Below are 57,671 nucleotides of genomic sequence, written 5' to 3'. Positions count from 1 at the left end.
GATAATCCCGCATTAATAAAGGCACCGACAAAGATAAAAACAAAGATATGTTTGGGAAAAAGATGGTAGCTGCGGCTATACAACATGAAAGATAAAAACAGTGGTATCGCTATAGCAAATAAACCAAATGCGCCAAATACACCCGGTTGTTTTAGGACAAAAAGACTGAAAAATGCACAAGGCAATAGCAAACTGACTGTGGCTAACCGCCAACCGAACAGCAATAAGCAGGTCACTATCCCTAAGAAATGCAAATGCAAACTGAGCTGGATACTGGCATTTAAAAGCCATAGTGCATTGATGACGACCAACGTCAGTAGCAATCGCCGCTGTAGCCCCTTATCCTTCGCAACTTGCTGTAACTCTTCCTTCGGCCAAATAATATAAACCCAGAGTACCAACAGCGCTAAAGCGATCACTTGGACTAAACTCATACTCCATTCAATTTGCGCTAGTTGACCAGACCAAAACTCCCACATCAACGCTTATTCCTTGTTTCAATGTCCGTTATTCATCAGACCTTACGCAGTAAAAAGTCATATAGCAAAAATCGCCATAATTCTATGATATTTGCCTCCATATTAAGGTATTCTTCTGGAAGTTAATAACCTACGAGTAAAAAATTGATTATGTCATTGAGATCTATCAGCCTTGTCGCCCTAAGCTGTATATCGCTTATCGCCTGTAGTAGCGCTCCCATTGATCCAACTGAATTAGCAGGTAAATTAAAAGATAGGTTAACAACTGATATTAAAGCAGATGGTCTGAAACTCTTTATCTATCAAGCGAATCTTATTGATGAAGCGTCAATCAGGGACAATACTGAGCGCCCTTTCCCCCATGAAGATCGAATGCGTCAAAAATCACAGGATCCCCAAGAACTGCGTAGAAGCTATAAGGAGAAGGAAGCAATACTCGAAATCTGGGGGCAGCAGGTAGAACTTGGCCTCATAAAAACGTTAGAAATGACAGGTTACTGCCGCGAAGGATACTTCGAATTAAGTCGTATGATCGAGTCTGGGCGAGGTGAAATACGCGGAGAATGCAAAGAAGGTGCAACTGACGCAGATAGACAAAAATTTGTGCAATTTTAACGAAAAAATGCGCGTATATGCGCGTATAAATGACACTACGCGCATACACTACAGGTTAGCACTGGTTAGCTTACACCGTTTCTGTTATTGGAGTGGCACGATTTTCCAATAGTACAGGTATACCTTCTGTAATAGGGTATGCCAATTTATCCGCTTTGCAGATCAACTGTTGTGCAGTTTTATCGTACTCAAGTTTTCCCTTGCATACAGGGCAAGCTACTATATCCAGAAGTTTTTTATCGAATGCCATGAGAGTTTCCTTGTTTAGCAGCAACCACCTCGTGAAGACGGCTTAATAGCTGCTCATCAAATTGTGGCGATAGCTTGGCATTGACCGCCAAATACCACCAGTTTTCTTGTGCAAAATCGCGACATTTAACCGCATCTTTTTCGGTCATCATCAGCGGAAGGTCTTTTGCCAAATCACATAATTGTTTTTTATCGTAGGCTTGATGGTCATCAAACCCGTGGGATAACACCACTTGATAGCCTTGCGCTTGTAACGAATCGAAGAAACGAGTGGGATTACCAATACCAGCTATAGCGACAAGAGGCTGTGATTTATCAAAGTCAGTGGTGATGATATTACCATCCACCGCTTTTACCTGTGTCGGTGCCAGTTGCATTTCAAATTGCCCCACATCTGCATTGCCGCCATTAATAACCACAAAGTCAACGTCTTTAAGCCGCCAAGGCCCTTCCCTTAAGGGCCCTGCAGGTAGTAAATACTCATTTCCTAGACGGCGTTGGCCATCAATGACGACAAGTTCAATATCCCGTCCAAGTGCGTAATGTTGTAAACCATCATCACAAATGATCACATCAACGCCATGCTCAGCGATAAGGACATTTGCAGCCTCTACACGCTTAGAACCGACAACCATAGGAACACCAGAGCGTGCAACAATCATCGCAGGTTCATCACCTACATCGGTGGCACTTGCGTTATAGGCAACCTGCTTAACACCATCAATATTCGCACCATAACCACGGCTTATCACACCAGGATTAAAACCATGTGCACGTAATAACTCGATCAGATAAATGACCATTGGCGTTTTACCACTTCCGCCTACCGTAATATTACCGACCACAATCACAGGAACAGGGAGTATGGTTTGCGCTTTTAACCCTAATTGGAATAAACCTCGGCGCACAAAGGTGATGAATCCAAATACAAAGGATAAAGGCAGTAACAGCCATTGTAATGGATGGCCCTGATACCAAATTTTATTAACGAGCGTTTGCATCTAGTTACCAAATTGCATTTGATACAGCTTGGCATACATACCACCCATTTCCAGTAAGGATTTGTGGGTGCCTCGCTCAACAATACGACCTTGGTCTACCACGAGGATCTGATCTGCACTTTCAATGGTTGATAATCGGTGAGCAATAACCACTGAAGTGCGGTTTTGACGCAAATTATCAAGTCCCTTTTGGATCGCTTTCTCAGACTCAGTGTCAAGCGCTGAAGTCGCTTCATCCAGGATAAGCACAGGTGCATCACGCAACATAGCGCGTGCGATGGCAATACGCTGCCTTTGTCCACCAGACAACAGCACGCCATTCTCCCCGATTTGTGTATCCAATCCCTCAGGAAGCTGATCGATAAACTCCATCGCATGGGCAAGTGTTGCCGCCTCAATGATTTGCCCACGGGTCACTTCACCTGGATATGCGTAAGCAATATTGTTAGCAATAGTATCGTTAAACAAAGTCACTTGTTGAGAGACAAGAGCCACTTGATTACGTAGTGATTTCAACGAGTAATCATAAATACTCACATCATCGAGCAAAATATCGCCAGACTCTAACCCTGTGTAGAAACGCGTCACCAAACTTGCAATGGTTGATTTACCCGAGCCTGAACGCCCTACTAATGCCAAAGTTTGGCCTTGTTTAACCTCAAAGCTGACATGATCGAGGGCTCGGCGTTCTTGGCCTTCATAGCTAAAACAAACCTCATCAAAACGTAAATTACCTTGAGCCCGTTTAACAGTGTAAGTTCCTGTATCGGATTCAGGTAAAGTATCTAATAATTCAAACACTGTGGTACAAGCAGCAATACCACGCTGAAACTCAGCATTCACGCGGGTTAAGTTTTTGATGGGCTGTAACATGGCCATCATCGCACCCAAAATAGTGGCAAATGTCCCAGCGGTAAGATCCGTTTTCATACTGTCTAAACTGGCGGCATACAGTACAAATGCTAAAGCGAAAGAACCAATCACCATAATCACAGGTTGACTTATCGCTTGAGCTACGGCTAATTTCATATTTTGATTACGATTTTTATCATTCACCTTTGCAAAACGAGCAATTTCAGTTTCTTGTCCACCAAAGGCTAAAACGTTTTTATGGCCTTTAATCATCTGCTCTGTGGTCGCACTCACCCCTCCCATAGCTGTTTGAATTTGCTTAGAAACCTTACGGAAACGGCGACTGACCATAGTCATGACCAACCCCATAAGCGGGCCAATCACCAAGATACAAAGGGATAGCTTCCACGAATTGTAGAACATGAGTACTAACATCCCCATCACAGTAACACTGTCTCTTACAATAGAAATCAATGCACTACCAGATGCCCTTGCAATCTGTTCAGTATCAAAGGTGACTTTAGATATTAAATTTCCCGTATTTTCTTTATCCATGTAGCTTACGGGTAGGCTGAGATAATGCTCAAACACTTGCTGACGCATATCCATGATCAAACGAGCACTCATATAAGAGATGCCATAGGTTGAAATAAAGTTGGCAAGACCTCGTAGGGAAAACATTAAGATAACCACAAGTGGTGCCATCATTAACACATCATTGTTGGCATGAAACCCTTGGTTATTCGGCAAGGCAATGCTGCTACTGATTGCAGTAGGGGCACCACTTGAAAATCCTTTATCGATAAAGGGGCCGATAAAAGCGATGAAGGCCGCATCGACGACCCCATAAACAATAAGCCCGGCAACGGAAAGCAAAAACATGCCTTTCATTGGTTTGAGATAGCCCAGTAATCGTTTGAAAACTACCCACATTTCGTTATTAGGAGATGCTGTCATTGATAACACTAAATTATGGCAAAGTGCACATTCTACTCTGGATTAATCAAGTCACCAAATCTAAACAAGCGGTTGTACCAAAATGGCGCAAGATCGCGCCTATAGGTTTTCACTTCTCGACTATCATGGCGAAAAATCACACTAATCTGCCCTTCTATTCCTGTGGTTAAATGAGGGATATTCCGCGCCTGATAACGATCAACCACCACGGGTTTAGGAAAACCGTATCGATTTCCGAGCCCCGCGGGGAAAAGAACAAGCTCAGGGGAAACTGCATCAATAAATGCTTCGGTTGATGAGCTTTTGCTACCGTGGTGTGGAGCGATTAAGACTTGACTCATTAATATCGTCGGCTGCATTTTGACTTGCGTTAATAATTTCATTTCACTATTTTTTTCAATATCCCCCGTCAATAAGACACGCTGCTGAGTATCATCAATGCGCACGACACAAGAACCATTATTTCCCGCTATTGGTTTTTGTGGAAAAATGATGCTTATTTTAAGGTCCTGCCAGTTAATTTGCTGAGGTCTACAGCCCTTTCCAGCTATTTCAGTTACATCGGTTATCCATTGAGCTTTAGGATAAGCCGCTAAGAGAGCAGAGGCTCCGCCAGCGTGATCGTTATCGCTATGGCTAATAAACACATAGTCAATTTCTCGGATCCCTTTAGCATTTAAAAAAGGAATAATCACCCGTTGACTGTAACTAAAACTCTCTCCAAATGCGGCGCCAGTGTCATAAATTAGTCCTCGGCCTTCTTTCTCTATAACAACAGCTAACCCCTGCCCTACATCTAATAAATGCATTGACCAAGTCGCTGACTTTAAAGGTAACCATTTTAATAAAAATGATAAGAGAAACGGAACAAAGAGTAAGCTCACTATAAAACGCCAAGGCCAATATAGACGTTGTTTAGGGATGTAACGCCATAATACACCGCCTAATACTCCACACAATGCCAATGCCAATACACTTTCGGAGACCACTTGCCAATGAATGGGTAACTGACCGCTTATCGCTAATAATTGTCCATAGGGCATCAAGGCCCAATTGCTTAGTTCGAGTAAGCCCATCCAGGAGAATCCAAGCGCAGTACCAATCCACCAGCACACAAAGCCCGCCATTGCGATGGGGATAACCACAAAACTAAACCAAGGTACTGCAAGCATATTAATCCACAGACTATGTGCACTTATGCCACCAAAAAGCACCGCTTGCACGAATCCAAGCCCAAGACTCAATCGCCATTGAATAGACCAAAATTGCAATAACCCTGCACGAACACGCCCTAAAGGGGTGATGTCATTAGTTAATTGGTGTACTTTAGGAGCGGCCTCTAAGGTATACAAAATAATGGCTAATGCACAAAATGACAGCCAAAACCCAGCACTTAAACAAGCAAGAGGATCAATCAATAGCACCATAAATAAAGCAAATAACAAGCGTTCCCATGGACTCGAAAACCGCTTTAATAAACTGAGTAACATTAAGAGTAATATCATCACCAGTGCACGTTGTGTCGATATCCCAAAACCCGCTAAATAAGCATAAAATGCAGCGCCTATGCCTGACAGTAACAACGCAAAAACCCAATTTCGCCGACTAGGATGAGGAACAAAACGAGTTAATCCAAATATCATCACAGCATAAATCCATGCTGTAACCACAGATAAATGTAAGCCTGATATTGCCACTAAATGCCCTGTTGCCGTTTGCCTTAGCATTTGCCAGCGTTCAGATGAAATAAGCTGCTTATCTCCCAAAATTAACGCCAGTAGAAGATCTCCCTGTTGCAATGGCGCCAATTGAGGAGCTAATGCCGATACGAGTTGATTTCTTAAGGAAGGCTGACTCTCAATTAATTCCGCTTTTATCACTCGTCCTTTACCAACAATATGCTGACTAATTAATTGCTTCTGCTCATTATATCCGCCTTGGTTCAGCACATTAGACACACTTTTAGGTGTAATAGTGAATAACCAAACCTGCCCGACTGCCACGTCTGGTGGCGCTTTCCATGTCAATCTTAGTTTTGCGCGGGGTCTTAAGATTAAATTTGGTTTAATGATGGCAATATCCAAACTAAGCCAGTCGCTGTTTTGGCTAACTAGTGATATGATTTCACCCCTCACCTGTAGAGGTTGTTGTTGCACAGGAAGGTCCTGCCTAGATAATCCTAAGCAAAAAACCGTTAGCCACAGCATTGCAAAGAGTACACCTGAACAAAGCGGTGCTTTTTGATATAAGATTAAAGCCCCGACCAAAAGATAGGGTAGATAAGCTACAGGCGGCAACGATGGCCATAACATCGCTGATAATAAACTGGCACTAAAGCCTAAGATGAATCGATTCATAGTGAATTAAGTTAAGACAGCAATTTCAGCTATGCCAAAAAAATTAATCAAAAAATTTATGCCTAAGCCTGAAACCCTACGTGAACATAAACATTTACGCATATTTGGGCGCTTACTACACAACCCAAATCTTTGGGCGCTGAACCGAAAATCCGCCCCCGGCGCTTTTGCTGTTGGTCTTTTTGTCGCATGGATCCCTATGCCTTTCCAAATGGTTGCAGCAGCGGCATTTGCCATTCTATTTAATGTCAATATCCCCGTATCCGTTGCATTAGTATGGATTACGAATCCACTCACTATGCCTGTGATGTTTTATGGTGCTTATTTATTGGGCGCAAAAATTTTAGACCATGCCCCGCAGGAATTTGCCTTCGAAGCCAGTTGGCAATGGATTGAGTCATCACTCACAACAATTGGCCCTGCGTTTTTAGTCGGTTGTTTGGTATTAGGTGTAATTTTTTCTTCGATTGGTTATTTGCTTATCAGTAATTTGTGGAAATATTCCATTATGTTTAAATGGCAAAAACGCCAACATAAGTAGTTTCGTTGATAGCTAACTTACTCCTATCGATAGCTTAACTACTTAAAATTTGTGCTCCCTGTATACTTTTTGATGATAGAAATTAAATACCTGAATAGTTCAACATTATCGGTGTTCTGTTGGTACATTAATGTTTTCTATGCCCCCATAGATTAACGCCTACCTCTTTATACTGTGGCCGATATCTATCTTGTGAATTGAGTCACAGAGAATTCACGCACTTTTCCCTAATTAACCCACTTTTGCTGTTACTATTTATAAAAATATTGCGTAGGGAGTTTATATGCCATTTTATCGTCAATACGGGGCAAAAGGCCTTAAAGCCGTAGAACATTTCGTATTAATCATTATTGCTATTGCAACAGTCGTCGCAATTGGACAGGAAATTGTTCATATTTTTAATGCTGGTGCGGTAGCGCTCGCAGACTTACTCTTACTGTTTATTTATCTTGAAGTCTTAGCTATGGTGGCCAACTACGCTGAATCGGGTAAATTACCCGTACGGATGCCACTGTATATTGCTATCGTAGCATTAGCGCGTTATCTGATTTTGGATATGAAAAGTATGGATGATTGGCGAATTGCAGCCATTTCACTATCAACCTTAATCTTAGCTGCAACCGTAATTGTGATCCGTTGGGGCCAACTAAAAATGCCTTACCCAAAAAATCAAGAATACGACAACTAATCACATACCCGAGTCAGTGCCATTGTCCCCATTCAGTGGCACTACCGTCCTTATTTAAAACTCTCACCAAAGACCTCGCTTTCACATTGGTATTCTGCCAAAAAGCAATTATGCTAGTTCTACAAAGATCAATTATTTACAAGGCAATTAAATTATGGGTGAGCATCATAGTGGCTTTGAAGAAAAACGCGCCTCTCTGCGAGTCGATATGGAAGCAGAACGAGTACTCCTAAATTGGATCGATCAAGATGGCGTTAGCCATTGTGATGATGGTGTCTGTATTGACTTAGCGAGGAAGGGTATCATGTTTGACTATAAACATCCTTTCGCACTCGGCGAGCTAGTTGAGGTCACTTTCAATCCCCATACTCCCGAAGAAAATAGCGTAAAAGGTCAAGTCTGTCGCTGCGCTCAATGCCACGAGAAAAGCTATCATATTGCCATGCAATTACTTTAATTTGATTCGAGCTATGCAGGGTTCATGGGGCTGTTCTACACTGAATTAATTCAAAGATTCAGTCAGAGGATGTCACCATGATATTGCTGGTAGGCGGAGAGAAAGGAGGAAGCGGTAAAAGTTGTCTCGCACAAAATATCGCGGTTTATATCAAGCAAAAATCTCAAGCCAATGTTCTTATGGTTGACTGCGATCCACAGCGAACGACTTCAGATTGGATCCAAGCCAGAAATAATGACCCAAGTTTACCCCCGATTAACTGTATTCAACTCTACGGGAAAATACGTAACGATTTACTCAGCTTAAATGAGCGATTCGATTACGTGATAGTAGACTGTGGTGGCCAAGATAACCTTGCAATGCGCGCTGCGATGTCAGTCGCAGCCTATGTTGTGATCCCTTTAAGACCCAAAAGGCGGGATCTTAAAACGCTACCCCACATGGAAGATATGCTCAGCACCTGTAAAATGGTCAATCCTAAAATGGTTGCCACTATTGTGCTCACGCAATGCCCTGCACTTCCTACACAATTTAAGCGGATTTTAGAAGCCAAAGAAGTTGTACAGTCCTTTGGATTGAAGGTACTCAACTCGGTCACTTTTTGTCGTAACATTTATGATGATAGTGAAGAAAAAGGCTCTTCTGTCATCGAAATCGAACCCGATGGAAAAGCCGCTGATGAAATTCGTGCCATTGTGGATGAATTATTCACATTACCACCAGAAAATAGCTATGAGCTTAACTGATCTTAAACGCAAGAAACCCAAACACATTATCACCCCTATTTCTGTGGATGATTTTATCGAAGATGCGAATAATTACGCCTTGGGTAAAGAGAGTCAATTAACTGCAGCCCCAAAAATGGGGAATCAAGGGTTAAATAAAAAATCAGTAAAAATATATCGACATGCCACTTTTACCCTAACAGAAACCAGTATCTCCCAGCTCGATAACCTTTCAAAAGCAACCAAAATTGCAAAGTCGCGGTTACTGCGAATGTTAATTGACGAATTCAGCCATCGTTCAACAGATGAACAATATCGACTCATTAATAAAGAGGAAGAAGATACCTGACAAAAGCGTGTGATGCTTAGGGTTATTTAATCTCAATCTCTAAATATCAACACGCTCGAACACACTTCAAGTTAGTAAGGATAATCAGTGATGACATTGACGTCCTGCAACAACAGTCATTCCCTGCAAAGTTTCTTGGCACTTACCTTTAGTCACTAAAAAATCAATCAACTCCGATGCAGTTAATCCCTCAATACTGCAAGTATGATAGCGAGCAGACTCACCAAATGTTTGTGCCATCAGGGAAATCAATTCAGACTTTAAAATAGCGTCACCATGGGCTACCATCAGCGCCATAACATCATGACCGTGAACAGAATCGGACATACCCTCTCCAAAAGATGCAATTAATATTGTTCTTTATATCCGAACTGTTAAATTTTAACTCTGATCTCGCGCACATACTGTCAATTTGAATCTGTACGCCGACATCTGTGACGATAATGTGAGCCATTATGTCCTTGATCCTATTACTGACCCAACAGATGTCACTGTATTTAGTGATCGTTTACTTAGTCAGTAAAACCCCATTATTTAAGCTTTTTGCCGAGACCTCTCCTCGGCTGCCCCACAAGGTTTTCATCTATCTGATTTTTTCTTGTTTCTGCATTATGGCAACCTACTTTGGTGAACAAACGTCCGGTGCAATTGCGAATACTCGTGCCATGGGAGCGGTACTCGGTGGATTATTGGGGGGGCCAGTTACTGGTTTTCTTGTTGGACTCACAGGTGGGCTGCATCGTTATACTATGGGAGGGTTTACAGATGTTGCCTGTGCCATATCGACAACGATGGAGGGATTGTCTGCCGGTATGATTGGTTTTTATCTGCGTAGAGCAGGTAAAAGTGAACTTATCTATAATCCACTGCTGGTTTGTTTAGTCACCTTTTACGCAGAGATGATGCAAATGAGTATTATCTTACTGATTGCAAGCCCATTTAACGCCGCATGGGAATTGGTTCGCCAAATTGCACCACCTATGTTACTCGTCAACTCTATCGGTGCGGCTCTATTTATGAGTATGATCCGCGATCAAAAAACCATGTTTGATAAGCTTTCCTCGAGCTTTTCAACCAAGGCCCTAAAAATTGCTGAGCGGAGTGTAGGTTTACTTTCTAAAGGATTTAATGAGGAAAGTAGCGGTAAAGTTGCACAGATTGTGATCCAAGAAACCAATGTCGGTGCAGTTGCGATCACAGATAGAGAAAAACTCTTAGCTTTTATTGGTATAGGAGCTGATCATCATCTTCCAGGGACGCCTATTTCATCTCAAATAACCCTAGAAGCCATTAACCAGAATAAAGTGATGTTTGCCGATGGCGTTGAAACCCCCTATGCCTGCTCAATTTCAAGTCAATGTAAATTGGGCTCTAGCCTCGTGATTCCACTGCGTAGTGATAATGAAGTTATAGGTACAATTAAACTGTATGAACCTAAGAATAAGCTATTTTTGAATATTAATAGAACGTTAGGTGAAGGTATTGCACGGCTATTATCGAATCAAATCCTATATGGTCGCTTCGAGCAACAACAAAATTTACTCACTCAAGCCGAATTAAAATTGCTCCAAGCGCAGGTTAATCCACACTTTTTGTTTAATGCTCTCAATACTATTAGTGCCATTATCAAACGCGATCCTGATATGTCAAAACAGCTATTACAGCAATTATCACAATTTTTGCGTATTAATCTTAAGCGTACAACAGGCCTAGTTACCCTTGGAGATGAGTTAGATCACATCGCATCCTATCTCACTATTGAAAAAGCGCGTTTTATTGATAAATTACAGGTCAACATCGCAATTCCTGAACCCTTATATCCCTGTAAGGTACCTGCATTTACCTTGCAGCCTATCATTGAAAATGCCGTAAAGCACGGTACATCTCATATGATTGAACAAGGACAAATTAAAGTAACAGGCAAATTGGAAAACAACATTTTAGAACTAGATGTTACTGATAATGCTGGTTTATATGAGCCGACTTCGGGGTCTGAAGGGCTGGGTATGAGCTTAGTCCATAAGCGTATCCAAAACCTATTTGGCGAACAATACGGCATAACTGTAGAATGTGAGCGAGATGTATACACTCGCGTCATTATCCGCCTTCCAATTGAACCTATGGAAACCAATACGTGATCACTTGTTTAATTGTTGATGATGAACCTTTTGCTCGTGAAGAACTCACCGAACTTCTCAGTCAAGAAGCCGATCTGGAAATCATAGGGCAATGCAGCAATGCAATAGAAGCATTACAAATCATTGCCAAAGAAAAGCCTCAGCTTATTTTCCTTGATATTCAAATGCCGCGGATTTCTGGAATGGAGCTGATTGCTATGCTCGATCCCGATAACCTACCTAAAATTGTATTTGTCACTGCTTACGATGAATTTGCCGTCAAGGCCTTTGATAATCATGCTTTTGACTATTTACTGAAACCCATTGATGCCGACCGACTTTGCCAAACACTAAAACATGTGCGTAAAAATCTCACGCCACAGGCCGTGAGTTCTATCGCTCCGACAAGTCTGGAGCACCTGCCCTGCTACAGTGGTAGCAAATTGAAAGTCATCTCAATCGCGGATGTTGAATATGTCTTTAGTGATTTAAGTGGGATCCATGTGGCTTGCACAAAAGGCAAAGTCCATACCCAATTAACCTTGAAAGTACTCGAAGAAAAAACACCACTCGTGCGTTGTCATCGTCAGTACTTAATCGCACCTAAGGCCATTGCTGAAATTGAATTATTGGATACTGGAGCAGAAGTCACAACACATTCAGGGGGGAAAGTGCCTGTGTCACGCCGTTATCTTAAGAGTTTAAAACAGCTTTTTGGTTTCCAATAACCCACAAGCGTACCTCTCCATCTAAAGACTGATGTTGACAAAAAACCGCTCAAGCCATCCTATTGCCGCTAACCCTACATTTTCGACCACTAAGTAAGATTGCACTGTTTTATGTAAACAACTTGTTTACACTCCTCGCAACTCAAATGGGGAGATAACAAAATGATGTGGTTCCTACTCTGTGTCGGTTTATTGATCGGCGGTTACTTTATTTACGGTGCTTTTGTCGAAAAGGTTTTCGGTATCAACGCTAAACGTCAAACACCTGCGTTTACTCAAACTGACGGTGTTGACTATGTACCTATGTCTAAGGGTAAAGTCTATTTAATCCAATTACTGAACATTGCTGGTGTTGGTCCGATATTTGGTCCTATCCTCGGCGCACTCTATGGTCCAGCAGCAATGTTATGGATTGTCATAGGGTGTATTTTTGCTGGTGCTGTACACGACTACTTCTCAGGAATGTTGTCAGTCCGTAACGGTGGTCAATCCGTCCCGAATCTAGCAGGTAAATACCTAGGTAAGAGCGCAAAACATTTTATGAATGTATTTGCCATCATCCTATTGTTGCTCGTTGGTGTGGTATTTATCTCTGCACCTGCAGGGCTACTAGGCAAGCTAACAGGCTGGGATGTCAGCATCTTCGTTGGTATTATCTTCTGTTATTATCTGATCGCTACCGTTGTCCCCGTAGATAAAATTATCGGCCGCCTGTACCCCTTCTTTGGTGCGCTACTGTTTTTCATGTCATTTGGTCTTGCCTTCGCGATTATTTTATCAAGCGAGCATACTTTACTGCCTAATGTACAAGCAGGAGATTTCTTCCAAAACTTAAACCCTAAAGATATGCCACTTTGGCCTGCATTGTTTATCACTATCGCATGTGGCGCGATTTCCGGTTTTCATGCAACCCAGTCGCCGCTAATGGCACGTTGTGTCGAAAATGAAACCAATGGCCGCTTCGTGTTCTTTGGTGCCATGATTGGTGAGGGCATCATTGCATTACTATGGTGTGCAATTGCTCTATCCTACTTCGGTGGTGTAGAAGGTCTTAGCACTGGCATGGCCGGTAATCCTGCCAACGTAGTATATGAAGCCTCTACGGGTTTACTCGGTGCAGTTGGTGGCTTTATGGCAATCCTAGGTGTCATTATTCTACCTATTACTTCTGGTGATACGGCCTTCCGCTCAGCTCGCCTGATCTTGGCTGAATTCTTTAAAATGCCACAAGTTGCGCTGCCAAAACGCTTAGTGTTAGCTATCCCATTGTTTATTATTGGTGGCATGCTGACTCAAGTCGATTTTGGTGTGATTTGGCGTTACTTCGGCGTCGCAAACCAAGCGACGGCAGTATTAATGTTATGGACGGCTTCTGCTTACCTATTACGCCATAATAAACTGCACTGGATCACAACAATTCCAGCAATGTTTATGACAACCGTGGTTATCACCTTCCTGCTAAACTCAGCCACCTTAGGTGCGGGTTTGCCAATGACCCTATCAACCGTTGCGGGCGTAATTTCAACCTTAGTCATCACTGGCCTACTGATAGTGAAAATGAAAGGTAAAGGTGAAATTGATAACGAGTCAGAACTACCAGACGAAGCCTAAGTTTATCGCTTCACGTCTAAATGGATAATACTAAACAGGCACTATTACAGTGCCTGTTTTTATGTTAGCAAATACGCCTCTAATTCTGCCTATAAAACTGTTATAATCTCGACCATAGTTCATTGCAATATACAGAATATGACTCAAGCAAATAACCCACTACACGGCATTAAACTCGAAACCATAGTGACTGATTTAGTCGAGCGTTACGGCTGGGAAGAATTAGGTGAGAGAATACAAATCCGTTGTTTTACCCATGATCCCAGCATTAAATCTAGCCTGCGTTTTTTAAGAAAAACCGACTGGGCAAGGGAGAAAGTAGAATACTTATACCTAAAAGCCAATAAGCTACCTTTACCCCCACCGAAAAATGTAACCGCTACTGCTCCTAAAAAAGCGAACAAGATTCATTCGGCCAATCAAGGGCAGACTATAAAAACATCTGTACAAAATAAGTCTCAACCTACTGATGATATCAACAGCCACATATGGGGTAAGAAAAACTAAGTCGCTGTCACTTTATTTCTAGCTTTGGCCCTTATTACATCAGGGCTACCTTCTTAACGATTATGTTGCGCATAAAAAATGACTTTAGTATCTTAATTCCCTGCCGATACCAAGTTGAGTCTTGTCATATCAGGCGTAATTAGGAGCCCTCGATGAATATTAATGGATTAAACAATGCGGCAAGTGGCACTATATTTAAACCCGTATCCAGTGCTTATATTGCCATATCTCCAACATCATCTGCCGCCACGACAGATAGCACTGAAGAGAATAGCAGCCAAGATACTGTATCAATCTCCAATGCTGGTCGTACGGCTTTAGCCACCGATTTTGGCTCCGCACTAAGAGAAAGTAACGCAGAGAAAAAACAACAAGCCGAAGCCGCTGAATCAGAAAAAGCCACCTCTCCAATTGATCAACAAATCGAACGGATAAAAGAGCAGATAAAAGCCTTGCAAGAAATGCTAGCAAAGCTTGAAGGTGATAATTCAGAAGCGGCTGAGCAACAACGCAAGCTGATCCAAGAGCAAATATTACAGCTTAGTAGTCAAATAGCTGTCTTAATGGATAAGAAGATGCGGGATACACAGAAATCGGCAGGGTAATAGCTATGTTTAAAAAATAGCGGTTAAGATGTTAACTTTTTAGCGCTTTGACGGGGTTTCAAGTGTGTAGAAGTGAATTAGAACTGGATTAATATTAAATAGGAAAACTAAATAATAAACGCCAAATGCTTAATCCATCACCTGTGCGATAACTTAAGCCAATTCGGTCGATACTGAGTAAATCTGCACCTATAGGCTTAGAAAAAGCAAAGGTCGCACCCAGTTCATAACTCCCCGAAACGACCGTATCCTGTTCACTATCACTACTGAAATTGAGTGCATTAAAATACCAATAACCGAGTACAAATAGTCTGGGTTGAACTTGGATATTTTGCCATTGCCAACGAGGTGAAAGCCCTATATCAATACCAGTTTGTAGTACTGCAAATTGGTCTGTGAGATGACCAACTCGTTCACTATAGCCAGCAAAATGTAATCTCGATACCCAAACACTCTCTTCTCCACCCAGAGTAAAATCATATAAGGTACTTATACCTGTCGCTAAAATTGCCACATTCTCACTGGTATCGAAGTTTGTTCCAAAACCCACATCAAAATAGGCCTCCATACGCGTGTTTTCACTTGCCTGCCAATGGTGCTCAACACCTGGAGTGACCGTCATAGTCCCAACGGATGAAGGAAATTCACCTTCGGTGAGATCTTGGGCTAAATAATCAAAAAAACCAAAGGAGAGAGGCAAGCGTAGCCATGTTTGGCTGTCATTGTCTTTTTGAAAATCGAAGGAAAGCGGAACGCTCACAACCGTAGCATTTTGTTCTGCCGCTCGATAAACCCCTGTGCCAAGGTAGCTACCAAAAGCATATACAGAATTAGGATTACTCTGATTTTCTGCGGCTAAATGATTGCTCGTTGGTGAAGAAGGGATGAAATCTTGCTCTGATAGATAGGCCTGCGCCAACGTCACATTAGGAATAAGGCTCCCTAATAGCCACGCCGACACAGGTAAATTTTTTAAGTATAACCGGCTAAAAAAAGGGCTCAATTGACTTAAACCATCCTAGTTTATATGACTTAACCAGTTATTAGCTCAAAACACTTAGTCTTCATCTACAAAATGATATTCGGACATCATATGGCCTAGCTCTGTGGATTTGGTTTTTAAATAGGCTTCGTTATAACGGTTTTTGCCCACTTGCAGAGGAACTCGTTCAACGACTTCTATACCAAACTCTTTCATCGCTTTGACTTTGCGCGGATTATTGGTCATTAAACGTACGTGCTTCACACCAATCTGCTCAAGCATGGGTTTGATCATATCGTACTTACGCATATCCGCAGGAAAACCTAATTGCTCGTTTGCTTCAACCGTATTTGCACCTTTATCTTGTAACTCATAGGCGCGGATCTTATTCAACAAGCCAATTCCACGGCCTTCTTGACGTAAATATAAAATAAAACCGCAACCTGTTTCGGCAATATTTTGCATAGCCGTTTGTAGCTGAAAACCACAGTCACAACGCAGGCTAAATAGCGCATCACCAGTCAAACATTCTGAATGGATACGGCCTAAAACAGGCTCATCAGCACTAAGTGTTCCAAAGGTGAGTGCGACATGCTCTTTGCCTGTTTCTGTATCTTCAAAACCATGCATAGCAAACACACCCCAAGGAGTGGGTAACTTTGACGTCGCGACATATTTTATCGACATGACATAACCTTAACGACAACTCTCATTCCATGAGACGAAGAAACATCCCTAAAAACAAAACTAAGTTAGGCTCTTAAGCAACGAGCACCGTATTTTAAAGTGTCTTGGGCAATCCATTCAATCAACTGCAATATAAATCAGGTTTGATTATATCTGATTGCCGACCTGACAATGAGGGAAGTAGCATATCATCGACACTCGAATCTATACTTGTTCTCCCCTATTTACTCGTGCCAGATTTACGTATCTTGAGTCTTAAAACTTCGCAGGAGCGTAACCCGTCACTTCGGTTAATCCCATCTCACGGCCGAGTGCCGTCATTGGGTGAACCACAACCAGACCCTTAACGGACTTTTTCAATTGCCCCATGTCCGCTTGTTCTGCTTTAGTCAACGCTCGATGAAAAGGCAGATGTTTAATATCATCTCCCTGCTTATGCAATAAGCGTGTATGTTGGCCTTTTACACTGCTAATTTGCTTAGTGACTGCAGCGATTTCGCGTTTGAACTGAGCAATAACAGCCTCATCACCTCGTTGTTCAGCCGCAGCAAGTTTACGACGAAATTTATCTAGCTTATCATTAAGCTGCTGCAGTTCTTGCTTTAAATTCATTCTGTTACCTTAAATTACCTATGTTAGCCACAGTAAAATCTTAGCCTAATTATGCTAGCATCTGTGTCAAGGCTTGGGATTATAACAGCAAGTTGCAGATCCTCGTTACCGCTTTTATAACAAACGTATGATCTGATTACTGCTACCTCGAAATGGTAAACTTGGATCCGCTAAACTTTGTTCAAATTTTCCATCAACCAGCACATCAATGTAAGTAAGCACAGCCTTTTGCTGTTCAGATAGGTCACCAAGTACATAACCTGTCCATAGCCAAATGTCTTTATTCTCACATTCGGCTTTGACCCGTTTAACTAAGGCTAATACCGCCTCAAGATTAGCGGGCAATAAAGGATCGCCCCCGGAAAGTGACAGGCCTCGGCGAACAATGCGCTTATCATTAAGATCCGCAATAATACGATCTTCCATTGCTTTATCAAAAGGATGACCAGATCGCACATCCCAAGTACTTTGATTATAGCAACCACGACACTGGTGCTCACAGCCTGAAACAAACAAGGTTGCCCGGGTTCCCGGACCATTGACCACATCGATGGGATAATATTGGTGATAATTCATGAACTCAGTCCTAGGTTCAACACCTTGAGCCAATTTAGACTAAAACACGCAACGCAGCAGGGTATTCTCGTACTGCGTTCCAAGGTCAGTTTAACAGAAGAATAATGCAAGATGGTTACAAGTGTTTGATCCTACGTTTTACCTCTTCCTGCTTACCATGGTTAAATGGTCTTGCGTCTGGGCTACCTAAATAACCACAAACACGGCGAGTGACTGACACTCTGCTTGGCTCATGGTTACCACATTTCGGACAAGTAAACCCTTTACTTGTACAGCTAAATTCCCCAGTAAAACCACAGTCATAACATTCATCAATAGGCGTATTTGTCCCATAATAAGGTACGCGGCTATAACTGTAATCCCAGACATTTTCTAATGCTTCGAGGTTATGTTGCATATTGGGATATTCGCCGTAGCAAATAAACCCACCGCTAGCAATTGCCGGATAGGGCTGTTCAAAATCGATTTTGTCATAAGGGTTTACGTGTTTTTCTACATCTAAATGAAAACTATTAGTGTAATAGCCTTTATCAGTGACGCCTGCCACTACACCATATTGCTTCGCATCCAATTTGCAGAAACGACTACAAAGGCTCTCACTGGGCGTACTATATAAGCTAAAACCATAACCTGTTTCTGCTTTCCAAGCATCAGTCGCAGCCTTGAGATAGGCAACTATCGCAATGGCCTTTTCCCGTAATTCAGTACTATCAAACACATGGGATTGAGTGCCATAGAGCGCATTAATGGTTTCATGTAATCCAATGTAACCTAATGAAATCGATGCTCTACCATTTTTGAAAATTTGCGCAATATCGTCATCAGCACGTAAACGCACACCGCAAGCCCCTTCCATATAAAGAATCGGTGCCACTCGTGCTTTTACGCCATTTAAGCGTTCGATACGTGTATCTAATGCTCTGCGGGCAAGTAATAGGCGTTCATCTAAAATACGGTAAAACTCGGCCTCATTACCATTGGCTTCTAAGGCGATACGGGGCAAGTTAAGACTCACCACACCGAGGTTATTTCGCCCTTCATGGACTAACTCACCATTTTCCTTATAAGTACCTAAAAAGCTACGACAACCCATTGGAGTTTTAAATGATCCCGTCACCTTTTCAACCTGTTCATAGTTGAGAATATCGGGATACATACGCATACTCGCGCATTTGAGTGCCATTTGTTTTACATCGTAATTGCAGTCTCCTGCCTTGTGGTTAATACCATCGCGAATGGCAAACACCAGCTTTGGAAATACGGCGGTTTTACGATTTTTACCGAGACCAGCCATACGCACTTTGAGCATAGATTGCTGAATGAGGCGTGATTCCCAAGAAGTTCCTAAGCCAAACCCAAAGGTGACAAATGGTGTCTGCCCATTGGCCGTGTGTAAAGTATTCACTTCATATTCAAGGGACTGAAAGGCATCATGGCATTCTTTTTCAGTTTGAGCAGTAGCAAATGCTTTGGCATCTTTAATCTGCCAATTCAACGCGACTTGGTAGTGTTTGTCATAACTTTTTGCCACGAAAGGGGCCAACACTTCATCAATGCGATTAATGGTCGTACCGCCATAAATATGGCTCGCGACTTGGGCGATGATCTGCGCAGTGACTGCGGTCGCGGTAGAAATTGACTTTGGAGTTTCAATCTCGGCATTACCCATTTTAAAGCCATGGGTCAGCATCCCCGCCAAATCAATGAGCATGCAGTTAAACATCGGGAAAAATGGCGAGTAATCGAGATCGTGGTAATGGATTTCACCCGCTTCATGGGCTGCCACAACGTCTTTTGGCAGAATATGACTCTTGGCATAATGCTTAGCCACGATGCCAGCCAGTAAATCACGTTGCGTTGGAATAACTTTTGAGTCTTTATTGGCATTTTCATTTAGCAGCGCGGCATTACTCTGTTCAACTAGACCACGGATCTCTAAATTTAATTTACTGGTCGCTTCGCGACAAATATCCCTGTCATGGCGATATTCAATATACACTCGAGCTAATGACTTATAAGGGCCTTCCATTAGCAAGTTTTCAACAGCATCTTGCAAATGATGAATATCAACTTCGGTTAATGAGGCAACACGTTGACTGACACAAGCAGCAACAGTCGCAGCATAGTCTTCATCCTCTATCCCAACCGAGTTTGCAGCGGCCATCACTGCATCTCTTATCCTTGTCTCATCAAAAGGTGTGCGGCAACCATCCCGCTTGATCACGACTGGCATTGTTCAGTTCCTCTCCATCCCGATTAAAATTAACACTACATATAGTGATTAAATAATCTATAAGCACAATATATAGCGTATTAAGCGGTATCGATGCTGAAACTTCCATGATCCAGATCATAGTTTCTAGGATAGAAGAAAAGAACAAATAAGAACTGTAGCAAAGCCCAATGATCTGAGCATCACACCTTGACCTAAGTCATAAAGCAGGCTATTGCACAGAAGTTGATAACATACCGGCTCTGCTCACAGTTATTCACTTTTTAATTAACGTTTTGCTAATGCTAAATAGCTACTTAATTGACCAGATGCAGATTGCTGAGCCCCAAGTGATGACGCTACTTGCATGGTTGATTTAAGCCCTTGCCAAAGTTGTTTTTGCTTGTCGGTCATAGGCGGTTCAGAGTTTATATACTCTGTTAATTGCCCAAATACCTTGGCGGCTTTTTGTGCTAATACTGGCGACTGGGCATCATCCATATTGGACAGCATACTTTTTGCATCGACTAAGGTGTTGATGAGTGAGCTATTAGGTGAATTTTTGGCGAGTGTTTTTAATTCATCATCCAAAAAATCCTGCAGTGATTGTTTGCTTGGCGTCTCCTTACTCGGCACTTTAATACCATTTTGAGATAAACGCTCTACCTGTGAATCGGATAAAATACCGTCCTGTTGTAATCGAGAAACTAGTGCAGGAATATCGGCAACGCTGAATTTGCCGTCAGCAAAAAAATCCTTCGACATTGCCTGAATTTTTTGAGCCCGTAGTGCTCGTGGGGATAAGGCAATCTCATCAGAACTTGCTTGGTCTGACTTAGTCACACTCGATTGGGTTTGTGTCGTTTCAGCACTAGCATCCGTTTTGGTTGTGCTAGCCTTTTGGCTGTTTACACCATAAGCATCAATGATGCTAGCACTGCTACGATTTAGGCTCAGAGTGTTTAAAATTGAATTCATTGTCAAAACTTCGGCGTCGATAAGTGATTTGCAATTTAAGCAAAAAATAGGCCAAACAATGAGTTGTAAAATAATGTATCAATAATTCATTCTCTATGCTCGTTTCCCCGCCATAATGCCGCTTCAATCAAATGAGCCACTTTCGCGACAGCAGCTTCACCAGCGGCAATCGCCTCACTGGCACGATGAAACTCCATTGTTCCTATCTCGGCCACTTCGGGTACGATACAAATATCGGGAGGATCACCCATTAAACGCGATCGCTTATGCCTTTGCTCTAAAATACCCATTGATTGCGACATCACAGCAATCATGCCCGGATTAGATTTGGTACCAAGGGAAAACTTATCCGTCAAACTACTCACATATTCTCTGCCACGGGCAAATAAATCCATAAATCCCGTATCCTGTCTAGCGGGCAAATCCATTTCTCCTTGAGTGGCCTTATGACTTGTCATATTAACAGGCAAAACCTGTAATCGTCCGGGATGATATCCATTTAAATCAACGGCAATCACAATATCGACCCCCATTGCACGACTCACCGACACAGGAACAGGATTTACCACAGCACCATCCACTAACCAGCGTTCACCTTGTCGAACGGGTGCTAGAATACCGGGCATAGAACAAGAAGCCCTAACCGCTTGGCGTAAATCCCCATGGCGAAACCAAATCTCTTGTCCTGAATATAAATCGGTTGCCACAGCAGCAAACGGACGATTAAGCTCCTCAATCTTCACATCACCAATACGGGATTGCAGAACATCGAAGACTTTATCGCCACCAATCAAGCCCCCTTTTCGCCAACGAATATCCATTAATCCTAAAACATCCCAACTGGAAAAACTTCGCACCCATTCTTCAAGTTCAGGTAAATGGTCATGGGCGTATGCGGCACCAACTAACGCCCCTATAGAACAGCCCGCAACTTTATCAGGCTTAACCCCCATAGCCGCTAGTCCATTTAATACACCAATATGTGCCCACCCTTTTGCCGCTCCACTACCTAAGGCAATACCAATAGTGGGTGACGTTCCCCTTACCATAAAATGCTTCCTCTTTACTGACCGATACACAGAATAACCTAAGTTTCCATCACATCGGCTGTCAATGGTGAAATACACATAATTAAGAGGTTGTAATGTCAATGCAAAATAATGCTACTGAGTGAAACTATCCCACGCTGTTTTTTCTCAAAATGGTACTAAACCGAGATAATTATCAATGTGGATAGCTGAGAACAGCCCTTTAAGGCTATAATCTGCCCTTACTACGTTTTTGGGGATATACCTTTGCAATTTACCGATTTTTCTCTGGACCAGCGTCTTTTACAAAGCTTAAAACATATGGGGATCACCGCACCCACCGCCATCCAGGAACAAGCACTGCCTATCGCATTGGCAGGTAAAGATTTAATGGCTTCGTCAAAAACAGGCTCGGGTAAAACCTTGGCCTTTTTGCTGCCAGCATTGCAAAGAGTTATATCCACCCGCTCACTCAGTAAACGCGATCCTAGGGTATTGATTTTATTACCGACACGCGAATTAGCTCACCAAGTTTATAGTCAGCTTCGCTTACTGGTGGCCAACACTCAGTACAAGGCGATTAGTGTACTTGGGGGGGAGAATTTTAATGATCAAGCTAAAGCATTAGCAAAAGAGCCCCATTTCATCGTGGCGACACCTGGACGCATTGCCGATCATTTAGAGCAAAAACATTTGTTCCTCAATGGATTAGAACTATTAATCCTTGATGAAGCAGACCGTATGTTAGACTTAGGTTTTGCACCACAGCTTAAAACGATCAATGAAGCCGCTGATCATAAACGTCGCCAAACCTTAATGTTCTCCGCCACATTAGATCACAGTGAAATCAATGATATTGCAGCTACACTGCTTAAAAATCCTGCACATGTTGCAATTGATGCATCCCATAGCGAGCACAATGACATTCATCAGCGTATTTTTCTTTGCGATCATTTAGATCATAAAGAAGCCCTGCTGACTCGCTTACTTCAGGATGAAACTCACAAACAAGTGATTGTTTTTACCGCAACCCGCCCCGATACCGAGCGATTAGCGGCAAAATTATCGACCCAAGGATTTGCGACTGCGGCACTGAGTGGCGACTTAAAGCAAGCTGCACGTAACCAAATCATGGATCAATTCGCCCGTGGCCAACAGCAAATCCTCGTCACGACCGATGTTGCATCGCGTGGTCTTGACTTACTCAATGTATCATTAGTAATTAACTTTGATATGCCTAAATTTGCCGAAGAATACGTACATCGTATCGGTCGAACTGGCAGAGCTGGCGCAAAAGGCGACGCGATATCCCTAGTTGGCCCCAAAGACTGGGATAACTTCAAGAAAGTCCAAATATTCCTCAGAAAAACATTTGAAATCAGTGTTATTCCGGGTTTAGAAGCAAAATTCAGCGGTTTAAAAGAGCTATCTAAGCAAACGCCAATCAAGCGTGTTGCAAAAACCAGCACTTCTGCTGGAAAAACCAAAGCTAAAGCGGTTAAAGCCCCACCGTCTAGGGATAAACGTTTTATTACTGGGGTCGATATTGGCGATGCACCAATGCGTAGAAAGCCCACAGTCCCTTTACTGCAAGATAATGATACTGAAGAAGTTTAATTTTTAAATTAATATTGATAGTGTTGATGCTGTTATGCTCAAGACTATTAACTAGAACCATCAATGAGCGGAAGTGATTCGCGCATTGTTCTAAATTCCAGCGACAATAACGCTATTATTGATATTTTGAAGGTGTAACATGAGAGTTTGTGGTGTTGAGTTAAAAGGTGGCGAGGCCATCATCAGTCTATTGAGCTATGAAGGTGAAACATTTAATGTCCCTGAATGCCGTAAGGTATCCTTCAGTGTTTCGCAATCATCAACTACCGAGGCTATACGTGACTTTCATTTTGCTTTTCATAAACTCATGCAAGATTATAAGGTCGATGAAGTTGTTATCATCGAACGTGAACAAAAAGGTAAATTGGCTGGTTCTGCCACCAGCTTTAAGTTAGAAGCTGCCATCCAATTAGGCGATATACCCGTCCATCTGTTATCACCCGTGACCATTAAAGAACAAAATAAACGCAATCCTCCCCAAGTGGATTTTGACAGTTTAGATCTTAAACGGGTACAACAAGCTGCTTTTGAAGCCGCTTACGCTCAGCAAAATCGCCATATTTTCGGTAAGGTATAATTACAATTTGGGCTCCGATCCGCTTCGGAGCCTTGAAACTTATGCAATCATTAAAATACCTCAACGGCTACAGTCCTGATATCCAAGACCAAGTGCAACAGCTACTCGATGCAGGTACCCTACCAAATGTACTTTTGCGTCGTCACCCTAAAATCCATGATATTCGTAGTGACAAAGCGCTCTATGACTATACCCAAGAGATAAAAAACAGTTTTCTACGTCAATCATCACCATTATCAAAAGTGATTTTTGACGATAAAATTAACATTAGTCATCATGCACTTGGCTTGCATTCCTATGTAGCACGAGTTCAAGGCAATAAAATCAAAGCGAAGAACGAAATTCGCATTTCTTCGCGTTTAAAGCGTGTACCAGAGCCTTTGTTGCGTATGGTCGTCGTACATGAATTAGCCCATTTAAAAGAAAAAGATCACAACAAAGCTTTCTATAATTTGTGCATCCATATGGAGCCGGATTATCACCAGTTTGAGTTTGATTTACGCTTATTATTAACTTGTATCGACGCTAACATATCCCCTTATTCTGCTTAATCTGTAAACAATTTAGCGCTTATAAACACCCGCCCACTTGACTGATAATAATTTTCATTTAGACTCATAAAGTCACTTTAGTAAAGAAGCGATATGATATGAAAAAGCGTCAAATTGATAAGCTGCTTGATAAATGGTGTAAAAAACAAGCAAAAAAGATACTAAAGAGGCAGGCTAAATTAACAAGCGCACGCGCAAAATTGACATATCACCAAATAAGGCCGAATTTTATTGTTGATATCATTGATAAAGAGAACATACAAAGTAAAAAAGTACTTCGTAAACACATCGCTAAATTATTAGCTGCACATATCTCAGAGCCCCCCATAGACGCTCTCGATAAATCAATCTTAAAAAAGCAACTAAAGCTCGCTAAGATGACGTTTATTGCCGCAAACGATGCGAAATTATCATCACCAGTGATTATTAGACGCCTTACACCTCAACCCTCTGGACGTAGCTTTGCATTACATCCCTATAAAAAATCTCCATGTAGTGGGTGTCCGGCACTTAAAGGAAAACTCTGTAAGTGCGCATTAAAAGCCATTCATCGACGCCAAGCAAGTTAGTCGCTACGTACAATAACTTATATTGTAAAAACGGTTTTAAACCAGATTTATATTGATGGGTTTGCATTCTATAAGTCATATAATCTCACTAAACTGCCTATAACAATTTGTTTCCTCTTTTTCATTATTGCCATTGTAAGAGATAGACAGATTGACTTAATGAGAATACTCAATTTTTACCGTATTATATTGAACCTCTAAAATAAAAATGCCGATGAAATATATTATTTCATCGGCATAAGTGAGCTTTACGTTATTGTAATCCGGATTAAACTTTATGTCTCAATTCATCCGATATCAACAGTATCAAACTAGCATGATTAACCTAAATCCATTAAAGCTTGGCGGCTCTTAACCAAATTTGTAAAGGTTCTCAGTTCTTGATTTGCTAATTGACTAGACATTGGGATATCCGCTTTCATAGGATCAACTGGTTTACCATTAATATGGAACTCATAATGCAAATGTGGGCCCGTTGAACGGCCAGTATTACCTGATAAAGCAATCACTTGTCCTCGAGTCACTCGCTGACCTTTACGTACAAGGGATTTGGAAAGATGTAAATAACGGGTACGGTATTTACCACCATGTTCGATAACAATATATTTACCTGCAAATTGATGATCCGTTACTAAGCTGACAACGCCATCACCCGGTGCAATCACCTTAGTACCAATAGGCACTGAAAAGTCCGTACCATTATGAGGAGAAATTCGACCAGTAATAGGGTGTTTACGGTAGGCATTAAAACGAGAACTCATACGAGGTTGTTTAGCTAATGGAATACGCTGGAATGCACGAACCAAACTCTGCCCTTTCGCATCATAATAACTACCATCAGTATGCTGAAAAGCACTCACTTCAGAACGGCCAGTTTTAATTGTTACGCCCAATATCTGGCTGCTTCCTGTCGCTTCACCTTCAACATATTGATCATTTACCAAAACAGAAAACTTATCGCCTGCACGCAAGTCACGCGCGAAATTGACTTTCTCTTTGAGTAAATCTTCAATACGTTGAATATCCGCAGCAGCTAACCCCATTTTTTGTGCTGATACGTAAAATGAACCTTTAATATCACCTGTTAAAATTCGATTTTGCCAAACACCTTCTACGTTGACTTCTTCAACGTTAAAGCTGCCATCCTCATAACGAGTAAATACGACTTGGCGTGCCGCATTAAAATACAACTCTAACTTTTGTAATTGCCCATCATTATCCAGCCAAAACTGGATTCGGTTACCAGGTAATAAGGTATCAAGGGCAAGAATATTGAGATCGGCTTCCAACACCCTATACATAGTTTGATGATCAACACCTGCTTTTGAAAATAGACCGCTTAGGGTATCTCCAGAAACGATAATACGCTCAAAATCAGGCGTATTATCTATGATAGCAGCTTGTTCAATAGATTCAGAAGTCTGAGGTAAGATATTCTCAATATCAAGAACGACAGGGATACGCTGAGTTGTTGGCACGACATGGTTATTATTCGGTAATAGCATAGCTGCACCGATCAATAAACCGCCCACTAATAGAATATTCTTATGAGTTGATGATAAATTCTGCAAACGGGGTTGCGAAAAATTGATCAAATTGGGTTTGCCTGTCTGCAACGCTTTCACCTTTCGTTATCTTTTTGGCGTTATATCTTGAACCATTACTGTAGCGGGAAGCCCGAATTTCCCCAACTTATATCAAAAAACCGATTATGACAAACGGTATTTTACTCTTTAGTTGCACAATTAATGAAAAACATGCGCTACTTAGCACTTTAAAGTGATTATGATGACTTCATCAAGATGTTAAACAAACAAAAACAAATGTTTATTAATCTTTAATAACAATACGTTACAGATAAAAAGTCGTCATCTTATTGAACTAAGGCAAAACTATCGTCATTTCACTCCCATGTGAGGTTTTATGTATATCAATACGGGTATTTATCTGCTCTTTCATCTCTGAAACATGGGAAATCACCCCTATCATCCGGCCTGAGGATTGCAAATCCATTAAAGTGCGAATCGCCAGCTCTAAAGAATCTTGGTCTAAACTACCAAAGCCTTCATCGATAAATAAAGTATCGAGTTTAATACCACCGGCATAGGCTTGTACTACATCGGATAAACCAAGCGCCATCGATAATGCAGCCATAAAACTTTCTCCACCACTTAATGTGGCCACAGGACGCACTTTGGAGGTGTAAGCATCTTCTACTTCCAATTCGAGCCCTGACGCTTTGTTGCCCTTGGCCCTATCTTCCTTACGCAATAAACGATAACGCCCTTTGCTCATCAGATGTAACCTGTGGCTTGCCTCCAACAGCACATCATCGAGCAGTACGCTTAACACAAAACGTTGCAGGCTGATCTTATTACCTGTATTTCCATTAGCGACATCTGCAAGGGTGCCGATAACCGCATATTCATCTTCCAAAACCTTAGCTTTTGCATCGGCAATACTCAGCTGGGTTTGGGTTTGCATCAGTAATACTGTGCGGGTGTGAAGCAGCTGCCATGCCTGCTCGGCAGCGTGTAATGCTTGCTGCGCCGACTCAAGCTCGGCAGCGAGCTTAATGCTATCAGGTGGCACTTTATCTTTAAGCTTAAGCGCTAACTGTTCACACTGGGCCTTGGTCAAAGCACTGCGCTGCTGGTAAGCCTCAATCTCGCTGGCTAATGCACGCTGTTGTTCTTCATCGAGCATGGCCTCAAATAAGGCCTGTTGATCGGCAAAACCTGCTACGACTAATTGCTGATTGAGTTGCTGCTGTGCACGCGTTTGCTGGGCTAATGCCGCCTCAGCAGCATTTTCAGCACCATTAAGTGCCGCTTTAGCCGCAACAAAAGATTGGCCAGTCTGTTGTTGGAGATCCCTAACACTAGTAATCTGTTGCTTAATTTGGCTAATACTTTGCTGATTTTGCGCTATTGCTGCAGTTAAGGCCTCAAGCGTTGTAAGTGCAGATGGAACACTTTGCTGCATGTGTGCTAACTGCCCCTGCAATATATCCACTTTAGATTGCAGTGCACTGTCGTGTGTTTGTCCTTGCTCTAGCTTTTGTTGTAGATGCGTTTCCTGTGCGTGCAACAATGCAATCTCTTGCTGTAACAGCTGTAACTGCTGATGGGCTTGCTCCGCTTGAGTGAGTGAGAAAGCGTATTGCGACAAAGTATGCGTATGTTCATCTAAAGGAATATCAACCGCAGTGCCCAATTGGACCGCGAGATCTTGTGCTTGCTGTTGCAAAGTTTCTAACTGCGTTTGTAGTCCACGATATTCCGCTCTGGCTTTGCTCAGGATTTCTTGGGCATTCGTTTCAGCCTCTAGTGCTAATTGCAGCACTTCATCACTTGGGAGTGGCTCTTGGCTTTGTGCTGGCTGTGGATGTGTTTGGCTACCACAAACAGGGCAAGGTTCATCTTGCTGTAATTGCCGCGCTAAAATAGCGGCCTGTCCTTGATGCCAAGTCAACAATAAGGCTTTATATGCAACCTGTGCTTGCTGATGCTGAGCACTGAGTTGTTGCCCTTTGACTTTAGCCTCAACAAGTTTTGCCTGTGTCGACGATACCCTTGCCACCACTTGTTGCCATTGCTGATAAGTCGACAATAATTGCTGTTGCTGCTGGTGCGCTTGTTGCAATGAGAGGCGAGTTTCGCTGTTGGCCTGTAGTTGCGGCAAAGCGGACTCTAATTCACGGCGTTTTTGGACTACGGTGGTTAACTCATGTTTGCTGTTCTGAAGTTGTGTTTTCGCGCTAATTAGCTGCGCTTGCTCTTGTTCGAGGGTTTTATTAAGCCTATCCAATTCCCTAAGCTGCGGTCCTAACGCATTCAGTTGCTGTTTAACCTGTTCCTGTTCGAGTAACGACGCTTCCAACACGGGCAAATCAGCGGCCTTAAGCTCTGCGTTATCGAAGGCTTGTTTAGCATGGATTAATGCTGTTTTCGCATGATCAAGGGCAAGACTTGCCGCCTTGGCTTCCTGCTCACGAGCCACAAACACCTCAAGCATGGGTGCCATGTGCTGCGCCTGTTTAGCCAAATTCAGTTTATAGGTTTGCGCAGCCATGTTTTCTTGCTGTGCATCAAGCGCAGCAACCGTTTGAGTTAAGGCATCAAACTGCGCAAATTCGGCCAATAAATGCTGGGCGGCATCGCTGGTTTTTATCACCCATTGTTGCTGCTGTAATGCCTGTTCTTTCGCACTTTGGGCTGTTTCAAGTTCTGGCGTAAGCTTGGCTAATTCACAGCTAAGCTCGTCATCGGATGCTAAACCTGCACTTTGTAAAATGCCATCACGGCGACTGCGTTGATCTTTCACTAAGGCGCGGATATCTGCAGCCTTACTTTTTAAGGAATCTTCAATGCGTCGGTATATATGTGTTTGAAATAGCTGACTAAATATCAGTTCTCTGGCTTTAGAGTCTGCCATTAACAATTCGCGAAATTTTCCCTGCGGCAACACCATCACTTGGCGAAACTGCTCCACATCGAGGCCAGTTAAGGCTTCAATCTCAGCGGTTGCCTCTGAGACTTTGCTCGCTACAAGCAAACTTTCATTACCCTCGGCGTCTATCTTATATAACTGAGCTTCGGGCTTCTGCACCGTTGAGCCGTCACCGTTTTTTTAACTCTGTCTTGCTCTGGCACACGGCGAATACGATAACTGCTATTACCCAACTGAAAACTAAAAGTGACTTCTGTTAGCACACTATCATCGGCCATATCGCAGCGCATCTGGCTGCCTTCACGCTCATTACCTGTGGTTTTGCCATAGAGGGCAAAGCAAATACCATCGAGCAAGGTCGTCTTACCCGCACCAGTGGGTCCATTAATCAAAAATAACGGATTAGTCCCTAAGGCCGTAAAATCAAGTTGTTGCGTCGATGCAAAGGGGCCAAAAGCTGACATGGAAAGGCTAAGTGGTCTCATGCTTAGCGCTCCTCATTGTGTAGCTTAGTCAGGAGTTCATCCATCACAGCTTGCTGCGCTTGTGTTAATGACTCGCCGGATACTTGAGAGAAAAAGTCACGGAACATGTCCATTTCGCCTTTTTTGATATGATCTCGGCTCAAGGTGACTTGTTGCTGCCCCGCCATCAGACCAGTTCGTTCTAAATGCAGCACATTAGGGTAAACGGCTCTCAATTTTCCCATAGCATCTAAAATGGCATGTTTATCAAGGAGTCTGACCATAAGGTAGTCCTCACGCTTGATATCCGTTTTACCTTGGGCGAGTAATGTGGCTAACTCCCCTTCTAAGATGCGGACATCGCGTATCGACGTTAATGGCAATAAACTAATTTTAATCGGCGTTTGCGCGCTAAGTTCGACTAAGGTCACCGACTTATGTTGATGTTGTTCACTAAAGGAATACTTCAAAATCGATCCTGAGTAGCGCACATGCTCTGCGCCTTTGTATTGCGGTCCGTGCAAATGCCCAAGGGCGACATAATCAAACTCAGTAAATAGCGTTGGCGATATTTTATCGGCGCCACCAATGCTCAGTGGCCGCTCAGATTCTGACTCACTGCCACCATCCAAAAAACAATGGCTTATCACCACTTTCGGCAAACCTTGGCTATCGTGCTGGCGTACTTGTTCAAGCAATAGCGTCATTGCGGCCTCATGGCTTGCCGCCTCACACTCAAAAACTTGGCGCACTGTGGCAGGTTCGGCATAGGGCAAGGGATAAAACACCACATCACCGCTTGAACTCGATAAAGTAATGGGATGAATGTCAGCACTCAAAGGCCCAATAATATGTAACCCACTTGCCGCCATTTGTTTTGCTGCAAAACCTAAGCGCTCGTGACCATCGTGGTTACCCGCAATCATAATGACTTGCAGGCCTAAATCATGTACTAAGCGGTTAAGCACATCATCTAACAGCGCGACCGCATTCGCAGGCGGAATCGATCTGTCATAAATATCCCCCGCCACAATCACGGCATCCACCTTATGTTCATCCGCTAAAGCAATGATTTGCTCGAGCACAAAGGCTTGATCATCCAGTAGTGATTGATTGTGTAATTGACGACCTATGTGCCAGTCCGAGGTGTGGATAAATTTCATAATCGCTCTTTTAAAGAAGTGGTGGCGCTAAACCCGAACGCACATGCCGCCCGTCGATGCAAATAAGACTGGCAAGATAGACACTGCACTTATATCAATCGGATTAAATATGTACACAATATTTAAAATACACGCCAAAACAATAAGAAGCCTAAAAAGTGTATTAAAAATGACAGGTAATACTATTCAAAAAACTTGAAAGAGTACACCTAACTCAAAGTAGGATGAGACGTTTTAAGTCGTCATTTGGCGGATCTTTTGGGTGATATCCACCTCGGCTTAACTTTTGAGCCAAAATGGACGTCACTAAGATACACTCATCCGCAGCTTAAAGAGCTTCTATTGATGAGTGAGTTTTATAAAATGCTTAATATCAAATAGTTTACGAAAAAAAATTATATTGGCTCGCCAAAAGTTTAAAACTCATAGCAAGGGACATAGTCACCACCAATGGCTTGATAATCTTTGTACCTTTAGTGATCACGAGACGAGAACCTAAAGTTGCACCAATCGCTTGCCCTGCCAGCATGACTAATCCTAATAACCAAATCACTTTTCCGCCCAAGGCAAAGAAGATCAGCGAAGCAATGTTAGTGGAGAAATTAAGTAGTTTTGCGTGGGCAGTTGCCTTCGCCAAACCAAACCCCGCAAGCGATACAAAGGCCAGCGCAAAAAAGCTCCCAGTACCAGGGCCAAAAAAGCCATCGTACAATCCCACGCCCAATGCCGCAGTAAAGGCAAATGCGGTAGGTGTCAGCACTTGATGTTTATCATCTTCTGAAATCTTTTTCGAAAATAAAAAGTAACAACCAATAGCCAAAATCAAAAAAGGTAACATCAACTCAAGCACTTTAGTGTCGACGAGTTGAACTAGAATCGTACCCAATGCCGCACCGATAAATGCACAAATCAAGGCTAACTTAACGGATTTAAGATCAACCAGCCCTTTACGGACAAAGTACAAACTCGCAAAAAAACTGCCGCCACAGGCCTGCAGCTTATTTGTCCCTAAGGCAACCGCAGGCGGCAAGCCTGCCCACATCAGTGCAGGAATGGTCAGCAAGCCTCCACCACCGGCGATTGAGTCAATAAAACCCGCCACCATAGCGACAGTAAAAAGTAATACAGCAATTTGTAGCGTCAGTTCAAATTCCATGATGATTTATTATTCTTCTGATAAAAAAAGAGTGATTGCCGCGCATTAGACTGCGTTTGCCAAATAAACGCAAAGGAGTTATTGTCGCCACAGCGTGAGATAAACTCACACTAATGTTATCGTTTGTTAGGATGCTTACCTCACGAGTGGACACAAAATGTACAGTGAACTACCACCACTTAATGCCCTTAGAGCCTTCGAAGCGGCAGCACGACTCCAAAGTATGACACTTGCGAGTAAAGAACTGCATGTTACTCATGGTGCAATTAGCAAACAAATCAGGATATTAGAAGAATATTTAGGGTTTGCACTCTTTGTCCGTCTCCACAAAAAAGTGGGGCTAACCGACGAAGCTCAACGCTATTTACCCCATGTACAAGCCGCTCTACAAACCTTATCGAGTGCTACAGGTGATTTACGCCGCCAGAGCACAAGGCCGCAAACTTTAGCAATTAATGTGCTACCAAGCCTAACGATTAACTGGCTTATTCCTAGAATGGAGCAATTTAAATCCCTCCACCCTCACCTTTATGTCGATTTATCCATTGGGGATTTTGCGGTGGATTTTAACCAAGGCCGTTATGATATTGCGATCCGCAGTAGCACCGTCATACCTAAAGGAGTCAATTATATCAAACTGATGGATGAGGATTTATGCCTTGTGTGTGCTCCCTCATTAGCACCAAAACTCAAGACTATTGCTGATATCAATCATGTCACCTTACTTAAGCACACGACCAGACCAGAACTATGGGACTATTGGGCAAAAAAAGTAGGACTTGTGTTAACTCAAGAACAAACTTTCGGGGTCGAACACTTTTATATGTTAAGCCAAGCGGCAGCGAGTGGCATGGGTGCAGCACTTATTCCACGATTTTTTATTGAAGAACAACTATCAAATGGCAGCTTAGTCATCCCCTTCGATGCGCCTTTTATTAGCCCCTATGCTTATTACCTACTCACACCAAAATCGCCCAGCTTACCATTAAAAGTCCAAGCGTTTATTGATTGGTTATTAGAGATTTTTGCCCCTTATCGCCAATCAATTTATGAACAACCTTAATTCTGCGACTCGATTTATACCACTCATTTTGCAATTGCGACACCTAGTTACTCACTTTGCGAGTGCAGCATTTTAAGCATAATAAAATCCGTCTAGACACAAAGGGAGAAAATAAACCGGATTAGGATAGACGAACAAAAAAACCACCATGACGGTGGTTTTTATAATAAATACAGTAAGTAAACTTAGTTAAAACTAGTGATGACAATGTTCACCATGGACGTGGTCATCATCGTCCATAAACTCATCGTCACCATCTTGGTGTTGCATCACGCCCCAACCATCTGTCATACCACCAAACTCTGCGGCAAATTCGTTCAGCATCGTTTCTTGCTCAACCAGCGTATCGTAGTCAGGTATCATGTTGATACACACAATAATTTCCCACTTACCTAACTCATCATTTAAGTTAAGCTCCAGCTCGCCGTCTAAATCAGAATTAGCCAACTCTTCAAGTGCTGATTCTGCATCACGTTGATCTTCAAAAACTAAGAAGAAATCAACATCCAAAGCCTTAGTTAAATCGATTCCCGCTTCAGCCATTGCGGCCAGCATTTTACCATTGTCATCATCTGGAAATTGCATATCTTACTCCACTGTTTCAGGCTTATTCTGCCGCAATGATTTGGACGGTTACACCGTTAAAACTGACCATATCGCCAGCGATGATTTTTTTACGCTTACGAGTTTCAATTTCACCATTAACAGTGACTTGACCTGCATCGATAAAATGCTTAGCTTCACCGCCCGCATTTGTCATACCTTGAACTTTTAATACTTTGTACAATTCAATAAAATCTTCACCAGAATGCAAAGCTAATTGATTAATTTGTGCCACTGATAACACGCCTTCTAAAAATAAACCTGCCGCATTATATACCCAAATAACTGGAAGAGGCAGGAATCACAGGGAATTTAACGCACTTTAGGCTGGATGGGCCTGTAACCCATTAAGTTATATTCATCATCGCTGAAACGACCGAGGGTTTGAAGTAGCTTGTTTATCTTTGCCTTTCATCCGAAAGTAGACCATAAGCACAATCATCAATCCAATGATCGCCAATTTTAACATGCTGCCTTAATAAACCCTCAAGTTGAAACCCACATTTTTCAAGCACGCGAGCTGATGCTTTGTTGTCTTTGGCACAATGAGCAATAAACTTATGCACATTAAAGCTTAAGCAAGCCCAATCGATTACGGCTTTTAAACTCTCTGTTGCATAGCCTTTTCCGTGGCTTTGCTTTGCAAGCAGATAACCAACTTCTGCACGTTGCTCTTCTATGCTTTGGCAATACAGTCCCGTTAGACCGACAAATTGACCTGTATTCACAGTTTCAATCACAAGAGTAAGCCACTCCCCTGAACCATAAAACCAGGTATCCGCGCGCTGAATAAATTTATTGCGGATCACATCTTCAGGTTCAGGGCTACGGACATAAAGATTAATGTCAGGATCACTGTGCAGCGCATAAAAATGCTCCCAATCACTGTCTCTCAAACTCCTGAGTTTCAATCTATCGGTATATAGCGCCAGCATAAAAACTCCATTTTTACCAAAAACAAAAACGGCAACATACGCTGCCGTTTAATACAGATCATAACCCTTAGCTGCGACTGGTAACTTCAAGTAAATGATAGCCAAATTGGGTTTTTACCGGGCCTTGTACTTCATTTAATGGTGCACTAAATACCACTTCATCAAACTCCCTAACCATCATTCCGGGCCCAAATGAACCTAATTCACCACCTTGCGCCCCCGATGGACAAGATGAATGTGCACGAGCAATTTGAGCAAAATCCGCGCCATCAATAATTTGTTGTTTCAATGCTTGGCACTGCTCTTCACTACTGACTAACAAATGTCTTGCTGTTGCCTGAACCATAATAAAACTCCTTCGACTATCCTGAGACATTTGCCCCAAATATCATGTAGTTCCTGTTCTTTAGTCTACTTAGAACAGATTTTGAATGTTCAGTATAAAAACATTCTGTTGAATAAAAAAGCGCTATAGATACCACCATTTATTTTATCTCGATATAAATGGTGGCGATATAAACGACTTAGGCTTGATAAGCTGCAATCCAACGGTCAATCTTTTGTTCCATAACCGCCATAGGCAATGAACCGGATGTCAGGATCTGATCGTGAAAAGCTTTTAAATCAAATTTATCTCCTAAGGCTTTCTGGGCTCTATCACGTAGCGCTAAAATCTTTAACTGCCCGACTTTATAAGATAAAGCTTGACCAGGTATTGCCATATAACGCTCAACTTCGGCAACAATATCAGACTCTGCCATTGGCGAATTATCCTTCATATATTGGATAGCTTGCTCACGACTCCAGCCCTTAGCGTGCAAACCTGTATCAACGACTAAACGCATTGCGCGGAGCATCTCATCGGATAACTTGCCAAAGTACTGATAAGGATCATTAAAAAGGCCCATTTCAATACCAAGATATTCAGCATAAAGTGCCCAACCCTCTTCAAAAGCGGTATAACCACTGAAACGCTGGAACTCAGGCACGCCTGTTAACTCTTGTTTAATCGCAATTTGGAAGTGATGCCCAGGAGCTGCCTCATGCAAAGATAGCGTCGTCATCCCCCACTTAGGCTGTGCCTTTAGGTTATAGGTATTGATGTAAAACACGCCGGGGCGACTGCCATCAACAGCAGGAGATTCATAAGAAGCTCCCGCTGCAGATTGCTCTCTAAAACTTTCTACTGGCTTAACAACATAATCAGCCTTTGGCATCACATTAAAATAGTTAGGCAAAACCTGATTGATTTTATCTTTCAGTACCATATAGCCATCAATCAAGCCTTGGCGATCGCTATAGAAATACTGCAGCTCTGAAGATAAAGACGCAAAAAACGCCTTCAAATCGCCCTTAAAACCGACCTGTTCACGTACCTTATCCATCTCAGATAAAATTCGTGCTACTTCACTTAAACCAATTTGATGAATTTCATCAACAGGCATGGTAGTTGTTGTGTGAGCGTTGGCGAGCTGTTGATACCAAGCCTTTCCATTAGGCAAACCTGACCAACCATCTGTTGCTCGTGATTTAGGTAAATAGGTTTGCTTAAAGTAATCCCGTAGCCCAGTCAACGCCGGTACTAATCGCTCGCCTATCATCGCTTGGTAACTGTTGGTTAATGCGATTTTGTCCTGTTCAGAAAAATGTTCAGGAAAATGCTGAATAGGTGAGTAAAAAATACTTTGAGTAACATCTGTTGCGAGCATAGTGTCTAACTGCGGAATGATGCGTTCAACCAACACTCGCGGCAGTACAACTTTACTTTCAATCCCTTCATTCATACGATTTTGAGCAAGTTGGAGCCACGTAATAAAACCATCAACTCTCTGCTCCCAATTACGATAATCTTGAACTGTGTTAAAAGGTTGAGCGCTTTCACCACTACCGAGCTGAACCATAGTAATCACAGTACTGTAGAACTGACTTATCGGCATAAAGCGAGACGGGAAGGTTTCATCTACAAGTGCCATCTCACGATCATACACAAATAAGGCATAACTGAGCTGGAGATCCGCTGGTAACAACTGAACATCAATCGCCTTAACCTTCGCTAAATATCGAGTATTTAGATCATGGCGAGCCTTGAGATACTCTTCGCTCAAATCACCACCAAATTCAGCGTTATAGTCGTTTACACCGACAAAAGTCGCATAAATAGGTTCAAGCTTTAGATAATCATTAAAATAAGTATCTACCAGCGCCAAATACTCTTGTTCGGCGGTTTGCCTATCACTCTGTGCGGTGTTCGCCTTAGCCGAGCGACTTTCTTGGGACAGATTAGCCTCAGGTTTTGAACAACCTTGTAGCGCCAACATCAACGCCAATGTTCCAGCCAGTAAACTCAATTTCATTTTTATATTCTTCCTTTTGGGTCTGTGATAGCCAAACAGTTTCTATACTTAGTTAAAGGCCTGCTAACGGAGTTAACCTATGATCTACTCATTTCACAATTCGGGGTTTCGAGATCCAGAAACGGGGGTCTACAACCAAACCTATTTCATGGAGGTGTTTAACCGTGAATGGCATCGACATATGAGAGAGCACCAAAGCTTGGCACTATTGTATCTGTGCCCTCACATTCATGAAACCGTCAAACAACCCCATTTACTCGAATTCTTCACCAAACAAGTCCAAGAAGCCTTACTTAGGGCAACAGATATGATTGCAAGGCTCGATCATAATCATTTTGCCTTAGGCTTATTTAATATTGATGAAGAAGGTACTGAAGTTGTTTTAGAGCGTATTGATCAACATATACGCAAATTTAATCAAGAATTTGGTAAAAATCATAAGTTAAAAATCGATTATAAACTTGCTGCATGTATTTGTACGCCAACACAAAAGCAAAAAGTTGACGTTTTATTTGCGAGTGTATCTAAATTATCTCAAGAGCTTGAAAAGGAGCAGCTACAATCTCAAGCATTGATTCGCCTACAGTAATATAGGCTCGCCTTAAAGAAAAAGCCCCTTAGTAGGGGCTTTATTCTAATGACTATAAAACAATAAGTTAAAGCGCAACATTATGCATACGAGCTTTCTCTTTAATATAAGAGATATAGCTATTTGCACTCTTTTCAGTCTTCTTATCTTTTGCCGCCAATTGTGCACGGTTATAAGCAGACTTATATTGCTTCAAACTTAAATGAGCTAATGCCAATTCAAAGTTTGCCTCACCTGGATGATCAATACCTAGCGATATTGCCTTTTCAAGGACAGGTATCGCAGCAGTATAATTTCCATCTAAGCTCAGTAGACGACCTTGTTTTAAGTAAAGCTTACCATCATTGCTGATAGCCGCAGCCTTACCATAGAACTCAGCGGCCTCCTTAAACTCTTTTGCGTTTTGGTAGAAACCAGCCAAAATCTCAAAAGATTTAGCTTCTTGCGCGATCAAACCAGACTTAATGTGCTTATGATAGATTTTAGCAGCCTGATATGGAGCACCTTTCTGTGCCATCAGTTGCGCTAAACGAGTAATATTACTCGCACTATCTGCTAAGAAACCATTTCTGTAGGCTAAATCGTAAGTCGCAAGTGATTTATCGTAATCCTCTACCATCAGATAAAACTGTGCTAATTGAACCCATAATCTGCCATCTTCTGGAAATAAAGGCACCATGGTTTCTAACACGCCAACGGCTTGCTTATACTTCTTCTGATTGAAGTAAGACGTTAGCTTCATCTGATACAAACCTTTATCAGGAGATGAAGCAAGAGAAATGCCTTTGTCGGCCACTTCAATCACTTTATCCCACTGTTTTAGCTCTGTATGTGCAATACCAATACGGCGATACATTTGAGCGTCAGTTTTACAGGTGAATTCCATCCACTTGTAGTAATAAGGAATAGCTTCCTTAAACTTCTTCTCTTGTAACAATAAATCAGCATAGAGACGTAATGTTGCAGCGTGATCCGTTCCACCTAAAATATCCGCTTCTACAGCTTGCTTTAGGTATTTGATCGCAGTATCCATTTTGCCTTTTTCGGCATAAAAGTTACCTAGCATACGTGCAACATACGCTTTATCGAAATCATTCTTAGCATTTGCTTCAAGCAATATAGAAATAGCCTCATCAAGCTGACCATTAGTATAAGCTTCAAAAGATTTCTGAACCTTTTTTGCAGCACTTTCACCTACGGCTTTAGATTGGCGGCTATCAATTTCACACTTTTCAGCAGCAATTGCTGATGAAACTGTACTGCCAAATAAAGAGAGCAATAATAGGGCTGCGATTTTATTAGCATTACGCATTATTAGTTGCCTCCTTTATCTAAAGTGAAGTCAAGTTGGACTGTCATACCCGGTTGCTTAAGTGGTTTGCCATCAACTATCTTTGGCTTATATTTCCACTTTTTAAGTGCACGAATTGCTTCTTTATCGAATAAACGCTTAGGTTCGGCTTGGATAACTTCAACGTCATCTACACCGCCTAACTCGTTAATGGTAAAACGCAATTGTACCCAACCTTCTTTGCCATCACGTGCTGCTGCAATAGGGTATTGTGGCTCGATGCGTACGATAGGTGTTGCATCGCCATCACGAGTCATCATATTACCTAATTTAAAACCAGTACTTGGACCACCTGCTTCAACTCCGCCCATATTGAATGACATTGAAGTATCAATATTGGAAGAAGTATCCGGAGGTGTAGTATCAGGCTTCTGTGGCTGCTCTGGTGGTGGTGGCGGTTTAGGCACCACTCGTGGCTTATTCTGTGCTTTTGAATCCTGTCTATCCATCGTGATTTCAATTACAGGGGTCTCGGCCGATGTTTCAGCGCGCTGCGCCCCACCACCGACCAAGAACGCCATAAAAGCGAACAGACCAAAAGTCACAGCAGCACCAATAATGATTGATACTAGTGCTCTTAGCATATTAATCGTTCCCCGCAGCAACCGAAATCTTATCTATACCAGCCGCTTTGACTTGGTCTAGAACTTTAACCACTAAGCCGTGTTGCGTGTCTTTATCCGCTTGGATAAGCACTGCAGCCTCTGGAGCCTCAGCTAGCATACGCTCAACGTTTGCGGTCACACGTTCGATATCAACCTGACGGTTTTCCATCATAATAACGCCTGTTTTACTGACGCCAATAAAGATGTTAGCCGAAGGCTTAGAAGTCGCTTGTGAAGCTTTAGGTTTGTTATAGTCCAAACCAGATGGTTTCACGAATGACGTTGTCACAATGAAGAAGATCAGCATGATAAACACGATGTCTAACATCGGTGTCATGTCAATTTGAGCTTCCTCGTCTACACTGGAATGCTTTTTACGTGCCATGTTCAATCTCTCTCTAGTGGTGCGGCATGCTGTCTTTTAGCTTTTCTAAACTGATTTTCATTTTTGCATCAAGACGAGTACTAAAAAATACTCCCGATAATGCTGCAACCATCCCCGCCATGGTGGGCATTGTTGCCATTGAAATACCAGCCGCCATTAAACGAGCATTACTCGTCCCCTGAACTGCCATCACATCGAACACTGAAATCATACCTGTTACAGTACCTAACAAACCTATCATAGGACAAATCGCTACTAAGGTTTTTATAATCAGCATACGTGCATTCAAATCTTGTTTTGCTTGGGACATCCAAGCTTCACGGATACGGTGTGAGTACCAAGAGGTCGTTTCCTCTCTCGCATTCCATGCAGCGATGATTGCTTTATGTTGCTTTGGTGATATCCAGTTTAGATACCAATAGCGCTCAAGCATCAATGCCCACATTAAGAACAGTACAGCCGCAACTAACCAGAGGACGTCACCTCCGGAGGCCATGAAGCCCCTGACGGAATCCCAAATGTCCATCAGGTATAGCATCATTAGTCAGCCCTCTTCTCAGCATGTGCTGCGATAATACCAGCACTTTGCTCTTCCAGAACTTGCACGATTGATTTACTACGTGCAACCACGATTGCATGCATTAACATCAATGGCAGAGCTGCTACTAAACCTTGAACCGTTGTGATCAGTGCCATAGAGATACCACCAGCCATTAGCTTAGGATCACCAGTACCAAACAATTGAATACTTTGGAAGGTTGCAATCATACCCGTTACAGTACCTAACAGACCCATCATAGGCGCGATAGCGGCCAATACCTTAATGATAGAAATGCGAGACTCTAATGCTGGCGTTTCTTTCAGGATCGCTTCGTCAAGTTTCAACTCTAACGTTTCAACATCAACGTCTTTGTTTTCTTGATACACTTTGAGGATACGACCTAAAGCATTGTTACCAGGATTATCAATGTTCTTACGTTGGCTGTTAACTTGAGCACCAATAATCGTCATAGTGACCAGACGCTCAATGGAGATCAGCAAACCTAAAACTAACAGAGCAATAATGATGTAACCGATAGTACCACCCGCTTCTAAACGGTCTTCAAAGCTTGCTTTGTTGGTGAAGATGTTTAACAGCACGCCGCGGGCTGGGTCAATGTAGAACGGTGCAGTACCTGCAGTTGCTTGTTCCCATTTACCAACAGCACTAACTTGATAACCTTCAGGTTGCTGAGATAACTCTTGAATTAAACCTAACTCAGGATTGTAAACAACATATTTACCATCAGCCGTTAAGTTATAAGCACCAATACGGTGAATAGTCGTGTTTTTCACGCTACCATCAATACCCGTTACCGAGCCTTCAAACTTAACCACTTTGCCAGATTGTGCCATTTCAAATAGCTGTTCTTGCCAGAATTGCTCTAATTCTTCAATTTTTGGTAGCTGCTTACGCGCACCTAAATCGGCAATAAATTTGTCACGGTTTGGATATTGAGCACTAATATTTGAGCTAACAAGTTTACCCGCAAAATCGCCAGCTTCACCTTTAACAACACCAAACATTTCACCCAAGTCACCTTGAGCTGTTTTCAGATCTTCTTCTAATTGAGCGATCTTACGCTCGTTATCTAAAAACGCTTGATTTAACTCTTTTCCACGTTGCTTTTCAGCGGCTAATGCATCTTTTTCACGCTTCAACATAGCAGCTTTATCGCCACGTTCAGCTTGAAACTCTTGTTCACGTTTGCTGTTGACTTTACCTTCAGCGGCACGATCAACCTTAACTTGCTGCAATAATTGGTCTATGGACTTAGGTGCATCAGCAGCACTCACCATACCAGCAGTTAAAGAAAAACTTGCAGCCAATACAGCTGTAGCAATTAACTTCTTCATTATTGTGCAGTCTCCGCAGCAGGAATTGGTAATGCAAATAGATCTAGAGCGCCTTGTTTACGGGCAATGCGGATACCTTTTGTCAGTTCGCGCAAATAGCTGTCATCTAATTTATCCCAACCCTTAGTATCTGAGTTGTATATCCAGCCAGTCTTTTGATCTAAGCTTTGAGCATAGAGCGCTACACGACCTAAATTAAAGAAATCAACTAATACTTCTTTACCATCTAAGTTCAATTTGCCTTGGTTTACAGCAATAGCACTACCGTATTCACGTTCAATACTATAAGCATCAAGGATCAATCGGTATTTTTCAGCGAGAGTCACTTCGGCTGTATTGAGGAGATTTTTTAACTCATTGACACGATTGGTACGCACTTCAGAGTTAAATGGTAAATCCAGTTGAACAAACTGCTCTAAAGATTCCACCATTTTGAACATTAACGGCACAACACCCTGACGTAACTTGTCAACACCATTAATGTCGTTTTGAACAGCGTCCATTGTCTTTTGCTGATCAGCGACTAAACTGGCTACATAGTCATTATATGATTTCAGAGACTCACGCTCATCAGCCACTGAGCCATACTCAAAGAGCATGTCTTGCGCTTGATCAAAATACTTATCAACATTCTTTTGCGACGCAGCTGCATCAGCATGGATCATACTATCCGCTTTCAGCACGTCGGTAAGAGGATCTGCAACTACTAAGTTGCTACTCGCTAATGCCAACACGCCGACAAGTGCAGTAGCGATTTTTGTTCTATTGCTTACCTTGGACATAGTTCCCAACCAATTTGAAGTGAATAAAAAGTTAACTTACCAATAACATAATGATTCGCAGAAGCCGCGAAACACTATAGATACTGTAAGTTCGTCTATCTCTTGTGATTCTTAGTTTTTTCTTCCCTTTCCTACGCCATTACAGGCATAGACCCGCTGGCATCATTTCACAAAATGTTGACCTATGTCAACAATCGAAATGTGTAAAAATCAGTGTAAAGAAGGCTTAAACATGTAAAGACGATAAGAGAGGTTTTTTAGACAAAAGCGGATGCTGATTGTATAGCTGGCAGATTGAACGATCTTAAAACAGAAATTACAAATTAAAATAAAAGGCTTACAACAATGTAAGCCTTTTGTCTGAACATAGTAGGGTTAGAACGATTTAGATTGTCATTATCTACAAACCAAACCTTTCTAATCCTTAATGGTTAAAACTTAACTGTTGCACGTAAATAAACGAAGCGATCCATATTCACATCATACTCAGTAACAGAGAAGTTGTTGGTAGACATTGCCATATCATTGTTAATGTACTCTGACTCTGGCTTTTCCGCAAATAAGTTATTAATACCTATGCTAACATTTGTGTTGTATTCAGCAAATGAATAGCCTACAGAAATATTATGTACCATATAAGCATCAAACTTCTTGGTAAAATCACTTTCAGGTATACCATAATCCTCATAAACGCCATCAACATAATAGTTGTTCATCATGCTATGTACATAACGGGTTTTCCAGTGAGCATCCCAATCACCCATAGCCCAGTCTATATAGAAGTTTGCTTTAATACGAGGATATCCACCATCACCATATTGCTGCCCAACTTGGTTATAACCATTGAAGTTGTTGTCAATAACATAAGCCATATCCAAGGAGGTTTTAAAACTACCAAATCCAGTTTCAAAACGATAACCTGTGTACATGTCAACACCGCTAACATCGTAATTATTAGCATTTAATAGGTAGTTGCGCAGATCAACAATATTACCTAAAGAATCACGATCAATTGCACTACATGTTGCTGGATTAGTTCCCTCTGCACATTCAGTTGCAATACGGTTGTAACCATAACGACCAATCGCATCTTTAACCTTAATATTGTAATAATCAAAGGTTAACTCTGCTCCTTCAAGCCACGATGGATTATATACAAAACCAGCCGTTACCGATTCAGATGTTTCTGGTTTTAAATCAGGTGATGAAACCTGAGTTATACGGATCTGAGTATTTGATTGGCGATAACCATCTGGTACGGCTGAACAACCTGGCTTACCAGAGACATCTATAACAGCACCGCTACTAGTTCTTGTATTACAAGGATCTGTCCAACTAGGATATGAGTCAGCATTACCAGCATACAAATCTGAAATAGATGGCGCACGATAGCCTTCAGCCCATGTAGCTCTGAGTAATAAATCATCCATAGGACGGAATTCTGCGCCCACTTTTGAACTCGTATTATCACCATAGACATCATGATCTGAATATCGTGTAGCAGGTGTAATAACTAAACTATCGATAACAGGAATAGACAACTCAACATAAGCCTCATCTAAACGGAAACCACCCGATGTTGCATCGCGTTGGTTACCTGAAGACTCACCAGTTACAGTTAATGGATCTGGTGTATCATAACCCGTTTCTTCACGACGTTCTAAGCCAATTGCCATCCCCACACTACCTGCGGGTAAATCAAAGATGTCACCTGAGATGTTGAAGGCATAATCTTTCATGGTTAAACCTGATCGCCCAACAGAATCAAAGGTGATGTAATCAACCATCTCATCGGTGATACTTCCCGGCCCACCAAAAAGATTGAGCGGTGTACAAGACGTACTCGTATCGCAATTAGCACCTAGAGCTTGATTGATTCGCGTTAAATTTAGAAGCCCTGTTGTTAGTTCATCTTGGGTATTTTGACCGTAAATATAATGAGCACTCCAGCTCCAATTATCATTGATATTACCTTCAAGGCCGACCATGGCACGATATGTCACATCATTTTGTTCATAGCGACGAGAACCAGCCTCAAGCATACGACGCTGCAAGGCGTAAGGTACATAACCTGCCGCTTCACCATTAGCTACAGCACGAGCAGAATCACCATACAACGTCTGTCCAAATGGGTTATAGATATTATCTGCATGGATATCTGCACGACTTGCTGCAGCACCAAATGAAGCGCCTAAAGTAACAGGCATAGGAGCAAGCTCTTGTGCTGATTTACGGTTAGTCATCATAAAATCACTGACTAATCTTAAATTATCCGCTAAATCATAATAACCTTGAACATAGAAGGCATTACGATTCTGTGGTGTAACTAAATAGTTATCCGGTGCATGGTTATACACATCACTACCTGTACGATCACGAAACTTATCAAGACCTGTATCAGCACCAGTGCCAGGTAAGGACATTAAATCATAAAGGCCATTACTTCTAACAGCATAACCTGCAGCAGTTAGTCCATCTTGATTTGCCTGAGATAATGTTGACGGTTTCACTCTGAGTCGAGTATTTTCCGTGGTACTACTAAAACCTGTGTCGGAAATATCACGGTCACCAGCCCATATAGGTTGTTGAGTAACATGGCTCATGTTAAACAAAAGACCGCCCTTTTCACCACTTATTCCAAATGTCAAGTCAGTTGTATATTGACGACCATCACCTTCGCTTAAGTTTTCACCACCATAAACAGAAACTTCAACACCCTCGAAATCTTTTCGAGTGATAATGTTTACAACACCAGCAATAGCATCTGAACCATACACAGCAGAAGCACCATCTTTAAGCACTTCAATACGCTCAACTGCAGCTGTTGGAATGGTGTTCATATCAACAGTAGAACCAAGAGATGAGATCCAACGACGACCATTAACCAACACAAGTAAACGTTGTGAACCTAAGTTACGAAGGTCCATATTAGTCGAGCCGTTACCACCGTTGTTAAATGCAGTGTTTAACGCAGCACCCGCTGATGGGATTGTTTGTAAAATATCACCAAGGCTAACTAGACCTGTAGCAGCAATCTCTTCACGATTCATCACTAAAACAGGACTGGCTGCTTCCATATCTGTACGTTTGATACGAGAACCAGTAACTTCGATACGTTCAACTTTTGCACCATCTTCTGCTGCAAATGCCATTGGTGCTGTTAATGCTACAGCAGCGGCGCCACCAACTAATGCTAATCGCACTGAATTAGCTAATAAATTACTTCTAAGCATTGTCTATCTCCCTGGACATAACATGTCTTCTTATTTATTCCACCTCTGCATTTGACGCGAGGTAGTGTTTGCAGACCTTTATAACGAAGCACGTTTAGTTTCAGTTACAAAGGTCACGCTTCAGGGCAATAAAATCACATTTGAAACACTTAATCAACAATTGAAGCAAAAATAAAACCTTTTATATCCAATTTGTCTACCTAACACCCATGATTAAAGGTAGAAAAAAGCTATCCATATGTTTTTAATTAACAATATAAAGCATACTCACTTAAACAAAAAACAGAAAAAATCATTACTTTTCAAAAGAGTAAACAAGCAATGCAGCATAAAATGTGACCAAGATTTTTACCGTTCGGAATGCTCGGAATAAATGAAACAAGAAAGAAACAATTTTTATTGTGGATATGCTAAAAACTAAATGGCAAAAGTGAGAAAAAATTGACGGATAATACAAAAAAGAATTAATAGCATGGCCGTGCCTGGTGAAAAACGATCCAATAATCAATTAATAAAACATTATATTTCAATTATTTAAGCAACATTGAAATATTGTTATGTAAGATGAGCGTTGTTAAAATCCCCCATAAACACAGAAACAACATGCCTCGCCGCATTACTGATGTTACAAGAACGAAGAGTGATTCAAGAAAACAAACCAGATAAGTGTTGAAGTGAGCATACAACCAGCAAAAATGCCAGTCAGAACAACTGGCATTTTTTTAACATATCACTCGCATTGAATACTAAGTGCAAGCAACCTTTAGATTACAGTGTATAACGAATACCAATGGCAATGCCGTCATCTTCTGATAGTGACATTCTTGCTTCTTGAACTTTATCGGCACTAGTGAAATCACTATAGTCTTTACGAGCTTCAACATAGAGGACGGTGTTTGGATCCCAAACAAAGTGCAAACCAACAACCACAAACTGACGTTTGAACACATCATTAGGATCTGCATTAAAGTTAGGTTGGATCACGTAATCTTTACCAGCATCAAGCACGTTGTAAGAAATAAATGGACGCAGACCATTATCAAACTTATAGGACACTAAAGTTTCAGCGCCCTGTGCATCCTTGATTAAACGGCCAATATTATCTGTATCATGGTTTTCTTGCTTGTTAACGTTAGCCGCGATATAGAGTCCGTTATTGTCGAAGTTACCCCAGGTAATACCTGCGCCATAGATAAGATCAACTGCCGTTTTTTGATCACCGTTCCCGTAGTCGATATCAAATTCACCGCGGTTAACACCAGCACTCACACTCAGCATCTCAGTGACTTTATAGGTCAACGCTCCACCATAGGTATAGTCATAAGTCACTTGTTGAGCATCAGCACCACCTTCAATCCAGCGGGCTTCACACTCATTTTCAGTAATATTTTCTATATCACAAGTGAAAAAACTGCTGTTTTTTAACTGGGCCTGAACAGCAAAACTGAAATCACCAAAAGCATTACGATATTGTACGGTTTTATCACCCCGACCAACACCGTTGACTGCACCATCGTCTTTATTGAATGTGTAAACGCCTGCGGTGTTACCATCCCATACAAAACCATAGTTAGTGCTATATACTACGTCATACCAAGCACCCCATTGTTTACCAATGGTAATAGTACCGTATTGATCATGGGATAAACCGGCATAACCTAAGCGATTATAAAAAAACTCATCTTGAACAGATTCAAAACGGTTGTTATAAACAATATCGCTGCTACCAACAGGATTAACACCCCATTCCAACTTAGCAAATGCATTCCAACCATTGGTCAACTCACGGCTAAAGCCGAAATTAATTCGAGAAGCACCATTAACAACCTCAGTTTCCCCTTGAGTGTTGATTACGCGTACATCAATAAATCCGCCAATTTCTACAGCATTTTTATCATCTTTATAGATCTCAATTGCCGAAACAGATGGCGCTAAGAATATTGCTGCCAGCGCAGTTGCTACTAACGTTTTGTTCATTTGGTGCTTAACCTTTTCGTTTATGTTTTATCAACGTCATTCCGTTGTTATATTTCCTTACAATTTCCCTTTGAGAGTAGCAAACTTTCAATGACCTCTCAAAGCGAAACCTAAAGAATATGTAGATTAACATCACAAAAAAGTAGCAGTTAACCTGTACCAAACAGGTTTAAACGCCACAAAAGCCAGCATTAGCAACAGAGTAAAAACAACAAGCACACTAAATTAACACCAACTGCTTTGATGCAATATCCATGTAGTTTAGTTTCATTATTGAAAAGACAGGCTCTGCTATCGGCCTAATTTGCTTATCAATATAATATTGGTAATCAATTTTAGACGTTCTGTATTGCTCTGATTCCGGTCCGTTAACTGTAATCACATAATCAATTTGCGCCCCCTTCTTGCCAAAGGTACTTGTTCCTGTTAAGTCACAAAGCTGACGTGCGACTTTAATATGTGGGGAGGATTTAGCCGTATACTCTTCAATATTGCGGCGCATACGCTTTCGAAACACTAACTCGTCATCCCTTTTACCCGTTAAGATATCTTCTATCACAGTCATAATATAACTACTGATATCACGTTGATTAAACATACGTTCATAAAGTGCTTGTTGGACAGTGCGTGCCAATGGGCTCCAATCGCTACGAACCTGTTCCATCCCTTTAAAGGTGATTTCTAATTCATTTTTTGAATTACGCCACGCACCGACATAGCGTTTCTTACTTCCCTCTTTGGATCCGCGTAGTGTAGGCATAAAAAATTGTTCGTAATGCCGTTCAAACTGCAGTTCTAAAAAGCTGTCAACTTGGTATTCATCTTGGATTTTAGTTTGCCATTTAGTATTGATATGCGTCGCGAGTGTTTGGCCAAGCAGATTAATGTCAGATAAATCGGGGGCATCCCCTAACCAAACAAAAGTAGAATCTGTATCACCATAAATCACTTGATAGCCCATTTCTTCTATCCAAGCTCGGGTTTGCTTCATAATCTGATGGCCCCGCATAGTGATGGAACTGGCTAATCTTGCATCGTGAAACACACAGCCTTGGGAGCCAAGCACACCATAAAGTGAATTCATAATAATTTTAATAGCTTGGGATAATGGTGAGTTTTGTTCATACTTCGCTTTTTCTCGCTGCTCAGAAAGACGCTGGATAAGCTTAGGTAAAATAGGTTGATGCCGACTAAAGCGGCCACCAAGAAAACCTTGAACACATTCAGACTCGGGTAAGTGTAAACCTTCAACTAACCCTTTGGGATCGATAAGAAATGTACGAATAATAGATGGATAAAGGCTTTTAAAATCAAAAACTAAAATATGTTGATAAAGTCCTGGGATAGAATCCATCACATAACCGCCAGGACTCTCTATACCATCGCTAGCAGGGGCATCCGGAGCGACATATCCTGCACGATGTAAATGCGGTAAATACAGATGATTAAATGCGGCAACCGAAGCCCCTACCCGTCCAAGCTCTAAGCCTGTGAGCTCAGCTCTGGCAAGGGCAAAATCCCATAACTGAGTTTGATTAAAAATATCCCACACTAATCGACTGTCGGTAAGATTATAGTGTGCTAACGCCTGTTTATTTGTCGCAAACAGCGCATCAATTTCGTTAACTCGATTGTCAACATTATGAATAGCCTTTCCTTCACCTAAAAGCGCTTGGGCGACAAACTCTAGGGAGAATCGCTCAAAATGATAAAACGCCGCTTTTAACCAATCGATACCATCAAGCACGACACGCCCGGGTAAACTTAAAGTCTCGGGGCGAAATTTATTATCCACCTTCCATTCAAGCAGCGTCCCTCCACGTCCAATGGTAAGAGGAATACGATGCAATAATGCTCGTCGAAACAATAATGCAAGATCAAATGTAACGACAGACCAGCCGATGATGAAATCAGGATCATATTCGTGGAACCAAACGATTAAGCGGCGGATCAGGGCGGCTTCATCCATAACCCACTCGATGTAATGGACAGCATTAGCTTCCGGTTTTCCGACCATAATCACTTTTTCATAAATATCATCCTTCGAATCTTTACCATATAGGGCAACTGAATAGATGACCCCCTCAAAGCTGCACTCAAAATCCAGCGAAATAGTACGTAAACTAACAGAAGTTTGCGGAGCAATACTCTTAGCACGCTCTGCTATAAATATAGGAGGCTCATCAATCTGCTGTTGATAATATCCAAGAAAAGCAACATCAAGTGCCACAAAACGCTCAATTAAGAAACGTTGTTCGGGGCGAATATCCGCTTCAAATAATGGAATATCGGCATCTTTAGCAATTCGCTGTAAAGTACGTGATGCGCTACTTGATTGCGCATAAATGCCACTGACAGCTTCACCTTTAAAACTTTTAAGCCCTAAAGGGGAAAAACGCAGTCCTTGGCCGGGCGTTTGCAACTGCAATGCCGTCACATCAGCTTGATGACAAAAACAAATGTATTCAGCATCGTGAACTTCCACCAATACAGGGCCTTGCTCGGTTGCTAAATAATATTGCAGCACTAGATGGCCATTACGCTGGCTTGCATGGCGTGTTAAGACTCGACCTTGTACACTCACGAGTGCATTAGTCTCAGGCTTCATCGGCATGGACTCTCAATTTAAAATGCCATTTAAAGGCAGAAAGGTTTCTTAGGCTATGCAATCACTGTTATTATGTACAGCATTAATTCGATAAAGTAGTGACGCATGTTACCTGACAATGTAAAAACACAGATCCGCGCCATCTATAAGGATATCGCCACTGCGTTACCTAATTTTAGGCCGCGCCGCGAACAAAACTTTATGGTTGCCGAAATCTCTAAAACCCTCGCCGGAGAATACGACAAAGATAGACGTATTATTGTGGTTGAAGCAGGTACAGGGATTGGTAAATCGTTATCTTACATTTTAGGTACTATCCCACTTGCCCTTGCAAGCAAAAAAAAAGTGTGCATTGCCACCGCAACTGTCGCACTTCAGGAGCAGTTGCTACACAAAGACTTGCCCTTCTTTCTGGCACAATCGGGTTTGAATTTTCGGTTTGGTTTAGTGAAAGGTCGGCAACGTTATGTCTGTCTTTCAAAACTAGCTATGCTGGTTGGTGATGATAACAGCACTCAAATGGCCATGTGGCAAACCAAACCCGATAATAGCCAAATTGCTATGCTACAAGCATTATTAGAAGACTTTACCGAAGGGCGCTGGAATGGTGAACTGGATACGTTAACCACACCACTTCCCGACTATCTCTGGCAACAAATCGCCTGTGATAAACACAGTTGCCACCGCCAAGTTGCCAGCCACCGAAATTGCCCTTTCCATAAAGCACGTGAAGATGTCGATACTTGGGATGTCTTAATCGCCAACCATAGCTTACTATTCGCCGATCTAGAACTCGGGGGTGGCGTGATTCTGCCAGATCCGGAAGACGTGTTCTACGTTATCGACGAAGCCCATCATTTGCCAATTGTCGCACGGGATTTTTCCAGCGCACAGGCGACCCTCAGGGGGGCTACCGACTGGCTTGAAAAAGTAGGAAAGACTAGCGCTAAGTTACAGAATCAAATCAAAAGCAATCATATCATCGCACCTGCTCAGGCCATGCAGGACCATATTGCCGATCTTATTGGCCAGCTCAATCAAGTCGCCCATTATTGCGATACCCAAACTAAACAATTTGCGAACCCAGAAAGCCGCTATCGCTTCGAGCATGGCGTATTACCTGAGACATTACGGATCCCCGCTGAAAATCTCGCTACCACGGCTAATCTTGCCTTAAAGCAATTTAACAAAATGCAATTGTTGCTCACTGAAGCTATTAAGGATGGGGATATTCCTAAGCATCAATCCGAAGCACTGCAAGCTGAAATGGGCTTTATGTTACAGCGCCTCGAAAATCTGCAAAAATTATGGCGTATGATGGCCAAAGAAGATAAACACAAGGGCGCGCCAATGGCCCGCTGGATTGAACTCATCACTGGTAAGCAGGTAGATTATCTCTTTAGTGCATCCCCAATTGAAGTAGGTTTTATGCTTGAGTCTATGCTATGGCAAAAAGCCGCTGGAGTAGTGTTGTGTAGTGCAACCTTGCGGGCACTTAACAACTTTGATCACTTCGTTCATCAAGTAGGATTATCACTCAACGATGGAAGTCGCTATTTAGCCCTGCAATCCCCCTTCGATTATCCCAATAATGCCACGCTGTATTTACCCAAAATGAAAACAGAGCCTACGGATGATGCCTATACCGCAGAACTGGCCGAACAAATTATCGAGTTGATTGAAGGTGAGATGGCCACTTTAGTGCTGTTTGCCTCTTACTGGCAAATGGAAAAAGTCGCCGAACTGCTCGAGGGAAAACTCAAAACGGAACTGCTTATCCAAGGTAATGCGCCTAGGCAGCAATTACTCGAACACCATAAATCAAAATGTGATCGAGGTGAACCCAGTATTTTATTTGGTACAGGCAGTTTTTCAGAAGGATTAGACTTGCCAGGAGATTATCTCACTAACCTTATCGTCACTAAGTTACCCTTTGCTGTCCCTACCTCTCCGGTAGAACAAGCCCATGCAGAATATATCAAAGTTAAAGGTGGTAACCCGTTTTTACAGCTAACAATCCCCGACGCCTCGCGCAAGTTGATCCAAAGTTGTGGTAGATTACTGCGCAAAGAGCAGGATTATGGTCGGGTAACAATTTTAGATAGGCGTTTAGTGACCAAGCGTTATGGTAAATCGCTGCTAGATGCCTTACCTCCCTTTAGACGTGTCATAGAATAGGATCAAAATTTGGAGTTGTTACTCGAGCCCAGCAACTGGGCTCTACTGGCCATTATTGGTCTTATCGCAGGTTTTATCGATGCTATTGTGGGTGGCGGTGGCTTACTTTCGATCCCGGCATTATTAACGCTAGGGATTGCACCACATACGGCGTTAGGTACCAACAAACTTGCCGCGAGTTTTGGATCATCCATGGCCGCATGGACATACTACCGCCAGCATCTTTTTACACCTTCATTTTGGTATATGGCCTTTATTGCAACCTTTATTGGTGCAGTGCTAGGAAGTGTGCTCGTTTACTTAATTGATACTCAATGGTTAGAAAAAATCTTACCTTTGCTCATTATTGGTATCGCTATTTACAGTTTACTCAGCCCAAGTGCCATTTCAGATACCGATTGCCAAGTCCCAATACAGTCGCCACCAACACAAAAACAAGGCTTACAAGGTCTGATTCTAGGGGCTTACGATGGTTTTGCGGGCCCTGGGATTGGCGCATTTTGGACTGTGAGTTCAGGTTCACTCTATAAATTGCCCCTACTTCATAGCTGCGGCCTTGCCCGTGCAATGACGTTTACCAGTAACCTCACCGCATTAGCTATCTTTGGCTGGCTTGGCCAAGTGCAATGGCAAATAGGATTATGGATGGGGTTATGTATGATGTTAGGCTCATTTATCGGCGCACGGTGCGCGATTAAATTTGGCATGCCTTTTATTCGTCCTTTGTTTATTTTAATCGTGCTATTGATTGCCGCTAATCTGGCCTGGAGTGCATGGTTTTGAATACCCAACAACTGCTCACTATTTTAAAGAATCAGCTAAAAGCGCTCGAACAGGAAGTGCTGCTACACGATAATCAGCTCGCACCGCAGCAACGAAAACTATTACAGGACACCGAACGCTTTAATCAAGCGCTGTTTATCCAACACGGTGCCCAGTTAATGCCCTGTATAGAACAAATTCGTAATAGCATCAGCCAACTGGAAAAACAAATTAAGCTCAAACTTGCACCACACACCATCTCTTTATGCTGTGAGCGTATTCAAGACAGATTTACCGCGGTAAAACGCGCATTACTGACCACATCTATTGATTTAAAATCGAAAAACCAACAACGTGCGAGCAGCCGTGCGCGTTTTGCAAAACGCCAAGCACAGTCACATCAAGAAAGTGGTTTTGGTTGGATCGCCAGCAATGTGTTACAAAATAGCCACGAAATCTATGGCGAACTTAACAAGCATTTGAATTGGGCGAAAAAATTTGAGCAAAAAATTGAAGAAATGGAATCAAAACTTGAAAACTGTCATAGTGCTGACAAAATAAAATTGCAAAATGACATCCTTTTGATGCATCGTCGTCTAGGAAAATGCAGGCAAGCTATCAGTTATATAGAAGATCGCATTCAAACATTCGAACGTCCGTATCAAAGCAATAATCGTTAAGGAGCAACAATGAAATTACTTTTACCAATCAGCAGCCTGCTAATATTACTCGGTTCAACCTCTGCCCTTGCTGCAGATATTAATATCCCCATGTCATTCGAATACATTGCACTCGATGGTAAAAAAGTTGAATCCAGCCTGTTCAATCACAAAAGCAGCTTAGCATTAACGCCAGGCACACATAAAATAGCTATTCGCTACCATGAAATGATTGAAGATCAATTCAGCGATAGTCAAAGCTTTGTAAAATCATCTCCTTTTATTGTCACCCTAGAAGTCGATGGGGATCATCAATACTACCTTCAACCTGCTGAAGGAAAAATTGTTAAAAAGCCTAAAGTTTTTGCCCAAAACCCACAGATTCTATTAACCCGTGGCGACAAAGGGCAAGTTAATTACCAAGTGACTAATACCAATATTGAAGAAGAAAGTTTTGTTTCTCGTCTATTTAGTGGAAACCAAGCTGTTGATGTATCAAGTACCGCAGTTCAAGCAACGGGAGCGGCAGGGACTGCAACTGTTACTACGCCAACACAGCCCCCAACATCGGCTCAAGCCGCTGTAATTGCAACCTCATTAACACCCACAATGCCTACCGATGATGCATCAAAGGTGACTGGAGCAAATCCGCAGCAGATGCTGCAATACTGGTGGTTACAAGCTGATGAAAAAACACGTAAAGAATTTATGAGTTGGGCAATTTCACAACTCTAAGCTTTTATGACTCCACAGCGCTATCACGCCAGCTATCCTAAGCTGGCGTTTTCTTTTTACTAGATATCCAACTCCCCACCTGTATCAATGTTCTGCAATATCAAGTCTGTTAGAACTGCTTCAACGGTATTTGACTGAAAAATCAATGGTAAAGTCAGTAATTATTACTATTACTACTGTGATAATCGGCAGTTATAACGCAGACACACTACAATTAAGCTAAAGACATAATCAACTTTTTATTGCCGCAAATCATTTATGGTTGCAAACTCAATAAAAACCGTCATGGAGCACAGCGATGCAACTTGAAATCCGTAACTATTACGAAGTACTCTTAATGGAAATGTTATCAGATGAAGGACTTATGGATGAACTGCCTGAGGACTATTTAGCCGATCTCTGCTGCGTAACACTAAACCAATTACCTGTACGTTATATACGTCATCTGGTAGATACCTACTTTTTTGAAGACTATGACGAATTACAGGAATTAAAACGAGAGATCCAAGCAGCACTCGAAAAATCCCGCGCATTTCTCAAACAAAATCTACAAAAAAGGCTACAAGAAGAAGCAGGACACATCGCGTAAATAAGCAGAAATAACAATATAAATAGTAATATTTGAAGTAGTTATTTAGACGCTAATTTAATGTTGATAATTTATCTGTGGGATGAAGATATAGATTGGAGGTTCCCCTAGAGCCGACACCCCGGCACACGAGTCGCTTGCTGCGGTTGCTCCCTTCCGGGCCTGGCCGAGTTCACAAGTTATCATTGCGGGGGGACCCTAGGGTCACCATATTTTCGAGTAATACTTTTTTAGGTTCACTTGAACAGCTATGGCATTACTTGAACGGCGTGGATTATCCCCCATGGCACCTGAGGGATCAAGCACTAATCCACCCGTTTGCAGAATATCCTGCTTAACTGAACAATCTATAGGCAAATAGACGTCTTTAAATGATAAAAGCCTGCTATGCAGGCTTTCCAATCGTTTTTACTTACTGGTACTTGCGGATCAGAGTTTGATTAAATGTCGATTCTGCTCAATCAGTTTTGCACCAATACCAGACACATTTGCTAAATCATCAATCGCATTAAACTTACCATTTTGTGTGCGGTAGTCTACGATAGCCTGCGCCTTGGCAGCACCAATCCCCTTAAGCTCTTGTAACTCTTCAACAGAAGCCGTATTGATATTCACTGTCAACACTTCAGCCACAGCAGACTTTGCATCTGCTTTTGCCTGAGCCTGCATTTTTGCTTCCGCTTTAGTGGGGGCTTCTGCGGCACTCACAGGGTATGCGAGTAAAGCCGCTAACGTAACGCCTAACATCGACTTTATCTGAATGGATTTAACACTGTTGCTGAGCATTGTGGATAAACAGTTTTTGATCTTCATATGTTGCCCTCTTTCCATGATATTCGGCCTTTCGTCCTACTTCCGTGGCCTCAGATCAAAAATAGTCTAAGCTGTTCTGAAATACCAAATTAGCATATATAAATATTCTATTTTGCTAAATTTCAATATTCAGATTGAGAACGACATAAACTGATTTATAGAAAAGGATGCGAAAATGCATCCTTTTTGCTTCATCACGCTATAGATTCAAAATCGTAATATCGGTTAAGTCAAACGCACTAGTGCTTGATTCAAATCGGCGATGATGTCGTCACAATCCTCTAAGCCGATAGAGATCCGCAGCAGGTTATCACCAATTCCAGCGGCAGCCCTTGCCTCTGGCGTATAAGGTGAATGCGTCATCGATGCTGGATGTTGAATAAGAGATTCAGCATCCCCTAGGCTCACCGCAATAGAGAACAACTTTAGATATCCGACAAAGGCCATGGCCTCTTCTAAATTTGCCGCCAGTTCAAACGCGATAACACCACCAGCACGTTTCATCTGCTTACCCATAAATTTATGCCCTTGATGAGAGGCAAGCCCGGGATAATACACACGTGTAATGCTTGGATGTTCCGCCAAAAACTCCGCCACACGCTGAGCACTATCGCAATGTCGCTGTAAACGCACATCTAAGGTTTTAAGACCACGCAAGATCAGCCAAGCATCGTGTGGCGATATTACCGCGCCAATATCTTTTAAGATTTCATACTTCACTCTATGGATCTGTTCGTCACTGCCACACACTATCCCCGCAATCACATCACCATGGCCATTCAGATATTTAGTCGCACTGTGGATCACCAAATCGATACCCCAATCGAGTGGTCTTTGCAGTAATGGCGTCATAAAGGTATTGTCGACAATACTCACTAGCTTATGACGTTTGGCAATAGTCGCAATTGCCGCCAAATCAAACACCTGTAAATGGGGGTTGACTGGGGTTTCACAGAAAATGACCTTAGTATTGGATTTAATCGCTGCTTCTATTTCTGTTACCGATGAAAAGTCCACTAGGGACACTTCGATACCAAAGCGGGCGAACTGAGACGTCATTAGCGCAAAAGTACAGCCGTATACCGCATTGGA

54 protein-coding genes, 1 other RNA gene and 1 pseudogene (2 of these 56 only partly in view) are annotated in these 57,671 nt (G+C 42.1%); 22 read left to right on the top strand and 34 right to left on the bottom strand.

The window, feature by feature from the left end:
• Nucleotides 1-479, bottom strand: partial view of an energy-coupling factor ABC transporter permease gene (locus tag JEZ96_RS07440; protein ID WP_061782703.1) — the 5' portion only. Its footprint begins 211 nt before the window's first position; only the first 479 of its 690 coding nucleotides appear in the window; it begins with the start codon at nucleotides 477-479; its stop codon lies off the left edge, out of view.
• A 150-nt stretch (nucleotides 480-629) separates the two neighbouring features.
• Between JEZ96_RS07440 and JEZ96_RS07435 the strand changes: the two genes are divergently transcribed.
• Nucleotides 630-1,094, top strand: coding sequence for a hypothetical protein (locus JEZ96_RS07435; RefSeq protein ID WP_011789823.1), 465 nt, complete (start codon nucleotides 630-632; stop codon nucleotides 1,092-1,094).
• 70 nt (nucleotides 1,095-1,164) lie between these two features.
• Here JEZ96_RS07435 and JEZ96_RS07430 read toward each other — a convergent pair whose 3' ends face one another.
• The 4 genes from JEZ96_RS07430 to JEZ96_RS07415 are packed head-to-tail and all read right to left on the bottom strand — an operon-like array spanning nucleotide 1,165 to nucleotide 6,510.
• Nucleotides 1,165-1,344, bottom strand: a complete 180-nt coding sequence (locus tag JEZ96_RS07430; protein WP_011789824.1) for a Trm112 family protein — start codon at nucleotides 1,342-1,344, stop codon at nucleotides 1,165-1,167.
• Complete coding sequence (gene lpxK, locus JEZ96_RS07425; RefSeq protein ID WP_025008248.1) at nucleotides 1,331-2,344, bottom strand: tetraacyldisaccharide 4'-kinase; 1,014 nt, start codon at nucleotides 2,342-2,344, stop codon at nucleotides 1,331-1,333. Before lpxK ends, JEZ96_RS07430 begins: the two co-directional genes overlap by 14 nt.
• The gene (gene msbA / locus JEZ96_RS07420; protein WP_061782704.1) at nucleotides 2,345-4,153 is read right to left on the bottom strand and encodes a lipid A export permease/ATP-binding protein MsbA; all 1,809 of its coding nucleotides are present in this window, start codon (nucleotides 4,151-4,153) and stop codon (nucleotides 2,345-2,347) included.
• Nucleotides 4,154-4,185: 32 nt separating this feature from the next.
• Nucleotides 4,186-6,510: a DNA internalization-related competence protein ComEC/Rec2 gene (locus JEZ96_RS07415; RefSeq protein WP_025008246.1), complete on the bottom strand. Its 2,325-nt coding sequence runs from the start codon at nucleotides 6,508-6,510 to the stop codon at nucleotides 4,186-4,188.
• A 31-nt stretch (nucleotides 6,511-6,541) separates the two neighbouring features.
• On the opposite strand from JEZ96_RS07415, the gene JEZ96_RS07410 reads away from it, so the two are divergent.
• The 5 genes from JEZ96_RS07410 (at nucleotide 6,542) to JEZ96_RS07390 (ending at nucleotide 9,270) form a co-directional block, all read left to right on the top strand.
• Nucleotides 6,542-7,051: a DUF2062 domain-containing protein gene (locus JEZ96_RS07410; RefSeq protein WP_011789828.1), complete on the top strand. Its 510-nt coding sequence runs from the start codon at nucleotides 6,542-6,544 to the stop codon at nucleotides 7,049-7,051.
• A 283-nt stretch (nucleotides 7,052-7,334) separates the two neighbouring features.
• Nucleotides 7,335-7,739 (top strand): phosphate-starvation-inducible protein PsiE, encoded by a 405-nt coding sequence (locus JEZ96_RS07405; protein WP_011789829.1) that lies wholly within the window; start codon nucleotides 7,335-7,337, stop codon nucleotides 7,737-7,739.
• Between the two features lie 154 nt (nucleotides 7,740-7,893).
• The gene (locus tag JEZ96_RS07400; RefSeq protein WP_011789830.1) at nucleotides 7,894-8,196 is read left to right on the top strand and encodes a PilZ domain-containing protein; all 303 of its coding nucleotides are present in this window, start codon (nucleotides 7,894-7,896) and stop codon (nucleotides 8,194-8,196) included.
• Nucleotides 8,197-8,273: 77 nt separating this feature from the next.
• Nucleotides 8,274-8,942 (top strand): AAA family ATPase, encoded by a 669-nt coding sequence (locus tag JEZ96_RS07395; protein WP_011789831.1) that lies wholly within the window; start codon nucleotides 8,274-8,276, stop codon nucleotides 8,940-8,942.
• Nucleotides 8,929-9,270 (top strand): ribbon-helix-helix domain-containing protein, encoded by a 342-nt coding sequence (locus JEZ96_RS07390; protein ID WP_011789832.1) that lies wholly within the window; start codon nucleotides 8,929-8,931, stop codon nucleotides 9,268-9,270. Before JEZ96_RS07395 ends, JEZ96_RS07390 begins: the two co-directional genes overlap by 14 nt.
• Before the next feature lie 84 nt (nucleotides 9,271-9,354).
• Here the strand turns inward: JEZ96_RS07390 and JEZ96_RS07385 are convergent, their stop codons facing one another.
• A complete protein-coding gene (locus JEZ96_RS07385) occupies nucleotides 9,355-9,597 on the bottom strand; it encodes a YecH family metal-binding protein (protein WP_011789833.1) in 243 nt (80 codons plus the stop codon).
• A gap of 128 nt (nucleotides 9,598-9,725) precedes the next feature.
• Here JEZ96_RS07385 and JEZ96_RS07380 point away from each other — a divergent pair, with 128 nt between their 5' ends.
• The 5 genes from JEZ96_RS07380 (at nucleotide 9,726) to JEZ96_RS07360 (ending at nucleotide 14,838) form a co-directional block, all read left to right on the top strand.
• Nucleotides 9,726-11,408: a sensor histidine kinase gene (locus JEZ96_RS07380; protein ID WP_198779873.1), complete on the top strand. Its 1,683-nt coding sequence runs from the start codon at nucleotides 9,726-9,728 to the stop codon at nucleotides 11,406-11,408.
• Nucleotides 11,405-12,115 (top strand): two-component system response regulator BtsR, encoded by a 711-nt coding sequence (btsR, locus tag JEZ96_RS07375; RefSeq protein ID WP_025008245.1) that lies wholly within the window; start codon nucleotides 11,405-11,407, stop codon nucleotides 12,113-12,115. The genes JEZ96_RS07380 and btsR overlap by 4 nt, the downstream gene beginning before the upstream one ends.
• 162 nt (nucleotides 12,116-12,277) lie before the next feature.
• Entirely contained in the window at nucleotides 12,278-13,726 is a 1,449-nt protein-coding gene (locus JEZ96_RS07370) for a carbon starvation CstA family protein (protein ID WP_011789836.1), read from the top strand.
• Between the two features lie 138 nt (nucleotides 13,727-13,864).
• A complete protein-coding gene (locus JEZ96_RS07365; protein ID WP_014610319.1) occupies nucleotides 13,865-14,233 on the top strand; it encodes a VF530 family protein in 369 nt (122 codons plus the stop codon).
• Between the two features lie 152 nt (nucleotides 14,234-14,385).
• Nucleotides 14,386-14,838 carry a FlxA-like family protein gene (locus JEZ96_RS07360; RefSeq protein WP_128090111.1) on the top strand — a complete coding sequence of 151 codons (453 nt, stop codon included), beginning with the start codon at nucleotides 14,386-14,388 and terminating at the stop codon, nucleotides 14,836-14,838.
• 94 nt (nucleotides 14,839-14,932) lie between these two features.
• On the opposite strand, the gene JEZ96_RS07355 is transcribed toward JEZ96_RS07360, so the two are convergent.
• From JEZ96_RS07355 to rssA, 7 genes are all read right to left on the bottom strand, one after another.
• Nucleotides 14,933-15,724 carry a hypothetical protein gene (locus tag JEZ96_RS07355; protein WP_229781406.1) on the bottom strand — a complete coding sequence of 264 codons (792 nt, stop codon included), beginning with the start codon at nucleotides 15,722-15,724 and terminating at the stop codon, nucleotides 14,933-14,935.
• A 171-nt stretch (nucleotides 15,725-15,895) separates the two neighbouring features.
• Entirely contained in the window at nucleotides 15,896-16,507 is a 612-nt protein-coding gene (gene ribA, locus JEZ96_RS07350) for a GTP cyclohydrolase II (RefSeq protein WP_011789840.1), read from the bottom strand.
• Between the two features lie 255 nt (nucleotides 16,508-16,762).
• On the bottom strand, nucleotides 16,763-17,119 hold the full coding sequence (locus tag JEZ96_RS07345; protein WP_011789841.1) for a YibL family ribosome-associated protein: 357 nt from the start codon (nucleotides 17,117-17,119) through the stop codon (nucleotides 16,763-16,765).
• Nucleotides 17,120-17,233: 114 nt separating this feature from the next.
• Nucleotides 17,234-17,695 (bottom strand): anaerobic ribonucleoside-triphosphate reductase-activating protein, encoded by a 462-nt coding sequence (nrdG, locus tag JEZ96_RS07340; protein WP_025008243.1) that lies wholly within the window; start codon nucleotides 17,693-17,695, stop codon nucleotides 17,234-17,236.
• Nucleotides 17,696-17,810: 115 nt separating this feature from the next.
• Nucleotides 17,811-19,928 carry an anaerobic ribonucleoside-triphosphate reductase gene (nrdD, locus tag JEZ96_RS07335; RefSeq protein ID WP_011789843.1) on the bottom strand — a complete coding sequence of 706 codons (2,118 nt, stop codon included), beginning with the start codon at nucleotides 19,926-19,928 and terminating at the stop codon, nucleotides 17,811-17,813.
• 267 nt (nucleotides 19,929-20,195) lie between these two features.
• Nucleotides 20,196-20,885: a hypothetical protein gene (locus JEZ96_RS07330; protein WP_025008242.1), complete on the bottom strand. Its 690-nt coding sequence runs from the start codon at nucleotides 20,883-20,885 to the stop codon at nucleotides 20,196-20,198.
• An 86-nt stretch (nucleotides 20,886-20,971) separates the two neighbouring features.
• The gene (gene rssA / locus JEZ96_RS07325) at nucleotides 20,972-21,934 is read right to left on the bottom strand and encodes a patatin-like phospholipase RssA (protein WP_011789845.1); all 963 of its coding nucleotides are present in this window, start codon (nucleotides 21,932-21,934) and stop codon (nucleotides 20,972-20,974) included.
• 246 nt (nucleotides 21,935-22,180) lie between these two features.
• Between rssA and JEZ96_RS07320 the strand changes: the two genes are divergently transcribed.
• The 4 genes from JEZ96_RS07320 (at nucleotide 22,181) to JEZ96_RS07305 (ending at nucleotide 25,227) form a co-directional block, all read left to right on the top strand.
• A complete protein-coding gene (locus tag JEZ96_RS07320; protein ID WP_061782706.1) occupies nucleotides 22,181-23,530 on the top strand; it encodes a DEAD/DEAH box helicase in 1,350 nt (449 codons plus the stop codon).
• 139 nt (nucleotides 23,531-23,669) lie between these two features.
• Nucleotides 23,670-24,107: a DUF3010 family protein gene (locus JEZ96_RS07315; RefSeq protein WP_011789847.1), complete on the top strand. Its 438-nt coding sequence runs from the start codon at nucleotides 23,670-23,672 to the stop codon at nucleotides 24,105-24,107.
• A 41-nt stretch (nucleotides 24,108-24,148) separates the two neighbouring features.
• Entirely contained in the window at nucleotides 24,149-24,658 is a 510-nt protein-coding gene (locus tag JEZ96_RS07310) for a M48 family metallopeptidase (RefSeq protein ID WP_011789848.1), read from the top strand.
• Between the two features lie 98 nt (nucleotides 24,659-24,756).
• Nucleotides 24,757-25,227: a hypothetical protein gene (locus JEZ96_RS07305; protein WP_025008240.1), complete on the top strand. Its 471-nt coding sequence runs from the start codon at nucleotides 24,757-24,759 to the stop codon at nucleotides 25,225-25,227.
• A 320-nt stretch (nucleotides 25,228-25,547) separates the two neighbouring features.
• Here the strand turns inward: JEZ96_RS07305 and JEZ96_RS07300 are convergent, their stop codons facing one another.
• From JEZ96_RS07300 to JEZ96_RS07285, 4 genes and pseudogenes are all read right to left on the bottom strand, one after another.
• Entirely contained in the window at nucleotides 25,548-26,843 is a 1,296-nt protein-coding gene (locus JEZ96_RS07300) for a peptidoglycan DD-metalloendopeptidase family protein (protein WP_011789850.1), read from the bottom strand.
• A 265-nt stretch (nucleotides 26,844-27,108) separates the two neighbouring features.
• A pseudogene (locus JEZ96_RS07295) lies at nucleotides 27,109-30,164 on the bottom strand (SbcC/MukB-like Walker B domain-containing protein).
• Nucleotides 30,165-30,166: 2 nt separating this feature from the next.
• Nucleotides 30,167-31,306: an exonuclease SbcCD subunit D gene (locus tag JEZ96_RS07290; RefSeq protein ID WP_061782708.1), complete on the bottom strand. Its 1,140-nt coding sequence runs from the start codon at nucleotides 31,304-31,306 to the stop codon at nucleotides 30,167-30,169.
• Between the two features lie 382 nt (nucleotides 31,307-31,688).
• Complete coding sequence (locus JEZ96_RS07285; protein WP_011789853.1) at nucleotides 31,689-32,462, bottom strand: TSUP family transporter; 774 nt, start codon at nucleotides 32,460-32,462, stop codon at nucleotides 31,689-31,691.
• 157 nt (nucleotides 32,463-32,619) lie between these two features.
• Here JEZ96_RS07285 and JEZ96_RS07280 point away from each other — a divergent pair, with 157 nt between their 5' ends.
• Nucleotides 32,620-33,525 (top strand): LysR substrate-binding domain-containing protein, encoded by a 906-nt coding sequence (locus JEZ96_RS07280; protein ID WP_011789854.1) that lies wholly within the window; start codon nucleotides 32,620-32,622, stop codon nucleotides 33,523-33,525.
• Nucleotides 33,526-33,720: 195 nt separating this feature from the next.
• Here JEZ96_RS07280 and JEZ96_RS07275 read toward each other — a convergent pair whose 3' ends face one another.
• The 5 genes from JEZ96_RS07275 to JEZ96_RS07255 all read right to left on the bottom strand — a co-directional run bounded on the left by JEZ96_RS07275 (nucleotide 33,721) and on the right by JEZ96_RS07255 (nucleotide 37,417).
• A complete protein-coding gene (locus JEZ96_RS07275) occupies nucleotides 33,721-34,110 on the bottom strand; it encodes a ribonuclease E inhibitor RraB (RefSeq protein ID WP_011789855.1) in 390 nt (129 codons plus the stop codon).
• A 22-nt stretch (nucleotides 34,111-34,132) separates the two neighbouring features.
• Nucleotides 34,133-34,363 (bottom strand): RNA-binding S4 domain-containing protein, encoded by a 231-nt coding sequence (locus tag JEZ96_RS07270; RefSeq protein ID WP_014610310.1) that lies wholly within the window; start codon nucleotides 34,361-34,363, stop codon nucleotides 34,133-34,135.
• 163 nt (nucleotides 34,364-34,526) lie between these two features.
• Nucleotides 34,527-35,063, bottom strand: a complete 537-nt coding sequence (locus JEZ96_RS07265) for a GNAT family N-acetyltransferase (RefSeq protein WP_011919089.1) — start codon at nucleotides 35,061-35,063, stop codon at nucleotides 34,527-34,529.
• Nucleotides 35,064-35,130: 67 nt separating this feature from the next.
• Complete coding sequence (locus JEZ96_RS07260) at nucleotides 35,131-35,409, bottom strand: peptidylprolyl isomerase (protein ID WP_011789858.1); 279 nt, start codon at nucleotides 35,407-35,409, stop codon at nucleotides 35,131-35,133.
• Nucleotides 35,410-35,587: 178 nt separating this feature from the next.
• Nucleotides 35,588-37,417, bottom strand: coding sequence for a DUF885 domain-containing protein (locus tag JEZ96_RS07255; RefSeq protein ID WP_198779872.1), 1,830 nt, complete (start codon nucleotides 37,415-37,417; stop codon nucleotides 35,588-35,590).
• 79 nt (nucleotides 37,418-37,496) lie between these two features.
• On the opposite strand from JEZ96_RS07255, the gene JEZ96_RS07250 reads away from it, so the two are divergent.
• On the top strand, nucleotides 37,497-38,006 hold the full coding sequence (locus JEZ96_RS07250) for a diguanylate cyclase domain-containing protein (protein ID WP_011789860.1): 510 nt from the start codon (nucleotides 37,497-37,499) through the stop codon (nucleotides 38,004-38,006).
• 67 nt (nucleotides 38,007-38,073) lie between these two features.
• On the opposite strand, the gene JEZ96_RS07245 is transcribed toward JEZ96_RS07250, so the two are convergent.
• The 9 genes from JEZ96_RS07245 to JEZ96_RS07205 form a co-directional block, all read right to left on the bottom strand.
• Nucleotides 38,074-39,318 (bottom strand): tetratricopeptide repeat protein, encoded by a 1,245-nt coding sequence (locus JEZ96_RS07245; RefSeq protein ID WP_011789861.1) that lies wholly within the window; start codon nucleotides 39,316-39,318, stop codon nucleotides 38,074-38,076.
• A gap of 2 nt (nucleotides 39,319-39,320) precedes the next feature.
• A complete protein-coding gene (locus JEZ96_RS07240) occupies nucleotides 39,321-39,941 on the bottom strand; it encodes an energy transducer TonB (protein ID WP_011789862.1) in 621 nt (206 codons plus the stop codon).
• Between the two features lies 1 nt (nucleotide 39,942).
• Complete coding sequence (locus JEZ96_RS07235) at nucleotides 39,943-40,347, bottom strand: ExbD/TolR family protein (RefSeq protein WP_011789863.1); 405 nt, start codon at nucleotides 40,345-40,347, stop codon at nucleotides 39,943-39,945.
• 13 nt (nucleotides 40,348-40,360) lie between these two features.
• Nucleotides 40,361-40,888: a MotA/TolQ/ExbB proton channel family protein gene (locus JEZ96_RS07230; RefSeq protein WP_011789864.1), complete on the bottom strand. Its 528-nt coding sequence runs from the start codon at nucleotides 40,886-40,888 to the stop codon at nucleotides 40,361-40,363.
• On the bottom strand, nucleotides 40,888-42,243 hold the full coding sequence (locus JEZ96_RS07225; protein WP_011919086.1) for a MotA/TolQ/ExbB proton channel family protein: 1,356 nt from the start codon (nucleotides 42,241-42,243) through the stop codon (nucleotides 40,888-40,890). Before JEZ96_RS07225 ends, JEZ96_RS07230 begins: the two co-directional genes overlap by 1 nt.
• Nucleotides 42,243-43,025: a DUF3450 domain-containing protein gene (locus tag JEZ96_RS07220; protein ID WP_011789866.1), complete on the bottom strand. Its 783-nt coding sequence runs from the start codon at nucleotides 43,023-43,025 to the stop codon at nucleotides 42,243-42,245. Before JEZ96_RS07220 ends, JEZ96_RS07225 begins: the two co-directional genes overlap by 1 nt.
• A 431-nt stretch (nucleotides 43,026-43,456) precedes the next feature.
• Complete coding sequence (locus JEZ96_RS07215; RefSeq protein WP_128090113.1) at nucleotides 43,457-46,258, bottom strand: TonB-dependent receptor plug domain-containing protein; 2,802 nt, start codon at nucleotides 46,256-46,258, stop codon at nucleotides 43,457-43,459.
• Nucleotides 46,259-47,026: 768 nt separating this feature from the next.
• Nucleotides 47,027-48,235 (bottom strand): porin, encoded by a 1,209-nt coding sequence (locus JEZ96_RS07210; protein ID WP_011789868.1) that lies wholly within the window; start codon nucleotides 48,233-48,235, stop codon nucleotides 47,027-47,029.
• A gap of 220 nt (nucleotides 48,236-48,455) precedes the next feature.
• Nucleotides 48,456-50,843, bottom strand: coding sequence for a DNA polymerase II (locus JEZ96_RS07205; RefSeq protein ID WP_025008235.1), 2,388 nt, complete (start codon nucleotides 50,841-50,843; stop codon nucleotides 48,456-48,458).
• Between the two features lie 105 nt (nucleotides 50,844-50,948).
• Between JEZ96_RS07205 and dinG the strand changes: the two genes are divergently transcribed.
• From dinG to JEZ96_RS07180, 5 genes are all read left to right on the top strand, one after another.
• Nucleotides 50,949-53,021: an ATP-dependent DNA helicase DinG gene (gene dinG, locus JEZ96_RS07200; RefSeq protein ID WP_011789870.1), complete on the top strand. Its 2,073-nt coding sequence runs from the start codon at nucleotides 50,949-50,951 to the stop codon at nucleotides 53,019-53,021.
• A 9-nt stretch (nucleotides 53,022-53,030) separates the two neighbouring features.
• A complete protein-coding gene (locus JEZ96_RS07195; RefSeq protein WP_011789871.1) occupies nucleotides 53,031-53,804 on the top strand; it encodes a sulfite exporter TauE/SafE family protein in 774 nt (257 codons plus the stop codon).
• Entirely contained in the window at nucleotides 53,795-54,463 is a 669-nt protein-coding gene (locus tag JEZ96_RS07190) for a primosomal replication protein (protein WP_011789872.1), read from the top strand. The genes JEZ96_RS07195 and JEZ96_RS07190 overlap by 10 nt, the downstream gene beginning before the upstream one ends.
• Before the next feature lie 9 nt (nucleotides 54,464-54,472).
• Nucleotides 54,473-55,177 carry a DUF2057 domain-containing protein gene (locus tag JEZ96_RS07185; RefSeq protein WP_025008234.1) on the top strand — a complete coding sequence of 235 codons (705 nt, stop codon included), beginning with the start codon at nucleotides 54,473-54,475 and terminating at the stop codon, nucleotides 55,175-55,177.
• A 298-nt stretch (nucleotides 55,178-55,475) separates the two neighbouring features.
• Entirely contained in the window at nucleotides 55,476-55,766 is a 291-nt protein-coding gene (locus tag JEZ96_RS07180) for a late competence development ComFB family protein (protein WP_025008233.1), read from the top strand.
• Nucleotides 55,767-55,870: 104 nt separating this feature from the next.
• Here the strand turns inward: JEZ96_RS07180 and ffs are convergent.
• From ffs to megL, 3 genes are all read right to left on the bottom strand, one after another.
• Nucleotides 55,871-55,968: signal recognition particle sRNA small type (ffs, locus tag JEZ96_RS07175), an RNA gene on the bottom strand.
• A gap of 227 nt (nucleotides 55,969-56,195) precedes the next feature.
• Nucleotides 56,196-56,579 carry a ComEA family DNA-binding protein gene (locus JEZ96_RS07170; protein ID WP_011919080.1) on the bottom strand — a complete coding sequence of 128 codons (384 nt, stop codon included), beginning with the start codon at nucleotides 56,577-56,579 and terminating at the stop codon, nucleotides 56,196-56,198.
• Between the two features lie 225 nt (nucleotides 56,580-56,804).
• A protein-coding gene (gene megL, locus JEZ96_RS07165) for a methionine gamma-lyase (RefSeq protein ID WP_014610299.1) crosses the window boundary here: on the bottom strand, nucleotides 56,805-57,671 show its 3' portion. Its footprint extends 327 nt past the window's final position; the window shows 867 of its 1,194 coding nt (coding positions 328-1,194); its start codon lies off the right edge, out of view; the stop codon is at nucleotides 56,805-56,807.

The sequence above is a fragment of the Shewanella putrefaciens genome (assembly GCF_016406325.1).
In the GTDB taxonomy this organism is placed as follows: domain Bacteria; phylum Pseudomonadota; class Gammaproteobacteria; order Enterobacterales; family Shewanellaceae; genus Shewanella; species Shewanella putrefaciens.
The sequence above is the reverse complement of the archived record's forward strand: the minus strand, read 5'-3'. Positions and strand labels throughout refer to the sequence as shown.

Coding starts and splice junctions, on each gene's coding strand:
- JEZ96_RS07435 (WP_011789823.1), top strand. CDS start 630: ATGTCATTGAGATCTATCAGCCTTGTCGCCCTAAGCTGTATATCGCTT.
- JEZ96_RS07430 (WP_011789824.1), bottom strand. CDS start 1,344: ATGGCATTCGATAAAAAACTTCTGGATATAGTAGCTTGCCCTGTATGC.
- lpxK (WP_025008248.1), bottom strand. CDS start 2,344: ATGCAAACGCTCGTTAATAAAATTTGGTATCAGGGCCATCCATTACAA.
- msbA (WP_061782704.1), bottom strand. CDS start 4,153: ATGACAGCATCTCCTAATAACGAAATGTGGGTAGTTTTCAAACGATTA.
- JEZ96_RS07415 (WP_025008246.1), bottom strand. CDS start 6,510: ATGAATCGATTCATCTTAGGCTTTAGTGCCAGTTTATTATCAGCGATG.
- JEZ96_RS07410 (WP_011789828.1), top strand. CDS start 6,542: ATGCCAAAAAAATTAATCAAAAAATTTATGCCTAAGCCTGAAACCCTA.
- JEZ96_RS07405 (WP_011789829.1), top strand. CDS start 7,335: ATGCCATTTTATCGTCAATACGGGGCAAAAGGCCTTAAAGCCGTAGAA.
- JEZ96_RS07400 (WP_011789830.1), top strand. CDS start 7,894: ATGGGTGAGCATCATAGTGGCTTTGAAGAAAAACGCGCCTCTCTGCGA.
- JEZ96_RS07395 (WP_011789831.1), top strand. CDS start 8,274: ATGATATTGCTGGTAGGCGGAGAGAAAGGAGGAAGCGGTAAAAGTTGT.
- JEZ96_RS07390 (WP_011789832.1), top strand. CDS start 8,929: ATGAGCTTAACTGATCTTAAACGCAAGAAACCCAAACACATTATCACC.
- JEZ96_RS07385 (WP_011789833.1), bottom strand. CDS start 9,597: ATGTCCGATTCTGTTCACGGTCATGATGTTATGGCGCTGATGGTAGCC.
- JEZ96_RS07380 (WP_198779873.1), top strand. CDS start 9,726: ATGTCCTTGATCCTATTACTGACCCAACAGATGTCACTGTATTTAGTG.
- JEZ96_RS07370 (WP_011789836.1), top strand. CDS start 12,278: ATGATGTGGTTCCTACTCTGTGTCGGTTTATTGATCGGCGGTTACTTT.
- JEZ96_RS07365 (WP_014610319.1), top strand. CDS start 13,865: ATGACTCAAGCAAATAACCCACTACACGGCATTAAACTCGAAACCATA.
- JEZ96_RS07360 (WP_128090111.1), top strand. CDS start 14,386: ATGAATATTAATGGATTAAACAATGCGGCAAGTGGCACTATATTTAAA.
- ribA (WP_011789840.1), bottom strand. CDS start 16,507: ATGTCGATAAAATATGTCGCGACGTCAAAGTTACCCACTCCTTGGGGT.
- JEZ96_RS07345 (WP_011789841.1), bottom strand. CDS start 17,119: ATGAATTTAAAGCAAGAACTGCAGCAGCTTAATGATAAGCTAGATAAA.
- nrdG (WP_025008243.1), bottom strand. CDS start 17,695: ATGAATTATCACCAATATTATCCCATCGATGTGGTCAATGGTCCGGGA.
- nrdD (WP_011789843.1), bottom strand. CDS start 19,928: ATGCCAGTCGTGATCAAGCGGGATGGTTGCCGCACACCTTTTGATGAG.
- JEZ96_RS07330 (WP_025008242.1), bottom strand. CDS start 20,885: ATGAATTCAATTTTAAACACTCTGAGCCTAAATCGTAGCAGTGCTAGC.
- rssA (WP_011789845.1), bottom strand. CDS start 21,934: ATGGTAAGGGGAACGTCACCCACTATTGGTATTGCCTTAGGTAGTGGA.
- JEZ96_RS07315 (WP_011789847.1), top strand. CDS start 23,670: ATGAGAGTTTGTGGTGTTGAGTTAAAAGGTGGCGAGGCCATCATCAGT.
- JEZ96_RS07310 (WP_011789848.1), top strand. CDS start 24,149: ATGCAATCATTAAAATACCTCAACGGCTACAGTCCTGATATCCAAGAC.
- JEZ96_RS07305 (WP_025008240.1), top strand. CDS start 24,757: ATGAAAAAGCGTCAAATTGATAAGCTGCTTGATAAATGGTGTAAAAAA.
- JEZ96_RS07290 (WP_061782708.1), bottom strand. CDS start 31,306: ATGAAATTTATCCACACCTCGGACTGGCACATAGGTCGTCAATTACAC.
- JEZ96_RS07285 (WP_011789853.1), bottom strand. CDS start 32,462: ATGGAATTTGAACTGACGCTACAAATTGCTGTATTACTTTTTACTGTC.
- JEZ96_RS07280 (WP_011789854.1), top strand. CDS start 32,620: ATGTACAGTGAACTACCACCACTTAATGCCCTTAGAGCCTTCGAAGCG.
- JEZ96_RS07275 (WP_011789855.1), bottom strand. CDS start 34,110: ATGCAATTTCCAGATGATGACAATGGTAAAATGCTGGCCGCAATGGCT.
- JEZ96_RS07265 (WP_011919089.1), bottom strand. CDS start 35,063: ATGCTGGCGCTATATACCGATAGATTGAAACTCAGGAGTTTGAGAGAC.
- JEZ96_RS07260 (WP_011789858.1), bottom strand. CDS start 35,409: ATGGTTCAGGCAACAGCAAGACATTTGTTAGTCAGTAGTGAAGAGCAG.
- JEZ96_RS07255 (WP_198779872.1), bottom strand. CDS start 37,417: ATGAAATTGAGTTTACTGGCTGGAACATTGGCGTTGATGTTGGCGCTA.
- JEZ96_RS07250 (WP_011789860.1), top strand. CDS start 37,497: ATGATCTACTCATTTCACAATTCGGGGTTTCGAGATCCAGAAACGGGG.
- JEZ96_RS07245 (WP_011789861.1), bottom strand. CDS start 39,318: ATGCGTAATGCTAATAAAATCGCAGCCCTATTATTGCTCTCTTTATTT.
- JEZ96_RS07240 (WP_011789862.1), bottom strand. CDS start 39,941: ATGCTAAGAGCACTAGTATCAATCATTATTGGTGCTGCTGTGACTTTT.
- JEZ96_RS07235 (WP_011789863.1), bottom strand. CDS start 40,347: ATGGCACGTAAAAAGCATTCCAGTGTAGACGAGGAAGCTCAAATTGAC.
- JEZ96_RS07230 (WP_011789864.1), bottom strand. CDS start 40,888: ATGATGCTATACCTGATGGACATTTGGGATTCCGTCAGGGGCTTCATG.
- JEZ96_RS07225 (WP_011919086.1), bottom strand. CDS start 42,243: ATGAAGAAGTTAATTGCTACAGCTGTATTGGCTGCAAGTTTTTCTTTA.
- JEZ96_RS07220 (WP_011789866.1), bottom strand. CDS start 43,025: ATGTCCAAGGTAAGCAATAGAACAAAAATCGCTACTGCACTTGTCGGC.
- JEZ96_RS07215 (WP_128090113.1), bottom strand. CDS start 46,258: ATGCTTAGAAGTAATTTATTAGCTAATTCAGTGCGATTAGCATTAGTT.
- JEZ96_RS07210 (WP_011789868.1), bottom strand. CDS start 48,235: ATGAACAAAACGTTAGTAGCAACTGCGCTGGCAGCAATATTCTTAGCG.
- JEZ96_RS07205 (WP_025008235.1), bottom strand. CDS start 50,843: ATGAAGCCTGAGACTAATGCACTCGTGAGTGTACAAGGTCGAGTCTTA.
- dinG (WP_011789870.1), top strand. CDS start 50,949: ATGTTACCTGACAATGTAAAAACACAGATCCGCGCCATCTATAAGGAT.
- JEZ96_RS07190 (WP_011789872.1), top strand. CDS start 53,795: ATGGTTTTGAATACCCAACAACTGCTCACTATTTTAAAGAATCAGCTA.
- JEZ96_RS07185 (WP_025008234.1), top strand. CDS start 54,473: ATGAAATTACTTTTACCAATCAGCAGCCTGCTAATATTACTCGGTTCA.
- JEZ96_RS07180 (WP_025008233.1), top strand. CDS start 55,476: ATGCAACTTGAAATCCGTAACTATTACGAAGTACTCTTAATGGAAATG.
- JEZ96_RS07170 (WP_011919080.1), bottom strand. CDS start 56,579: ATGAAGATCAAAAACTGTTTATCCACAATGCTCAGCAACAGTGTTAAA.